The 40,434-nt window shown below is 52.5% G+C and carries 50 protein-coding genes and 2 riboswitches; of the genes, 15 read left to right on the forward strand and 35 right to left on the reverse strand.

Annotation, left to right across the window (positions count from 1 at the left end):
• Positions 1–207: 207 nt before the first annotated feature.
• Positions 208–1,074, reverse strand: coding sequence for a nucleotidyltransferase-like protein (locus tag HGBM_RS28540; RefSeq protein ID WP_019123808.1), 867 nt, complete (start codon positions 1,072–1,074; stop codon positions 208–210).
• A gap of 145 nt (positions 1,075–1,219) precedes the next feature.
• Here HGBM_RS28540 and HGBM_RS24965 point away from each other — a divergent pair, with 145 nt between their 5' ends.
• Positions 1,220–1,567, forward strand: a complete 348-nt coding sequence (locus HGBM_RS24965) for a DUF2614 family zinc ribbon-containing protein (protein WP_019123809.1) — start codon at positions 1,220–1,222, stop codon at positions 1,565–1,567.
• A gap of 113 nt (positions 1,568–1,680) precedes the next feature.
• Here the strand turns inward: HGBM_RS24965 and HGBM_RS24970 are convergent, their stop codons facing one another.
• The 7 genes from HGBM_RS24970 to bcp form a co-directional block, all read right to left on the reverse strand.
• Positions 1,681–3,348: a glycosyl hydrolase family 18 protein gene (locus tag HGBM_RS24970; RefSeq protein WP_019123810.1), complete on the reverse strand. Its 1,668-nt coding sequence runs from the start codon at positions 3,346–3,348 to the stop codon at positions 1,681–1,683.
• Positions 3,349–3,581: 233 nt separating this feature from the next.
• The gene (gene perR / locus HGBM_RS24975) at positions 3,582–4,019 is read right to left on the reverse strand and encodes a peroxide-responsive transcriptional repressor PerR (RefSeq protein ID WP_019123811.1); all 438 of its coding nucleotides are present in this window, start codon (positions 4,017–4,019) and stop codon (positions 3,582–3,584) included.
• A gap of 164 nt (positions 4,020–4,183) precedes the next feature.
• On the reverse strand, positions 4,184–4,915 hold the full coding sequence (gene nth, locus HGBM_RS24980) for an endonuclease III (protein ID WP_019123812.1): 732 nt from the start codon (positions 4,913–4,915) through the stop codon (positions 4,184–4,186).
• Positions 4,916–4,991: 76 nt separating this feature from the next.
• Positions 4,992–5,540, reverse strand: a complete 549-nt coding sequence (locus HGBM_RS24985; RefSeq protein ID WP_019123813.1) for a cob(I)yrinic acid a,c-diamide adenosyltransferase — start codon at positions 5,538–5,540, stop codon at positions 4,992–4,994.
• 35 nt (positions 5,541–5,575) lie between these two features.
• A complete protein-coding gene (locus tag HGBM_RS24990; RefSeq protein WP_019123814.1) occupies positions 5,576–6,343 on the reverse strand; it encodes a class I SAM-dependent methyltransferase in 768 nt (255 codons plus the stop codon).
• Between the two features lie 11 nt (positions 6,344–6,354).
• Positions 6,355–7,407, reverse strand: coding sequence for a M42 family metallopeptidase (locus HGBM_RS24995; RefSeq protein ID WP_019123815.1), 1,053 nt, complete (start codon positions 7,405–7,407; stop codon positions 6,355–6,357).
• A 30-nt stretch (positions 7,408–7,437) separates the two neighbouring features.
• Positions 7,438–7,905: a thioredoxin-dependent thiol peroxidase gene (bcp, locus tag HGBM_RS25000; protein ID WP_019123816.1), complete on the reverse strand. Its 468-nt coding sequence runs from the start codon at positions 7,903–7,905 to the stop codon at positions 7,438–7,440.
• Positions 7,906–8,106: 201 nt separating this feature from the next.
• Here bcp and HGBM_RS25005 point away from each other — a divergent pair, with 201 nt between their 5' ends.
• Positions 8,107–8,736, forward strand: coding sequence for a winged helix-turn-helix domain-containing protein (locus tag HGBM_RS25005; protein ID WP_019123817.1), 630 nt, complete (start codon positions 8,107–8,109; stop codon positions 8,734–8,736).
• Between the two features lie 57 nt (positions 8,737–8,793).
• On the opposite strand, the gene HGBM_RS25010 is transcribed toward HGBM_RS25005, so the two are convergent.
• The 6 genes from HGBM_RS25010 to HGBM_RS31375 form a co-directional block, all read right to left on the reverse strand.
• Positions 8,794–9,396, reverse strand: coding sequence for an ECF transporter S component (locus HGBM_RS25010; RefSeq protein WP_019123818.1), 603 nt, complete (start codon positions 9,394–9,396; stop codon positions 8,794–8,796).
• Positions 9,363–9,593, reverse strand: coding sequence for a hypothetical protein (locus tag HGBM_RS30900; protein ID WP_019123819.1), 231 nt, complete (start codon positions 9,591–9,593; stop codon positions 9,363–9,365). The genes HGBM_RS25010 and HGBM_RS30900 overlap by 34 nt, the downstream gene beginning before the upstream one ends.
• A 32-nt stretch (positions 9,594–9,625) precedes the next feature.
• A riboswitch (FMN riboswitch) is annotated at positions 9,626–9,773 on the reverse strand.
• A gap of 68 nt (positions 9,774–9,841) precedes the next feature.
• Positions 9,842–10,630 (reverse strand): ABC transporter permease, encoded by a 789-nt coding sequence (locus HGBM_RS25015; RefSeq protein WP_019123820.1) that lies wholly within the window; start codon positions 10,628–10,630, stop codon positions 9,842–9,844.
• 2 nt (positions 10,631–10,632) lie between these two features.
• Entirely contained in the window at positions 10,633–11,427 is a 795-nt protein-coding gene (locus HGBM_RS25020; RefSeq protein WP_019123821.1) for an ABC transporter permease, read from the reverse strand.
• Entirely contained in the window at positions 11,420–12,430 is a 1,011-nt protein-coding gene (locus tag HGBM_RS25025; RefSeq protein WP_019123822.1) for an ABC transporter ATP-binding protein, read from the reverse strand. Before HGBM_RS25025 ends, HGBM_RS25020 begins: the two co-directional genes overlap by 8 nt.
• Positions 12,431–12,560: 130 nt before the next feature.
• Positions 12,561–12,920: a hypothetical protein gene (locus tag HGBM_RS31375; protein WP_019123823.1), complete on the reverse strand. Its 360-nt coding sequence runs from the start codon at positions 12,918–12,920 to the stop codon at positions 12,561–12,563.
• On the opposite strand from HGBM_RS31375, the gene HGBM_RS25035 reads away from it, so the two are divergent.
• The 3 genes from HGBM_RS25035 to HGBM_RS25045 all read left to right on the forward strand — a co-directional run bounded on the left by HGBM_RS25035 (position 12,891) and on the right by HGBM_RS25045 (position 15,285).
• On the forward strand, positions 12,891–14,186 hold the full coding sequence (locus tag HGBM_RS25035; protein WP_026074646.1) for a glutamate-1-semialdehyde 2,1-aminomutase: 1,296 nt from the start codon (positions 12,891–12,893) through the stop codon (positions 14,184–14,186). The genes HGBM_RS31375 and HGBM_RS25035 overlap by 30 nt on opposite strands.
• A gap of 67 nt (positions 14,187–14,253) precedes the next feature.
• Positions 14,254–14,394: a hypothetical protein gene (locus tag HGBM_RS31170; RefSeq protein ID WP_019123825.1), complete on the forward strand. Its 141-nt coding sequence runs from the start codon at positions 14,254–14,256 to the stop codon at positions 14,392–14,394.
• Between the two features lie 207 nt (positions 14,395–14,601).
• Positions 14,602–15,285, forward strand: a complete 684-nt coding sequence (locus HGBM_RS25045) for a zinc metallopeptidase (RefSeq protein WP_019123826.1) — start codon at positions 14,602–14,604, stop codon at positions 15,283–15,285.
• Between the two features lie 67 nt (positions 15,286–15,352).
• Here HGBM_RS25045 and HGBM_RS25050 read toward each other — a convergent pair whose 3' ends face one another.
• The 4 genes from HGBM_RS25050 to HGBM_RS25065 form a co-directional block, all read right to left on the reverse strand.
• Positions 15,353–16,564 (reverse strand): MFS transporter, encoded by a 1,212-nt coding sequence (locus HGBM_RS25050; protein WP_019123827.1) that lies wholly within the window; start codon positions 16,562–16,564, stop codon positions 15,353–15,355.
• 122 nt (positions 16,565–16,686) lie between these two features.
• The gene (locus tag HGBM_RS25055) at positions 16,687–18,489 is read right to left on the reverse strand and encodes an ABC transporter ATP-binding protein (RefSeq protein WP_019123828.1); all 1,803 of its coding nucleotides are present in this window, start codon (positions 18,487–18,489) and stop codon (positions 16,687–16,689) included.
• 108 nt (positions 18,490–18,597) lie between these two features.
• Positions 18,598–19,134: a DUF402 domain-containing protein gene (locus tag HGBM_RS25060; RefSeq protein WP_019123829.1), complete on the reverse strand. Its 537-nt coding sequence runs from the start codon at positions 19,132–19,134 to the stop codon at positions 18,598–18,600.
• Between the two features lie 53 nt (positions 19,135–19,187).
• Positions 19,188–19,601, reverse strand: coding sequence for a GNAT family N-acetyltransferase (locus HGBM_RS25065; RefSeq protein WP_019123830.1), 414 nt, complete (start codon positions 19,599–19,601; stop codon positions 19,188–19,190).
• Between the two features lie 788 nt (positions 19,602–20,389).
• Between HGBM_RS25065 and HGBM_RS30075 the strand changes: the two genes are divergently transcribed.
• Complete coding sequence (locus HGBM_RS30075) at positions 20,390–20,551, forward strand: YrzI family small protein (RefSeq protein WP_019123831.1); 162 nt, start codon at positions 20,390–20,392, stop codon at positions 20,549–20,551.
• Between the two features lie 62 nt (positions 20,552–20,613).
• Here HGBM_RS30075 and mutY read toward each other — a convergent pair whose 3' ends face one another.
• Both mutY and HGBM_RS28550 read right to left on the reverse strand, forming a co-directional pair.
• On the reverse strand, positions 20,614–21,729 hold the full coding sequence (gene mutY, locus HGBM_RS25075; RefSeq protein ID WP_019123832.1) for an A/G-specific adenine glycosylase: 1,116 nt from the start codon (positions 21,727–21,729) through the stop codon (positions 20,614–20,616).
• Complete coding sequence (locus HGBM_RS28550; protein ID WP_019123833.1) at positions 21,722–22,042, reverse strand: hypothetical protein; 321 nt, start codon at positions 22,040–22,042, stop codon at positions 21,722–21,724. The genes mutY and HGBM_RS28550 overlap by 8 nt, the downstream gene beginning before the upstream one ends.
• A 200-nt stretch (positions 22,043–22,242) precedes the next feature.
• Between HGBM_RS28550 and HGBM_RS25085 the strand changes: the two genes are divergently transcribed.
• On the forward strand, positions 22,243–23,244 hold the full coding sequence (locus HGBM_RS25085) for a metal-dependent hydrolase (RefSeq protein WP_019123834.1): 1,002 nt from the start codon (positions 22,243–22,245) through the stop codon (positions 23,242–23,244).
• A 72-nt stretch (positions 23,245–23,316) separates the two neighbouring features.
• Here HGBM_RS25085 and HGBM_RS25090 read toward each other — a convergent pair whose 3' ends face one another.
• On the reverse strand, positions 23,317–23,925 hold the full coding sequence (locus HGBM_RS25090) for a superoxide dismutase (protein ID WP_019123835.1): 609 nt from the start codon (positions 23,923–23,925) through the stop codon (positions 23,317–23,319).
• Positions 23,926–24,170: 245 nt separating this feature from the next.
• Between HGBM_RS25090 and HGBM_RS25095 the strand changes: the two genes are divergently transcribed.
• Complete coding sequence (locus HGBM_RS25095) at positions 24,171–24,941, forward strand: TSUP family transporter (RefSeq protein WP_019123836.1); 771 nt, start codon at positions 24,171–24,173, stop codon at positions 24,939–24,941.
• Here HGBM_RS25095 and HGBM_RS30600 read toward each other — a convergent pair.
• Complete coding sequence (locus tag HGBM_RS30600) at positions 24,897–25,082, reverse strand: hypothetical protein (RefSeq protein ID WP_147512988.1); 186 nt, start codon at positions 25,080–25,082, stop codon at positions 24,897–24,899. The genes HGBM_RS25095 and HGBM_RS30600 overlap by 45 nt on opposite strands.
• Before the next feature lie 43 nt (positions 25,083–25,125).
• Positions 25,126–25,287, reverse strand: coding sequence for an ABC transporter substrate-binding protein (locus HGBM_RS30080; protein ID WP_019123837.1), 162 nt, complete (start codon positions 25,285–25,287; stop codon positions 25,126–25,128).
• Between the two features lie 143 nt (positions 25,288–25,430).
• On the opposite strand from HGBM_RS30080, the gene HGBM_RS25105 reads away from it, so the two are divergent.
• Positions 25,431–25,661, forward strand: coding sequence for a GerAB/ArcD/ProY family transporter (locus HGBM_RS25105; protein WP_019123838.1), 231 nt, complete (start codon positions 25,431–25,433; stop codon positions 25,659–25,661).
• A gap of 196 nt (positions 25,662–25,857) precedes the next feature.
• On the opposite strand, the gene HGBM_RS25110 is transcribed toward HGBM_RS25105, so the two are convergent.
• Both HGBM_RS25110 and HGBM_RS25115 read right to left on the reverse strand, forming a co-directional pair.
• Positions 25,858–26,046, reverse strand: coding sequence for a hypothetical protein (locus tag HGBM_RS25110; protein WP_019123839.1), 189 nt, complete (start codon positions 26,044–26,046; stop codon positions 25,858–25,860).
• A gap of 21 nt (positions 26,047–26,067) precedes the next feature.
• Positions 26,068–26,295 carry a YneF family protein gene (locus HGBM_RS25115; RefSeq protein WP_019123840.1) on the reverse strand — a complete coding sequence of 76 codons (228 nt, stop codon included), beginning with the start codon at positions 26,293–26,295 and terminating at the stop codon, positions 26,068–26,070.
• 149 nt (positions 26,296–26,444) lie between these two features.
• Between HGBM_RS25115 and HGBM_RS25120 the strand changes: the two genes are divergently transcribed.
• Positions 26,445–27,209 (forward strand): N-acetylmuramoyl-L-alanine amidase, encoded by a 765-nt coding sequence (locus HGBM_RS25120; RefSeq protein WP_019123841.1) that lies wholly within the window; start codon positions 26,445–26,447, stop codon positions 27,207–27,209.
• 1 nt (position 27,210) lies between these two features.
• On the opposite strand, the gene prpE is transcribed toward HGBM_RS25120, so the two are convergent.
• The 7 genes from prpE to HGBM_RS25155 form a co-directional block, all read right to left on the reverse strand.
• Positions 27,211–28,041 carry a bis(5'-nucleosyl)-tetraphosphatase PrpE gene (gene prpE, locus HGBM_RS25125; RefSeq protein WP_019123842.1) on the reverse strand — a complete coding sequence of 277 codons (831 nt, stop codon included), beginning with the start codon at positions 28,039–28,041 and terminating at the stop codon, positions 27,211–27,213.
• Between the two features lie 103 nt (positions 28,042–28,144).
• On the reverse strand, positions 28,145–28,774 hold the full coding sequence (locus HGBM_RS25130) for a response regulator (protein ID WP_019123843.1): 630 nt from the start codon (positions 28,772–28,774) through the stop codon (positions 28,145–28,147).
• Positions 28,771–29,895 (reverse strand): HAMP domain-containing sensor histidine kinase, encoded by a 1,125-nt coding sequence (locus tag HGBM_RS25135; protein WP_019123844.1) that lies wholly within the window; start codon positions 29,893–29,895, stop codon positions 28,771–28,773. Before HGBM_RS25135 ends, HGBM_RS25130 begins: the two co-directional genes overlap by 4 nt.
• Before the next feature lie 13 nt (positions 29,896–29,908).
• A complete protein-coding gene (gene liaF, locus HGBM_RS25140) occupies positions 29,909–30,667 on the reverse strand; it encodes a cell wall-active antibiotics response protein LiaF (protein ID WP_019123845.1) in 759 nt (252 codons plus the stop codon).
• 37 nt (positions 30,668–30,704) lie between these two features.
• Entirely contained in the window at positions 30,705–31,259 is a 555-nt protein-coding gene (locus HGBM_RS25145; RefSeq protein ID WP_026074647.1) for a class I SAM-dependent methyltransferase, read from the reverse strand.
• A 64-nt stretch (positions 31,260–31,323) separates the two neighbouring features.
• Entirely contained in the window at positions 31,324–32,037 is a 714-nt protein-coding gene (locus HGBM_RS25150) for a PspA/IM30 family protein (protein ID WP_019123847.1), read from the reverse strand.
• 62 nt (positions 32,038–32,099) lie between these two features.
• A complete protein-coding gene (locus tag HGBM_RS25155) occupies positions 32,100–32,510 on the reverse strand; it encodes a LiaF transmembrane domain-containing protein (RefSeq protein ID WP_019123848.1) in 411 nt (136 codons plus the stop codon).
• Between the two features lie 284 nt (positions 32,511–32,794).
• Positions 32,795–32,928: riboswitch (cyclic di-AMP (ydaO/yuaA leader) on the forward strand.
• A gap of 9 nt (positions 32,929–32,937) precedes the next feature.
• Here HGBM_RS25155 and HGBM_RS25160 point away from each other — a divergent pair.
• From HGBM_RS25160 to HGBM_RS25170, 3 genes are all read left to right on the forward strand, one after another.
• A complete protein-coding gene (locus HGBM_RS25160) occupies positions 32,938–33,423 on the forward strand; it encodes a C40 family peptidase (protein WP_019123849.1) in 486 nt (161 codons plus the stop codon).
• A 175-nt stretch (positions 33,424–33,598) separates the two neighbouring features.
• Positions 33,599–34,321 (forward strand): response regulator transcription factor, encoded by a 723-nt coding sequence (locus HGBM_RS25165; RefSeq protein ID WP_019123850.1) that lies wholly within the window; start codon positions 33,599–33,601, stop codon positions 34,319–34,321.
• A gap of 1 nt (position 34,322) precedes the next feature.
• On the forward strand, positions 34,323–35,663 hold the full coding sequence (locus HGBM_RS25170) for a sensor histidine kinase (protein WP_019123851.1): 1,341 nt from the start codon (positions 34,323–34,325) through the stop codon (positions 35,661–35,663).
• A 77-nt stretch (positions 35,664–35,740) separates the two neighbouring features.
• Here HGBM_RS25170 and HGBM_RS25175 read toward each other — a convergent pair whose 3' ends face one another.
• From HGBM_RS25175 to HGBM_RS25185, 3 genes are all read right to left on the reverse strand, one after another.
• Positions 35,741–36,286: a hypothetical protein gene (locus HGBM_RS25175; protein ID WP_026074648.1), complete on the reverse strand. Its 546-nt coding sequence runs from the start codon at positions 36,284–36,286 to the stop codon at positions 35,741–35,743.
• A gap of 121 nt (positions 36,287–36,407) precedes the next feature.
• Positions 36,408–36,560 (reverse strand): protein YhfH, encoded by a 153-nt coding sequence (gene yhfH / locus HGBM_RS29950; RefSeq protein ID WP_019123853.1) that lies wholly within the window; start codon positions 36,558–36,560, stop codon positions 36,408–36,410.
• Between the two features lie 206 nt (positions 36,561–36,766).
• Positions 36,767–37,111 (reverse strand): hypothetical protein, encoded by a 345-nt coding sequence (locus HGBM_RS25185; RefSeq protein WP_019123854.1) that lies wholly within the window; start codon positions 37,109–37,111, stop codon positions 36,767–36,769.
• A 136-nt stretch (positions 37,112–37,247) separates the two neighbouring features.
• Here HGBM_RS25185 and rlmD point away from each other — a divergent pair, with 136 nt between their 5' ends.
• Positions 37,248–38,642, forward strand: coding sequence for a 23S rRNA (uracil(1939)-C(5))-methyltransferase RlmD (rlmD, locus tag HGBM_RS25190; RefSeq protein WP_035288034.1), 1,395 nt, complete (start codon positions 37,248–37,250; stop codon positions 38,640–38,642).
• 53 nt (positions 38,643–38,695) lie between these two features.
• Positions 38,696–39,733, forward strand: a complete 1,038-nt coding sequence (locus HGBM_RS25195) for a DUF1835 domain-containing protein (protein ID WP_019123856.1) — start codon at positions 38,696–38,698, stop codon at positions 39,731–39,733.
• Positions 39,734–40,434 lie beyond the last annotated feature (701 nt).

The following is a 40,434-nucleotide window of genomic DNA, read 5'->3' on the forward strand; positions in this document are numbered from 1 at the left end:
CAAAGAGCATTTTCGCCATCTTCCCGGACGTTCCGGCCCGGAACAGCGACTTTTTTAATATAACATGTTTTGCCCAGATGGTCAAGGATTTTTTTCTTTTTATTTCGGTCGATCTAGAAACCATCCGAGATTTTATCGCGTGTCTTAGAAGCGACGTTTGCTAATATAACATGTCTACCTGTCTTTAGTCAATAGTATTTTTTGTTTTTATCCGGCCGGAAAATACCCTTTTTCCAGGACGTCCCCATCCTGTCTAATGATGACTTCCCGAACCAACGATTTCTTTACCATTCGGTCCAGGAGAAGCCCCAGGTTAATATCCGCTTCCTCGATCTCCGGATGCCGGCGCAGTTCTTCGAAAGACCAAGGTCGATTTTTCGATTGCAAAATCTCCTGCAAAAACAGTACGCATTTTTTCATTCGGGACATGACGTGAAGTTCGATTGGCAGCAGCAACAGCTCAATGCGTTTTTCCAGCGGCTCGTGGCTGGCAATAAGCTCTTCGTATAATTTGTAGACAGAAGGCTCAAGCCGTTTTACCTGAGTCCATAAGGCGGGATCGGGCGGCTCTCCCGCTTCGCATGCGACCAGCCTTGCCCAGTGATCGAGGGCCTTGAGGACAGAGTGATATGCATCCAGTTCCAAGCGGTTCTGCCAAAAGTCCTTTGCATCTAAATAATGCCCCAGCAGATGAGAGTACTCTTCACATACTCTCCGCTTCTGTGTTTGCTCGGTGTAACGGGCCAAGCGGTCTCTGATCCGGCCGATATACCCCCGCGTATCGTACAGGATTTGGGCGCTGCATATCCATGAAACCATTCTCTCATCCGTACCGTTGACGGCCCACTGTTCAACCTGCCATTGGCTGACTCGATGCTCCACAATTTTGCGATTATCCAGGACAAGATGCCTGGTTTCCCAGCGCGGTTCCGGACGGTTGAGGATAATCACATACAATAGTTCGGCATCGCAGACTGCCAGACTGGAATTTTCCCGCTGCGCAACAAGCAATACGGACAGCACGTGCTCTTGGCGAATCATTCGCTCATGGTAAAAACGCAGACTTGCGTCCATCGATGCCCCCCCTGCCTTCGTGATTATTGGTAAAGATTCTACGCGTGCCGCCAGTTTCCTGCCTGCAACATTGTGAAGCTCGTTTCACGGATGCCCAGTTGTGGTATACTGGGGTGTAGTCTTCTGAATGAGGAGGAGCCAACCCATGAAAAATACTGACCGAATCAGTAAAATAAAGCGATTGCGTACCTGGGGCAACTGGGGAATGGGAATCAGCATGGTTTTGATGTTTGCCAGCTTGGCTGTCTTTTTGGGCTTCCGCGGCCAGTTGTTCGCACACATCCTGCTGACGATCGCACTATTGATCGGCTTTATCCTGATGATGGGAAGCACTGTTTTATTTATGATCTCCGGAATGGTCTCTATGACGACTCCCCAGGTGGAGTGCCCCACTTGCGGCAAAGTCACAAAAATGCTTGGCAAAGAAGACGCCTGCATGTTCTGCGGCCAACCGCTTCTGCTGCCCGCCGAAGATCACCCCAGCAAAGCGTGAACACCCTGTATACAAAAAACCACCTGTCCTTTATCAAAAATGAACTGCACCCCAAAAGTTGGACAGCATCTAACAATTGGAGGTGCAGCTTTAAAACAGGTGGTTTTTTCACGTTAATGCCGCTGCAGACTTTTATCGATTTTGGACCACGTGTCGTCCTTTTCAAGCCCGCGGCGCCAGCCGGCCAATCCGGCAAGGTTGTACCGGTGGATCAGTTCGATTCGTTTCAGCAGTGAATCCTCGCCTTCCAACCACATTTTGTAAGTCGCCCCCTCCGTCTTATCGACGTACTGGACGAAATACTGACCTGTTTGTTCATCCAGCTCGGGAGTCAGTTTCTTCTCATTCAGCCAATTTTCCGCTCCAGACATGGAGAGTGCTTTTGACGTCACTTTTACCGAACCGTCAGCCTGCTTTGTCTCTTTCCACAGGCGAGTGTAAAACGGGACAGCGAGGATCACCTTATCGGCGGGGACCTCTTCCAACACCCCTTGGAGCCCTTTTTCGGTCCAGGGGAAGGATGCGACAGAACCGGCAACCGGGCTTGATCCGCCATGCTCGTCATAAGCCATGATCACGATGTAATCGACTACACTTCCCAGGGCCTGCCGGTCGTAAAACATGGACCAGCGTTCACTGGTGGACTTCACGGTGACATCCATGGAAACGGTCAAGCCTTGCTCGTGGAGATACGGGGTCAACTCGCGGACAAATTGAACCAGCGGCTCTTTTTCGTCAAGGTAGACATTCTCGAAATCCAGGTTGATTCCGTCCAAATCGTACAGATTCGCATAGTGCAGGATCTGGACGATCAACTTCTCGCGCAGGCGAAAATCAGCCAAAAAGGCTTTTGTATAGTCGGGATTAAACCCGTTCGATACCAGTCCCCACACTTTGTATCCCCGTGCATGTGCCCATTTTACGTAGGCCGGATCCGCCTTATTGGCCAATGTGCCCTTCTCGTCAACCACTTCAAACCAGGTAGGCGAAACGACTTGCAAACCTGGCATCGGTCCGATATTTGCCGTGTTGGGAGTCTTGTTGACGACCTGTTCCCAGACCATCGCAACCTTTTTTCCCATTGGCCGCCACGCTGTATCAGGTGTGCTCTTCTCCGGTTGGGATATGTCCACCTGATAGATCGCGGCAAGCGACACCTTCCCCTTGGGCATATAGCCTGTCAGCCCGTCCTTGGTCTGAAGGCGGTACCAGCCCGCTTCCTCGCCCAGAATGAATACTTCGTCGCCGTTATTCACCTCGCCGACGATCGGCTGCTTCACTGACGGTCCGGTACGCAATACCTCCGTCTGTTTCCCGCTGGAGATCTTCCCCTGCTGAATGGCATCGCCAGCTTTTTCAACCAGCAGCACATGATTTGATTCGATGTACTCCAAGCGAAAGGGGTACAGTTTTTCCAGCGGGGCGAACGGGATGTATCGAACGCCGTCAATCTCCGTCACCCCAACCCGCAAATCGACCGGCTTGCGGTTTACAAACGCCACAAGCTTGTCGCTCTCCATCCGCAGCACCTTGTCCTTCGTCGTAACAATCACCGACTGGGAAGGTTCGTCCCAGTAAAGATGGTCATCCACATTCTCCCGAATAAAGTCAAACGGCAGCAAAACTTGATCGTCAACCATTTGAAAAGGCTGCGAATAAGCCTTTCCGTGGTAGAGGATGACGTTTTCCCGCCCGTCATACGGAGCGACTCTTTGTGTTGACGGAAGCTGCAGCCACACGAAAATACTGAAAATCACCAATCCAACAAATAGCAGGAGCATTCCAAATGCCTTCAGCGGAGCTTTCCTTCGTCTCGGTCGGGATCGCACTTGCAATGGTGCATTCATTGCTTATTCAATCCCCTTTGGTTTACCGGGCTTCTTTTTAACAACATTCCCTCGATTCTCCCTCGCTTTTCTTCCTCTCCTTATTAAGACGCACAAAAACAAAAAATGTAACTCCATACAAAAAAATAACCCCGGGTGAACACCGGAGCTATCTGCATCTGCCCATTCTAATGAGACTTTTCCTTCTGGCACTTTTCGCAAATACCGTACACTTCCATGCGGTGACCCGTCACTTTAAATCCCGCGGTCTTGGCAGCAGCATTCTCAACCTCATTCAGATAAGGAAAATGAAAATCGTGAATGGCGCCGCATTCCGAACAGATCACATGGTAATGCTCTTCATGGGTGTTGGCATCGAAGCGGCTGGACGAATCGCCATAGGTCAATTCGCGAACCAACCCCGCTTCTTTAAAAACTCTCAAGTTGTTGTAAATCGTAGCAACACTCATATTCGGAAACCTGCCCTCCAGCGCCTTGTAAATTTCATCGGCGGTTGGATGGCTCATTGATTCAAGCAGGTACGCTAATATGGCATGACGCTGCGGAGTCATACGAACTCCTGTATTCTTGAGAATTTCAACGGCTTTTTCGACCCGTTCCGTCACCTCGTCATGCACCTCACTTTCCAGAGAAAATCCCTTACTTGGTAATTGATGGGTAATATATTCTTTGATAATAACGATCTTTTAATAAGAATTGTTATAAAAAGTGTACGCCGTTACAACCCGTCGTGTCAATATCCCTTGCCACGAAAAGTTAATTGGAAATATTATCCTTTTTGTGGAGCCTTTGCTTTTTTGACGGCTTTCTTCTTCTGCTCTCTGGCCGCAGTCCGGGCAAATTTGCAGTCTTCCTGAAGCGGGCAAGAGCCGCACTGCGGGTTTCGAGCCGAACAAAGCCGACGTCCGTGCCAGATGAGCCAATGATGGGCATCTGACCATTTTTCCCGGGGGATGCGCTTCATGAGCTGTCTTTCCGTCTCGTCTACGTTGTCACTGTTCGCCAGGCCAAGGCGGTTGGCAACCCTGAAGACGTGTGTATCAACGGCAATCGCAGGCACGCCAAACGCGTTAGACAGCACCACATTGGCCGTCTTTCTGCCGACGCCGGGAAGGGCCTCCAGTTCGGAATGGGTTTGCGGCACCTCACCCTTGTATTTTTCATACAAAATCCGGCATGTCTCCAAGATATTTTTACTTTTATTTTTATACAAACCAAGCCCCTTTATGAGCTCCTCCATCTCTTTCTGTGACAGGTGCAAAAAATGCTCAGGCTGATTGTACTTGGCAAACAGCGGTTCCGTGATCTCATTGACCCGCTTGTCTGTGCACTGTGCAGAAAGGATCGTCGCAATCAAAAGCTCAAACGGAGTTGTGTAGTTTAACTCGCAATGGGCGTCGGGGTACATATTGTGAAGCGTGTCAAGAATCTTGTCAACAGGCACCTTTCGCCGCCCGCCCGATGCTGCCTTTACTGGCGAATCCGACTGTTTCATTGCCATTCATCTCCCCCCTCATCCTATAATAGCAAAAAACACGAGAGGCAGGCTAACCTCGCTGCCCTCGTGCCGATGGGAATCATTCATGCAAATGAAGTTCTGGTTTGCCCAGCTTATGGTTGACCCAGCGTGCGGCCACAAACAAGAAATCAGATAATCTGTTCAGGTATTTAATCACGATGCCATTAACCGGTTCTTGCTGGGTAATCTGGATCGAACGGCGTTCCGCGCGGCGCACGACTGTACGGGCCACGTGCAGGGCAGAAGCAGCCGGATGTCCTCCCGGCAAAATAAAATTGGTCAGCGTCTCCAACTGTCCATCCATCTCGTCAATTTTTTGTTCCAGAAAGGTGACGTCCGCTTCCTCGATTGGCCAACCTACCTTTTTCCCCTGTGGTGTCGCCAATTCGGCACCGATGTGGAACAGCTTCGTCTGAATCACGTGAAACGTCTGGCGAAACTGGCTCCATTCCCCGTCCTCCGGCAGGAAAGACATGGCAAGGCCAATCGTAGAGTTGGCCTCGTCACACGTTCCGTAAGCTTCAACCCGGGCAGCGTATTTCGGCACTCTGACACCGTGGACAAGTGACGTTTCGCCTTTATCTCCTGACTTCGTGTAGATTCTCATGACATCGTTCCCCTTTTCAATTATTTTCCGGGAAATTACACAGCTTCCGCTACGATGATCAGCTCCGTACTCCCCCTGTCAAACGGAGCCTGGTCAAAAGAGCCGTATCGCTGCACGACCCTAAAGCCATTCAACCGAAGCAAATGATGCAGCTCTGCCGGAAAGATATAGCGAAGGGTAAACCTGCTCACCAGTTTTTCCACAACCTGGCCATCCTGATTGATCCGTTCGTAGGTCCGCGTCACCTCAGACAACTGCTGAAAGTGGTCGTAACGGGTAAAATCCCACATGGCGATCTGCTCGCCCGTATCGAGCGGAAACATCCCTCTGAGTGACATTTTCTCGCTTTCCTCGTACAGGTCTGAGATGCGTGGTACAAACACGTTCATGATAAACTTTCCGCCAGGCTGCAGATGGCGCCGGATGCAGCCAAGCGCCTTCATCTGCTCCTGAATATGCAGCAGATGAAGAAATGAACGAAACGGGATGATGATCAAAGGAAATTGCCGTTCCAGCTGAAACTGGCGCATATCCCCCTGCATAAAATGAATGCGGTCGGCTACTGCCATCTTCTCGGCTTTCTGTTTTGCCCTCGCCAGCATCTCTTCAGACAGATCAAGCCCCGTCACCTTGACTCCGGCCTGGGCCAAAGGAATCGTCACCCGTCCGGTGCCGCAGGCCAGTTCAAGCACTTCGCCGCCCGCCTGCTGAGCCATTTTGGTGTAAAACGAAATATCTCCGGTAACGCCCCGGTTGGTCACATCGTAGTAGTCCGCCCAGCGATACGTGCTGTTTACACTCATGATTTGCCCCCTCACACGACCAATTCAGTGGACGTAAGATAGGCCAGCAGCAGCTTGGCCGTATTTTCGAAGGCATCCCGGTGCGTCCGCTCATGGGAATGGGAGGCATCTATCCCCGGTCCGATCAAGCCGTGGACGATGTCAAAACCGGCCCGCAGCGCGGAGCTGGCATCAGAACCGTAAAACGGGTAAATGTCCACTTTGTAGTATATGCCGTTTTCCTCGGCCAATTTGGTCAAATGCTTGCGGAAGCCGTAATGGTAAGGGCCGGATGAGTCTTTGGCGCAGATGGAGACGCAGTATTCGTCGGTAGCCTGCCCCTCCCCGATCGCTCCCATATCGACAGCCAGGTATTCGACGGTCTTCTCCGGTATGCTGGCGTTGCCGCCGTAGCCAATCTCTTCATTATTGCTAATGAGGAAATGAGTGGTAAAAGGCAGCTCTATGCCCGCTTCACGCAGATGGGCGATGACGCCAAATAAAATCGCCACGCTCGCCTTGTCATCCAGATGGCGGGACTTGACAAAACCGCTGGACGTGACCGTCACCCTCGGATCGAAGGAGACGAAGTCCCCGACCTGGATTCCCAGCGCCAGTACATCCTCCCTGCTGTTCACCCGCTCATCCAGACGCACCTCCATCACTTCTTCTGTGCGCTCCATTTTGCCAGCCTCTCTGCTGTACACGTGAACGGATGCCTTGGTAGTCAAAATCGTCCCGGTGTAGACGCGACCTTCGCCGGTCTCGATCTCACAGTACTCCCCCTCAACGGCATTCCAGGCAAACCCGCCAATCATCGTCAATCGCAATCGGCCGTTAGCCTTGATCTCCTTCACCATCGCTCCCAGTGTGTCCACGTGAGCGGAGAGCAGACGCTGCCGCTCGTCGCACTTCCCCGGCAGCGTAGCGAGAATCGCCCCTTTATTGGTGACGCTGTAGCTTATACCCAGACTATCCAGCTCTTGCTCTACCCACTTCATCACCTTGCCCGTATTGCCTGAAGGACTGGGAATCCGGGCGAGCTTGGCAAACGTTTCGATCATGTAATCCACGGACAGACTCATCGAATCATTCCCCCTCTGCCGACCCGGGTCTTAACCCAGATGCTCTTTGATGTATTGAAGCACTTCCTGAACGTGTTCCGCCACTTTTACCTTTGGCCAGACCTTGGCGATCTTTCCCTCTCTGTCGATAAGAAACGTGGTTCGTTCAATGCCCATGTATTCTTTTCCGTACATTTTTTTCAAAGTCCACACACCGTAAGCCTCCGCCACCTCGTGTTCGGTATCGGCCAGCAGCAAGAACGGCAAATCATGTTTGGCAATGAACTTGTCATGGGATTTGAGGTCGTCGGGGCTCACTCCCAGTACGACCGTGTCCAATTTTTCAAATTCTGGATGGTAATCGCGGAAATCGCATGCCTCCGTGGTGCAGCCAGGCGTCATGTCCTTCGGATAGAAATACAGCACTACGTTTTTCCCCCGCAGGGAATCGAGCGAGATCATTTCGCCGTTGCTTGCCGGCAGAGTAAAAGCCGGTGCCTCTTGTCCCACTGTAATCATGTACAATCCCTTCCTTCGCATAACGTTGTTGTCTTATTTTAACAAAAGTTTGTCTGTCTCGAAAGTAAGCCGGATGTTCTCAACTTCTTCATTGCGCTTTACCCGTTTAAAAGGGTACAATGAAAAATAAAAAAATGTAAACGAATTTAAAAAATAAGCACTTCTTAACAACTGTGCGTAAAACGGATGGTGAATGAATACGTGAAAGAGTTTTTATACGTGTCGGATCCGGAAGCCCTCAAGTCGCTGGCGATCCCGGAGCGAGTCAAGATCCTGGAGCTGTTCGAAGATTTAGAACCACGGACAGCCAAGCAAATTGCTACGGAACTGGGGGAGAACGCCGCCAGGCTCCACTACCATGTAAAAGAACTGCTGCGTGTGGGTCTGCTCGAACAGGTGGACACCAGGATAAAAGGGTCGATTATTGAAAAATACTACCAGCCAGTAGCGAAAGTCATACAGGTAAACCTGCGGGTCATGATTGAAGAGAACGCGCAGCAGCTGGGTGATGTGATGCTCTCACCGATCCGCACGACGGAAAAAGACTTGCTGAGGACGATCAATCGTTTCGTCGCAAGCGATGTTGACGTGCGCAAGGAGTATTCCGACACCTTTGCCTTTGACGTAGGCGAGCTTTATTTAACCAAAGAAGAGCGCAACCAGATCATCGCAGAAATCGGCCAAATTTTGGACAAGTACAAGGAATTGAAGAGCGGGGAAGGCAGACGCAAATTCAAGTACCTGAACATCCTGTTCCCTTTGGCGGCAGCCGACCCGGCGGAAGAGAAGCAGTTTGCGGACCTGTCCCAGCCGCAAAGAGCCGTCAAGTAAAGCCGGTCACAGATGAAAAGGAAGGGGAGAAGCCTATCGCGGTTGCTCCCCTTCCTTTTATTTGGCCCGAAGGTGCGGCATGACCTTCATCATGATCGGTGCGGCAATGAGCGCGATCACGATCCCTTTTATTACGTTAAACGGGGCAATCCCGTAGATGATTAGTGACCATAAGCTGTTCATGTGGAAATTGGCAAGCAGGTCGGGTACCGACATGTTGTAGAGCACGGCATAAGCGGGAATTAGCAGATAGTAGTTGGCAACCGACATGATGACCGTCATCAGCAGGGTTCCCAGCGACAATCCGAGGGCAAACCCGGCTTTGCTGCCGCGCCTGCGGTACACCCAGACCGCAGCCAGAATAAAGCTGGAACCTGCAAGAAAGTTGGCCAGTTCTCCGATCAAAAGCCCATCGGTATTTTTTAACAGAAGGTGCAGAACATTCTTGATCAACTCAATTGTCAGACCGGCCGCCGGTCCGAACACAAGTCCGCCGAGCAAGCCGGGCAGCGTGCTGAGGTCCAGCTTCAGGAAAGAGGGAAACAAAGGCACTTGAAACTCTAGGTACATCAAGACAAAAGCGACTGCGGACAGCAAGGATATGAAGACCAACCGCTTGGTCTGCATCATCTGCTGCGGATAAAGCTGTTGTTGCTGCATGCGACCATCTCCTCATCGTCTTTTTCCTTCTGAGGAATGGCAACAGCATCGTTCAGACGGCCTACTGTCGAATGCAAAAAGCCCTGAAGACAAAAATTCGTCTCCAGGGCACGCACGACCTCTCTTGACTGCGACTGCACGGCAAGCCAAAGGTCTGCCTTTCCAGGCCAGCCCCACTGCTCCCATGCCATTCGCACGAGAAAACAAGCACGTCAACGAACGCACTGTCGTCATCCTTCTCCCATCCAGACTGTACTGTCGGCCCTGGATTCGCACCAGATCCTGCACCCTGCCGCTTGCCGCGGTCGAGGGGCTCGCGGGCTTACACCTGAGTGATCACCGCCGGTCGGGAATTTCACCCTGCCCCGAAGGAATGTTTAGTTATACGAAAATCATTATAAGGCTCCGCCGAGTTTTTGGCAAGGGAAGAGAGTGCTGCTGCCGTCTACGAACCTGCTCCCTGGTATTTTTTTACTCCCCAGTTCCACACCGACAAGCCGATCGCGAAGAAAACGACGCCGATCACAGGTGTCAGCATGGTATAGGTGTACCACATTTCCTTGCGCAAAAAGTAGGCGGCCGGATAAGTCCCGACGAACGCAAAGGGCAAAATCCAGGTCAGCGTAATGCGAATCGCCTTGTTGTACACATCGACCGGGTAGCGGCCATAGTTTTGAATATTGTAGATCATCGGCGAGATGCCGGTCCGCGAATCAGAGAAAAAGCTGATCGCAGCGATGCCTGTGTAAACCCCCGCATAGACGAGCGTGCTGCTGATGACGAGCAGGATAAACAGCGGGATGTCGTACCAGGCGAACGACAAGTGCAGACGGATCGCAGCATAGCCCATGATCAAGAGTCCGGTGATGACGCCGAAGATCCGATCGGGCGCCATGGATTCCAGGCAGACCTGGGCCAGATTGTGCACCGGACGGGTAAGGATGCGGTCCATTTCTCCGCGGATAATGTAGCGTTCGTTAAAGTCCCAAAACCCGAAAAACATGGAGAACAGCGCAAACGGGATAAGAAAATAGCCGTAAATGAAGATGATTTCGTCCCGGCTCCAATCCTTCAGCAAAGAGACATGCTGAAAGACGACCACGATAAACACCAGATTGATTAACTCGGAGACCAGGTTGGAGAGAAAATCCCCCACAAAGTCGGCCCGATACGCCAAGCGCGTCTTGAAATACTGGCTGAGGTAATCGCTGAACAAACGGATGATCTGTCTCATCACTAACCTCCTTGCACCACGAGGTTGCGTCGTGCGCGGCGCCACAACAGGGTAATCGGCAGGTACAGGATCGCGATCCAGGCGAACTGCAGCCAGAGCACACCTGCCACATCACTCATGGCAATGGCGCCGGAAAAGATTTTGCTCGGATAGTAGTTGATCACCTGAAACGGCAGGAAGCCCATCAGGGTCTGCGCCCAGACGGGAAAAAAGCTGATCGGCAAAATCAGGCCCGACAAAAGGTCGACAACCACCCGTTTGGCCCGCATCATGCCCTCGTTGCGAAACAGGAAAAAGGTCAGGATGCCCGTCAGCAGGTTAATCTGCGTATTGATGATAAAGGCCATTATCAAGCTGAGCAAATAGACGCCCCAGTGCCCAAGTGTCGGCGGAAAGTGAATCGGCAGAATCAAGCCGGCCAGAATCATGCCCGGAACGGCAAAAAACAGCATGCGAAACATCCCTTCGCCAAGGGCCTGGGCCAGTTTTACCGACAGGTAGTTGTAGGGGCGGATCAGCTCGATGGCCACTTTCCCTTCGCGGACCTCCTGGGCGATCTCCTGGTCGATGTTGTTAAAGTAAAACGCCCGCGACATCCAGGCGATCGCGACGTATACCGTCATCTGTTCCGCCGTCATGCCTCCGAGGCTCTGCTGATCGCCGTAGATCGCTCCCCACAAAAAGTAGTACGCCCCGATATTGATTCCGTAAATGATGATCCCGCTGTAGTAGTTCACCCGGTACGCCAGCATCGTCAAAAAGCGGATGCGAATCAGTTCTGCATACAATTTAGCCATTGACCGCAACCTCGCTGTCGACCGAGTAAATATTGCGGACGATGTCCTCCGTGCTCGACTCCATCACCTTCACATCGCTTACCTCATAAGAGGCCATGACGGAAGACAGCACGAGCGGCAGCATTTCCCTGCTGCGCTGCAGCTTGACCCGGACAGCGTATTCGTTTTCCGCAAACAGCTCGCACGGATACTCGCCAAGCAGGCCGCGAAGCTCCGCCACGGGAATGCGTTGTTTGAATTGAAATGCGATCTCGGTTCCGTTGCCCCACTTTTCCTTTAAATCGCTCAGCATGCCGTCAAAAATCAGTTTTCCCTGGTCCATCACGATCACACGCTTGCACAGGGCCTCGATGTCAGACACGTCATGGGTGGTAAGCAGAATCGTCGTCCGCTCCGACTCGTTCAGGTTGCGCAAAAACTCCCGGATTTTCTGTTTCACCAGCACATCCAGCCCCACCGTCGGCTCGTCGAGAAACAACAGTTTGGGCTTGTGGATCAAGGATGCCGCGATCTCGCAGCGCATCCGCTGGCCCAGGCTGAGCTTGCGGACAGGCTGGTGGATAAACCCGCCGATGTCCAGCTCTTCAACCAGGCGATCCAGCCAGCGTTTCCCGTCCTCCCCCTCTACTTTGTACACACGCTGAAGCAGGCGAAACGACTCCGTCGGCGAGAGGTCCCACCACAGTTGGGAGCGCTGGCCGAAGACCACGCCGATGGACTTGACGTAATCCTCGCGCTGCTTGTACGGAACGAAGCCGTTGATGGTGATTTCTCCATCCGTCGGCGTCAGGATCCCGGTCATCATCTTGATGGTCGTCGATTTGCCCGCTCCATTCTCGCCGATCAGGGCAAAAAATTCGCCTTCTTCCACCTGGAAGGAGACGCCGTCGACTGCTTTTACTGTTTTATATTGGCGATTGAACAAGTCGCGAAAAGCTCCCGCTAACCCGGATCGCGCCTGATGAATGCGAAAAACCTTTTGCAGCTGGCTGACTTTGATCATCACTGCACGTCCTTTTCTGTGTGATTTTATGTGAATCCATTAGCTAGTGTATATGAGTACGATCATTTCTGCAAAATTGAATGTGCAGGAAAAAAAGAAAAAACAACCGCCCGGCACCCCAGGCGGCTATTCACCCGATCGATTTCATCGAAGTGACTGCCTTCTCCATTTCTTCCAGGTCAAGCGCGCCCTGTAATACATAGGTTACGCCGCCGTCCTGCCAGGCCGAAGAGTTTTCCAACTCCTTGGTCACACTGCCGCCATCCTTGACTTGGCTCGCTTCGATCTTGTACGTTTCCTGCTGTTTGTAATCGTTATCTTCCGTCTGCACTACGCGAAAATGGAAGATTTCCTGCCAAGCAGCGATTGCCCATGCCTTCGCCTGCGGGGAACCGCTCCCTCCCTGCCAAAGTGTGTTATGATAAGGAATGAATTTTTTGAAGGAAATGGGGAATGCAAAATGAATCGTGAACGGTCTGCCCGGCTGCATGAGGAGGCCTTGGAAGTGATCGTCGGCGGGGTGAACAGCCCGTCCCGCTCGTTTAAAGCAGTGGGCGGCGGCGCCCCGGTCGTGATGGAAAAGGCAAACGGCGCCTATTTCTGGGATGTGGACGGCAACCGCTACATAGATTACCTGGCCGCGTATGGCCCGATTATCACCGGGCACGCTCATCCGCACATTACAAAAGCGATCACGCGGGCGGCGGAAAACGGCACACTGTACGGCACACCCACCCCGTGGGAGATACAGTTTGCCCGGATGATCAGGGAAGCGATTCCCTCGATGGAGCGCATCCGCTTTAACAATTCCGGCACAGAAGCCGTGATGACCTGCATCCGTGTCGCCCGCGCCTACACCGGACGAACCAAGATCATGAAATTCGCCGGCTGTTACCACGGTCACTCCGACCTCGTCCTCGTTGCCGCCGGCTCCGGCCCGTCGACGCTGGGAATACCGGACAGCGCCGGCATCCCGCAGAGCATCGCCGACGAAGTGATCACCGTGCCGTTTAACGACGCAGAAGCTTTTGCCGATGCGGTCAAACGCTGGGGCAGCGAAACGGCAGCGGTGCTGGTGGAACCGATCGTCGGCAATTTCGGGATCGTCAGTCCCCGCCCCGGCTTTCTCGAGGCCGTAAACCGCATCGCCCACGAAGCAGGCATGCTGGTCGTATACGATGAAGTCATCACCGGATTCCGCTTCTGCTACGGAGGAGCGCAAAACCTGCTGGGTGTAGAACCCGATCTGACGGCATTAGGGAAAATCATCGGCGGCGGCCTGCCGATCGGCGCCTATGGCGGACGGCGCGAGATTATGGAGCAGGTAGCGCCGCTGGGGCCCGCTTACCAAGCGGGAACGATGTCCGGCAACCCTGCCTCTATCCTGGCCGGGATCGCCTGCCTGGAAGTTCTGGGGCAGCCTGGCGTATATGAGGAGCTGGACCGGCTGGGCGGGCTGCTCGAGCAGGGGATCAGGGCTGCTGCCCAGCGATACGGAGTCGAGATTCAACTCAATCGGCTCAAAGGAGCGCTGGCGGTGTACTTCACGGATCAGCCCGTGATCGATTACGACGGGGCGCAAAATGCCGACGGAGAACTCTTTGCCCGCTTCTTCCGCCTGATGCTTGACGAAGGCATCTGTCTGGCCCCTTCCAAGTACGAGGCGTGGTTCATCACGACGGCTCATACCGAAGCGGACATCCAAGCGACGATCGCCGCCGTGGAGCGTTCGTTCCAAAAATTACAGCAAGGGTAACCGCCGCTTGCGGCCATACTATCAATGACGCCGCACAAGCGCAAATACGCGTCGCGGGAGGTACCCCATGTCCAAAGGCGAAAAAACGTATCCGCAAGCACCAGAGAAGACCTTGGATCCGAAGATGAGTTCGAAAATGATGGAGGTTGTCGGGTTTCAACACCCGCGTTTGACAGAGCACCACAAAACGCAGCAGCACGACCGTTAGGATGCCTGCATCAAGAAACAGGAGTCTTTCCCGACACGGGAGTGCTCCTGTTTTCCTTTTCACAAGTTGAACAAAAAATCTTTCAAATAAGATGAAACTTATATGTTGTTTTCGCGTATTATTGATTGTGTGGGACTACCCCGGAGAACTTTTGTTTGCCATTTCATGCTGGATACAAGATAGATTGAGGACGAGGAGTTGATTTGTATGTTTTTCCACCCGATGGACTTTCTGATTCTCATTGCCTTCGGGCTCTCGCTCTGGGCGCAATTTCGGGTCAATTCGACGTTTAACCGGTTTGCCGAGGTCCCCGTATCGACCGGCCTGACCGGCGCCGAAGCGGCCCGCAGGATGCTGGATGCGAACGGTCTCGGCCACATTCCGATCGAGCATATCCCCGGTACGCTGACAGACCACTACGATCCGATTTCCAAGACGGTTCGCCTGTCAGATCCGGTATTCTCCGGCAGTTCCATTTCTGCCGTATCGGTCGCCTGCCACGAGGTGGGTCACGCGATCCAGCACAAAGTGGCATACCCGATGCTGGTGGCCAGACACTACATCTTCCCCGTGGTCAATTTTGCCTCGGGCGTGGCTCCCATCCTGTTGATCGCCGGATTTTTGATGCACTGGATGAATCTGGTGCTGCTCGGCATTATCTTCTTTAGTGCCGCAGTCGCCTTCCAGCTCATCACGCTGCCGGTGGAATTTAACGCCAGCAGCCGGGCGCGGACGCTGATGGTACAGATGGGCTTTATCCGCAACGCTGAAGAAGAGGGTGTCGGCAAAGTGTTAAACGCCGCGGCGCTCACGTACGTAGCAGCAGCATTGATCTCCGTATTGCAGCTGCTGAAGTTCGTGATGATTTTCGCCAACTCGAGGGATGAATAACAGAAAGGTTTGACCGGCTCGGCCCGCTCATGGGTACGGGCCTTTCCTTTTGTATTGTGCCTACAGCTTACTTCGGACTGACGCCGCGGGACAGCGGCTTTCGCCACAAGCTGTACGCCACCCAACCGGAGCTGATCAAAAGCAACAGGCCCGTCATCAAGAACACGCCCTTCAGGCTCACGTAACCGGCTAAAAGCCCGCCAATCGTCGGCCCGAGCATGCTTCCCAGGGCTAGAAAGCTGTTATTGAATCCGAAGACGCGGCTGGTCATATGGGTCGGCGTCGCCTTGCGCAAAAGCGAGTTGACCGACGGCAGCAGCCCCCCGACAAACATCCCCAGCAGGAAGCGCAGCGCCACCAGCTGCCACACCTGTGTCACCATGGCCTGCGGGATAAAGATCAGCGCCGAGGCGATCAGGCAGAACAGCAAAACTTTTTGCGAGCCAAAGCGATCCCCCAGTTTCCCCAGCTGCGGCGAGGCGATGACGTTGGCCGCCCCCATCGCAGCCGTGACCAATCCGGCGTAAAACGACACCCGCTCAGGCGACCCGAGCAAGCTTTTTACGTACATCGGCAGCACCGGGTTGATGCTTAAGAGAGCAAACTGAATCATGACGGTAACCAGGAACAGCGCTGGCAGCGGCTGAGTCGAGAAGATCAGCTTGGCGTCCTCGCGCACACTGGTTTGCTTCCGAGCCGGCGGGGGCGTAAAGTTTTCCTTGACGGTGACCGTCACCAAAATCGTCGAGAGCAATACCAATGCACCAGTGATGACGAAAATCAGCCGGTAACCGATGATATCGGCCAAGAGTCCGCCAAACAGCGGCCCCATAATCGTCCCCGCTACGGTACTTGACTGCAAAACTCCCTGAGCCCAACCTACCTTCTCTTTGGGCGTTGCCGAAGCGATCAAAGCCGTCCCGGCGGGAATAATCCCTCCGACAGTGCCGTTTAAGAGGCGCAATCCCAAGAGATGCCAAACATTTCCAACCAATCCGGTCAGCGCAATGATCACTGACATCGAATAGCCGGAACGTAAAATCATGATTTTGCGGCCGTACTTGTCAGCCAGATTGCCCCACAGCGGAGAGATCAGGCTTGCTGTGAGAAAATTGGCTCCGAAGACGATGCCGGCCCAAGCGGTTACCTGATGCGGGTCCTCCACGCCGAGCTCCGACTGGATAAACAAGGGCAGAAACGGCATCACCATGCTCATCGCGGACATGACAATACAGAGGGCAAAGGATATGACAAATAAATTTCGCTTCCATATTTCCATCCGGCACACCTCCAATCAAAACAACCAAAATGCAAAAAGCTGCCGTCGTGTCTCAGCAGCCCAAGAGTGGAAAACAGCTCCGGGCATGCATCGGCCCCATTCAGCCGGTACATGCCCAGTTGCTAGCAGCGCTCGTATTCTTCCAACGGCGTTTCCTGAGCCGTCGTGTTAAAATCCTGTACACTCCACAGCGAATAGTATGCACCTTGCATCTCCAACAACTCTTCATGTGTTCCCATTTCCACAATTTGTCCTTCTTTCAATACCACGATGGCATCTGCGTGGGTAATCGTCGACAGCCGATGGGCGACGATAATCGTCGTCCGCCCTTTGGCAAGGTGTGACAGCGACTCCTGGATCATGTGCTCCGACTCCAGGTCAAGCGCAGATGTGGCTTCATCGAGAATCAAGATTCCCGGATTTTTCAAAAACACGCGGGCAATCGCGATCCGCTGCTTCTGACCTCCGGAGAGTTTGACGCCGCGCTCGCCCAATTCGGTGTCGTAGCCATCCGGCAAATCCATAATGAAGTCATGAGCGTTGGCAGCCTTTGCCGCAGCTATCACATCTTCTTCGGAAGCGTCCGGCCGGCCCATCAGGATGTTGGCCCGGGCGGAATCGCTGAACAGGATGTTGTCTTGCAAGACCATCCCGATGTGGCTGCGCAGATTTTGCTGCTGTACGTCGCGAATATCGACCCCGTCAATGAGAATCCGCCCTTCGGTCACATCCCAAAAACGGGGCAGCAAGCTGATTAGCGATGACTTTCCGCCCCCTGACATGCCCACCAGTGCCACTGTCTGGCCGGGCCGGATGGTCAGATTGATGTCTTTTAGCACCATCTCGCCCTCGTCGCGGTAGCGGAACGAGACACCCTCAAAGCGTATTTCCCCGCGTATCCGGCCGGTATCCGGATCGACCGGAAGCAGTCCGGCATTCGGGCGATCCTGTATGTCGTACTCTTCGTCGATGAACTCAAACATTCGATCCATCGACGCCGTTGCTTGCGTCAAGGTCGTAGATGAGTTGACGAGCCGCCTGAGCGGAGTGTACAGGCGCTCCAGGTAGGCATAAAACGCAATCAGCGTCCCGACAGACAGATCGCCGCCAATGACATGATAACCGGCATAACCGATGACGAGCAGCGGAGTGATGTCGGTCACCGTATTGACTGCCGAAAAAGTGTAAGCATTCCAGCTTGTCTGTGCCAACGCCTTGTTCAGGTAATGTTTGTTCTGCTTGTCAAACTGTTTTTCCTCATGCTTCTCCAAAGCGAAGCTGCGAATGATGGAGATTCCGCTGACCCGCTCGTGCAGATGGCTCTGTACCTGGGCCAAAGCCGCCGAACGATCCCTGGTCAGCTGGCGCAGCCGCTTGTAGAAAAATTTTACGGCAAATGCATACAGCGGGAACACGATCAGCGCGACGAGCGTCAGCGGGACGTCCATGGACAGCATGATCACGACGGTTAAGCTGATCGTGATCAAGTCGAGCCAGATGTTCATCAGCCCTGTTTCGATAAAGCTCCTGGTCTGCTCGACGTCGTTAATGACGCGGGAGATGACTTCGCCAACCTTATGGTTATTGTAGTAGCTCAGCGACAAGCGCTGGATATGGGAGAACAATTGATTGCGGATATCGTAAAGGATGCGGCTGGACACCCACTGGGCATAGTACTGCCGCAAGTACTCCACTGGAGCCCGAACTACCGTAAACACGAAGAGCGCAGCAGCCATCAACCAAAACAACTGTCGGAGTTTTTCATCCGTTGACAGATTGCTGGGAAGCAGGTCATCAATGACGTATTTCAGGATCAAAGGCATGAGCAGCGGTATTCCGAACTTCAGGATTCCAATGAAAATCGTCAGCAGAATCTTACCGGAATACGGCTTTACAAAGGCCAGATAGCGCTTAATGCTCTTCATGCCATCCCTCCTCTTTCAAAGCCTCGATTATTCGATTTTACACCTTTCCTGCCGCTTTGTCTCGCGCACAAAGAAAAAATCCTTCCCCCGGAATTCCGGGAGAAGGATTTATCCTTCGTCGACGCGTACAAGCAAGTACCGCTCGTACCACCGTTCGACGAACCCGTTTTGAAATGGACCGCGCCTCGCTTGGACCCAATCGATCACCTCTTGAACAGCCTGACGCACCCGCTCCGTCACTTGCGGCGGATAGTTCATCTGGCGGCTGTGAAGCGCAAACTCTTCTTCGTCGAGTATCGAGTAGGTCAAGTCAGGATACACTTTTACATCCAAGTCGTAATCGATGTAGCTGAGCAGATTTCCCTTTAAGCTAAACGGGGAGCCGATGTTGCAATAATAGTAAATGCCATCGTCGCGAATCATCGCGATCGTATTAAACCACTGCCCCCGGCCAAATGTACATATTGCCGGTTCGCGCGTTCGCCACTCACGCCCGTCCGACTCTGTTACCTTTACCCGGTCGTTGCCCCCGATAAGCACCGCATCACTCGTATGGATCAAGGTAGTCTTATCCCATGAACGATGAAAGGAATGATCGTGTTTAAAACTTTCAATGCGGATCGTTGTTCCAGGTGCTGGCGACATGACTCTCCCCTTTCTTCTCTTCTCTATCTATAGTGAGGAAACGCGCCAGTTTCTCACGAAGAGAGCTTTTTGGAAAGTGTAACATATTTTTGCATTTCGTAGCCAAGCGCGCGATAGAACGGCAGTACCTTATGGTTTTCTTGATTGACCATGATCAGAACCCTGTTTACTCCGCGCTGTTGGAACCGGGTCTCGATCGCCTGTACCAGTTGTCGCCCAATCCCCGATCCCTGCAGGTCCGGGCGGACGGCAAGCCTGTAAAAGTACGCGTGCGTTCCATCGATCGTTCCGACAACGACTCCCACCACTTCTCCATCTTGCTCAGCAACCATCACAAGTTCGCTGTCCCAAGCGAGCTGTTTCGCAAGGGCGTCAAACGTCTCCGACTCAGTCTCATTGAGGCCGGTTTCTTGCCAAATACGAGTTATTGCAGCGTAGTCACCGAGGCGAAATGAACGGATCAGCATCAATAAGGCCTCCTTAGCTGGCTTCTCATTCTATTGTACACCACAAGAAACAGTTTGTCTGCTGCCGGCAAATCAATGCGCTCGCCAGGGTTACGTGTGAAAAGCGTCCGGCCAGTGTCCGCTCAGCCGAACGTTGCAGCAATTCGGCCCGGTGGGAAAATGCCTGTCTTCATCCTTAGTTTAGCCCCTTCCTGGACACATAATAACAACGCTTTACTGTTTATCTGTACGGTATTTCTCTGTTGTCATTAAATAGCAACTCTCATTATACACAGTCTCCGCCTATCATGCACGTTTGAATGAATGCGGCGGCAGATTCCGGATGCCCCTTAATCACACCTGGACATGATGGACCAGGCGTGCCTGAAAAAAAAGCTTCTGTTTTAAAAAAATCTTTACACAGGGAATTTTTTGCCATATTATATCTTATATACACTTTGAAGGGAGGAACGACATATGAACATGAACAAGCAGATCGGACCAATTTCATATGGCGGCACTTCCTCCGACCGGTGTGAATGCTCTTAAGGCATTCTCATTTCCAGAAATACATATTAAACCGTAGGTGGCGTGTTGCTGCTTACGGTTTTTTATACTCTTTTTTAGATGAAGGCCGTAGGATTTTGCTGTTCCGCGGCCTTTTTCTATATAAGTTTTACACCTGACAAAATGAAGGAGGAATGCAGGATGAGACCAAGACACCGACGCCAACTGATGAGATTCACAGGAGTGAAATCGCTGGACGGAACCTGACTGACGAATGACCTTTACATGAGAGGAGGCTTTCCATGCGAATCTCAATGATCTTTTTTACCATTGTCATCGAGCGCAAACGGAAAAGCTGCCAGGAGAAGCTGCAATCCTATTTGCAGGAAAAGGCGATCGCGGAGCTGGAAGCGAAGCGGCATCGCCAAGCTGCCGAATACCCTGGATACTGTACGAGACTGTAGGAAAAGCTTCAATTGAAGCCCTCACCAAAAAAACCGGCTCCCACCATGCAGGGAGCCGGTTGCTATTCCTCAGCCGTTTTTTTGGCCAGTGCTTGCATGATTTTACTATGGGCGACCGGAAAAGCGTACGCCTGAAGCTGATCCTGCGGCACGAATCGGGCCGAACCCGCGGTGACGACGCCCGCTTCGTACTCGTACAGATACACGTCCAGCTCCCAGTGCAAATGGGAAAATGTATGCTGGACGCGGGTCAGCTCTCCGCCATAGCTGGCCGTGATCCCGTAGCGGTCTTCGAGCAGTTCTTCCAGCAGGTCGGCCGGGTCCAGGCGGGGCTTGACCTCCACCATCGGAAATTCCCACATTCCCGCGAGCAGCCCCTGTTCAGGCCGCCTGTTGATCAGCAGTTCATCCCCCCGGCGCACGACAGCCACCAGGTAGTGGATAGGCCGCGGAGGCTTCGCTTTTCCTTTGACAGGGAGTTGATCCTGAACGCCTTCTCTGCGGGCCAGGCAGTAGTCGAAGACCGGACAGGTGAGGCACTGGGGATTGCGAGGCAGGCAGATCAATGCCCCCAATTCCATCAGCGCCTGGTTAAAGTCCCCTGCTCTGTCAGCGGGAATCGTCTGGCGCACCAGCTCTTCGAAGATCACTCGGGTGGAAGGCTTGGCTATGTCGTCTTCCATGTACAAGAGGCGTGAAAAGACCCGCATGACATTGCCGTCGACAGCAGGTTCCGGTTTCCCGTAGGCAATGCTTAAAATAGCTCCGGCCGTATAGGGGCCGACTCCTTTTAACCTGGAAATCTCCTCGATCGTGTCGGGGACGTAGCCGCCGTACTCCTCTTTCACCTGACGGGCGGCAGCCTGCAGGTTGCGGGCCCGCGAGTAGTAACCGAGCCCTTCCCACGCCTTCAGCACCTGGTCTTCCGGCGCCTCTGCCAGGGCTTCCACATTGGGGAATTGCTGCATAAAATTTTCGTAGTACGGTTTGACTGTCTCTACCCGTGTCTGCTGCAGCATGATTTCCGACACCCAGACGCGATAGGGATCGTTGTTGATGCGCCAAGGCAGATCGCGCTTTTGCCCGTCGTACCAAGCGAGTAAATCACGGTGAAACCCAAAAACCTGAAATTCATCAGGCAGCTTAACTGCCGGTCGTCCTGTCGTTTTTCTAGCCATCGCCTCTTCGCTTCTCCTCCTGTTGTTTCGCTGCCGCCGGTTGAAAGGCCCAGACGTGTATTTTCGCGGAACCTCCTGCGATGCAGTGATCCAGCGGTCCGCCCTCTGTCCGCCATCGCTTGATATCGTAATAGACCGACTCGTCAGCCACCTCGAACATCTCGACAAACAAGCCAGGCTGGTCAAATCCTTCAAAACAGCGGTAGTTCATGCCGCCGCGGCTTTGTGTTTGCCGCTCCAACTCGGCTATGCCTCCTATTGCCTCTTCCCTTTTCCCATCCACTATTTTATACTCAATGAAAATCGTCAGCATGCCGCTCGACCTCCCCGTTTGGCTCCCTTTCATCTTACCACCTCAACTTCTTGCGGCAAGAGCAGGTTTTGCAAAAAACAGGCGCGGGGAACGAATTTTTGCAAAGCTGCGGAATTCTCGGCGCTGAATCGTTATAATAAGAAGTGAATCGGCAAAAATAATCCCCACATTACGTTCGGATGAAAGGAGAGACTCACCGCTTGGACACCGCCACACACTTTGCGATGGGATTCGGTCTGGCCGCTCTGGCTCATCTTGACCCCGTCGTCGCAACTGCACCCGGTTTGGCTGAGGCCGTCATGCTCGGTACCGTAATCGGATCGCAGGCTCCAGATCTCGACGGCCTGACACGCCTGTTGGGGAGTTCCGCCTACATTCGCAATCACCGGGGTGTATCCCACTCCATACCCGCCCTGTTTCTTTGGACCACGGCCATCTTTCTTTTCATCCAATCCTTTATGACCCAAGTGTACTGGGGACATCTGTTGGCCTGGATCTTTTTGGCCGTCTGTCTGCATGTATTCGTCGACCTGTTTAATGCATACGGCACGCAGGGCCTTTCTCCTTTTAGCAAAAAATGGATAGCGTTGAATTGGATCTTCATTTTTGACCCTTTCATCTTCGGCTCCCACCTGGTCGGCTTTATGCTGTGGATGGCCGGCGCCCACCCCGGGCAAGTCTTTATGTACATCTACCTGCTGATCGCCGGGTATTACTACCTCCGCTACCGCATGCACAAGCGGGCAACCGAGGCTGTGGTCCGGTCGCTGAAGGTCGAGGGTGAGTACACCATCATCCCGACCATTTCGCTGAACCAGTGGACGTTTGTCGTCAAGACAGCCACCCGTTGGTATGTCGGGGAAGTGCACGGAACCGAATCGATCATCCTCGACACGTTTACGATCAAACCGGAGAATGAATGGGTAAGGGCAGCCAAGGCAGATAAAAAAGTGAAATCGTTTTTGTCCTTTACCAAACTCGCCCACGTAGAAGTGCGCGAACAAAGCTTCGGTTACGAGGTGAGGTGGTTCGACCTGCGCTACCGGGCCCGCAACCTGGGGCGGAGCCACTATATGTTAGTCGCTTGTGTCTACCTGGATAAAGAGGGGCAGATTCGCGACTCATTCACCGGCTGGATCCATCGAGGCGAAGAGCAGTTGGCGAAAAAGCTTGATCCGGAAAAGGAAATCCAACTGGGTTAAAAACCTTAGGCAAAATGCTAAAAACCCGCCCTTGAAAGTTCAGGGGCGGGTTTTGTGTATATCATTCGTCTTTTAGCGGGCAGCCTCGTAACGCTTGCCTACTTCTTCCCAGTTCACTACGTTCCAGAAAGCGGCGATGTAGTCAGGGCGCTTGTTTTGATACTTCAGGTAATAAGCATGCTCCCATACGTCCAGACCCATGACCGGCTTTTTGCCTTCCATCAGCGGGTTGTCCTGGTTTGGCGTGGACGTGATCGCCAGTTTGCCGTTGTCGACGACCAGCCAAGCCCAGCCGGAACCAAAACGGCCTGCAGCAGCTTTAGCAAACTCGGATTTGAAGTTGTCGAAGCTGCCAAATGCGCTGTTGATCGCATCAGCCAGTGCGCCAGTCGGAGCACCGCCGCCATTTGGGCTGAGGATTTCCCAGAACATGGAGTGGTTGGCATGGCCGCCTCCGTTGTTGCGAACCGCTGTACGGATCGCCTCCGGTACAGCATCCAGGTTGCTGATCAGCTCTTCGACGGACTTGGACTGAAGATCAGCGTGTCCCTCAAGTGCTGCGTTCAGGTTGTTTACGTAGGTAGCGTGGTGGCGATCATGGTGAATTTCCATGGTCAGCGCGTCAAAATGCGGTTCCAATGCATTGAATGCATAAGGCAGAGCAGGAAGTTGGTACGCCATGATAAACTCCTCCTTGGTATGTAAGATTGGTTATTGCTTCCACGGACTATTATACCCCAACTGTGTGACTAACACAACAAAAGAGTTGTGAAAGTATCGGAAAGAAGCACTTTGTTCTGGCAGTTCTTTACTCTTGCTTTTTTTTGAACATTCTCTTGCAGACAGGGTAATGCATGCTAGACTTGAATTTAGTAAAATAAAGTTCACTCTAATCAAACAATCTCGTACAAATCAGGTGATCATTCGTGGAATTAGACGTAACTACCGTACTCCTTTTGGCCTTATTCGGATTTATCGCTGCGTTCATCGACAGTTGTGTTGGCGGCGGCGGACTAATCTCCCTGCCTGCACTGCTTGGACTCGGCATGCCGGCGTATCTGGCTCTGGGCACAAACAAGCTCGCCGGCACGATGTCGTCCGCAACCAGCTCCGTCACCTTTATCCGGCTTGGGAAGCTTGATAAAAAATTGATGCTGTACTTATTTCCCGTCTCCTTTGCCGGGGCTTTTTTTGGTGCAAAAACGGTCCTTTTCGTTCCGCAGGATATTTTAAAAGGGCTTGTCCTCTTCATGATGGCGGTTATTTTTGTGTACACCCTGTTGAACAAGAAATTTGGCCGCAATTCGGAATGTAAGGGGTTAACCTCGTTTACCCTGGGCTGGGGCATCCCGCTGACGTTTGTCATCGGCTTTTACGACGGATTTTTCGGTCCCGGCACCGGTTCCTTCTTCGTTTTTATGATGGTCCTGTTGTTTGGGTATGACTTTGTCGTCGCTGCCGGGAACGGCCGCATCCTCAACCTCGCCAGCAATATTGCCGCGCTGGGGGTTTTTCTCTGGCAGGGCAAAGTTGTCTGGCTGACCGGCCTGACGATGGGGGCTGCGATGCTGATCGGAGCAACGCTCGGAGCCCGCATGGCGGTGAAAACCGGCGTTCGCTACGTTCGGCCGCTGTTTTTGATCGTCTCCTTGTCACTCATGGGCAAAATGGTATTTGAATTGATGTTCACCCACTGAAGCGGCTGCTCCTCGTCTCCCGCTGTCCGGACCCATTCCGGACAGCGCGGCATTGACAGTGGAGCGGTCAAACGCCGCTCGCAGATTGGCCGGCTTCTTAATCAGACCGTACCGCAGCAGGATCCCGGCAGTCTGTTTCAAGGAACGCTCGCAAAATGTCCCGATCCCGGCAATGCAAAATTCTTCAGGTACAATGAACCGGGATACGCTTTGCCACTTTTACCTGGTTGACGATTTCGGCGTTGATTCCTTCCGCTTTAAAAAAACCCTTTTGTTTGGCTGCAAAGATCCCGGCGAACTGCGCTTGCAAAAGCCATTTCAGTTGAATTCTCACTTTTACAAGCATGGGCAATACTCCTTTGGGGATGAGGTAGACAAAAAAAGCGGTGGAATGATTTAGCATACGCTGGAGTGTTTACCAGCGTTCTTAGCTATAATAAAAAATGCAGTTCGCTTTGCATGCCAGAACAAGAAATAAGGAGAAGCCCAATGCCCGATGACATTCGAATAAGTTTGCGTCAGTTTACTGTACTGGTAATGCTGATTACCGTGGGGAATTCTATCTTGGTGCTGCCTGCGATTCCCGCTCTCGAGGCGAAACAGGACGCCTGGATTTCCGGTCTAGTCGGATTGGCTGCAGGGCTGTTGGTCGTCTATCTCTGCTGCAAGACCGGGGCTTTGCACCCTCGTTTGACCTTGGTTGAATCAAATCGAAAATGATGTGACTGCAAAGTTTTGGCCGCTTTTTGACATGACTTTCAGCGTTTTGCTGCCGTTATTGCTGGCAGCGGTTACTTTTCTGCGAAAAACAAGAAAAGGCGGCTGACTTGCCGCCGACCGGCAAGGGCCCCCTCTTGAAAAGTGTCCGGGAAACGATCCGACCGTCCCGGCCGGACTGGTGTTTTCACTGTCGCTGTCAATCGTTTTTGCCTTTCCGCTGCTTGACTCGCAGGATCATTCCGTCGATCAAAAGTCCGATTCCCAACCCGTAAATCGGAAGGGCAATCCGGGTACCGGTTCCAACCGATGAGTTTTGCAGCATGTACATCAGCAGCACCCCGGCGATGAAACCGATCATTGTGTAACGCAACCGCGTAGAGCCCACGCTTTGCACCTCTCTATCCCTTTATTTGGAAAACTTGGAGGGCATTTTTACGTTCTTCATGTTACGGCTCATCTGCTTCAACTGTTTCTGGTTCAAATTCACACCCATGGAACGAGCCATCGCCTGAATTTGCTTCTCATCCATTTGCATCTTGCTGATTTGCTGCTTCAGGTAGTACGTGCCGCCAAAAAAGCCCCCAGCCAAACCGATGATCAAGGTAACAATCGGAATAATCCAATCCCATGCCATAGCTGTATAACCATCCTTTTCTTACAATCTGTCCCGTTCATTTTACCACACCAGACCACGCTGTCCACGTCGTTTTTTCGCAGAGGGCGTACTTCCATCCATACATTTTCTCGCCGGTTTGCATACTACATAAAACAGAGGTGATTCAAATGAGTCCACTGCTCATCATCGACCCCGGCCACGGCGGCCTCGATCCCGGGGGCGGTTCCAACGCGAAGTTTAAGGAAAAGGATATGACCTTGCAAATATCCTTGTACCAATCGCGCCGCTTTCAAGAGCTGAACATCCCCACCGTCATGACCAGGACGACAGATACGACGCTTTCAAGCGAGCAGCGAACGGCTATTGTCCGGAGCAGCGGCGCGCGCTACTGCATCTCCAACCACATCAACTCCGGCGGCGGCCACGGCGCCGAAGCAATTTACTCCATATACTCGCAAGCCACCCTCGCCAAGCACCTGATCGAGGAGCTCGAAATCGCCGGCATGCCTGCCCGCCGGGTCTATACCCGCACCTATCCCGGCAATCCCAAGCTCGATTACTACTTTATGCACCGGGAAACCGGAAGTGTCGAGACAGTCATTCTCGAGTACGGGTTTGCCGACAATCCCGTTGATGCCGGCATGCTGGAGACTGATTGGGAGAAGTTGGCGGAAGCCGTTGTGCGGGGCTTCACGGAGTTCGTCGGCAAGGAGTATAAACCTCCCGTCCCCGCTCAACCGGCCGAGCCGGTTCCTGTTCATTGGAACTCGCTTCCCGCCTGGAAGCGGGAAGGGGTCGACTGGTTGTACGCCCAGGGACTCTTGACCGATCAAGAGTGGCGCGGCCGTATTGACGAGCCTTTGCCGCTGTGGGCAGAGGCGGCTGTGCTCAAGCGGCTCTACGGGAAACTGTCGAACGGCAGGCAATCCTGACTCACACATTCTCTTCCTTTTTGTAGCGGGTCAGCGGCGTGTCGGCGAGTCCGGAGTAGTTCTGTTTTGCGGGAACGCCGACCAGCTCGTCTTCGGGGAACCGGTATGCCGTAAGCTGACCGCCAAACACGCATCCTTGATCGATGTTTAACGTGTTGTTCTTACGCTCCGGCTGCGGCCGCGGATCGTGTCCCCAGACAATCAGCTCGCCGGTGCGGTGCTGCCGAGTCCAATCAAGGCGGATCGGCCGGCCGTCAGCGGAGATCCCGGACACGTCTCCATACCGGCAAAAGTTGGAAACCGCTGGCCCGTCTTTTCCGATGTATTCGTCGCGGATTCCTGCGTGCACCGCCACAGCCTGCACCTTGCCATTTCGCTTCAGCAGCAGATGCGACGGGGCGGAGAAGAGCAGACGACGGCTTGCCTCCCGCAGACTGTCGGCCTTCGCCGCCCCGTACTGCTGGGAGTAGGCGCGAAATTCCGCTTCTACCTTTTCGTCGCCGTGTGCCAGATTGACCCGCCTGCCGTCCAGCCAACGGGCAATTTTCCAGCCGTGGTTGCTGTCCACCATTTCCGCCAAGCCGGCCTCCACATGCCGGATAAAGAATTGAAGCATGCTGATCGAATCGGGTCCTCTGCTGGTAATGTCGCCGAGCGAGATCAGCTTGCGCCCCTTCAGATGCCGATATGTATTCTCTTTTTCGTTGAATTGGTAGCCGAGCTTTTGGATCAACTCGATAAATTCCCCGTAACAGGCGTGCACGTCACCGATTATATCTACACCGCTGTCCGCATGCAGGATATACGGGCGCTTTCGCGGGACTGCCTTCATCGAATCCCTCTCTCTGTTGTGTTCCTATTAGGATTGCCGCAGTTCCAACTGAACATACGCCTGTGCAGGGCCGCATACCGCTCCCGGCGAACAGGAGCAGGTCCTACTTCAGATTGTGCTGATGCACGTAGATGGCCGCCTGCGTCCGGCCTTCCACCCCGAGCTTGGCCAAAATATTGCTGACGTGCGTCTTTACTGTTTTAATGCCGATGATCAGCTGGTCTGCGATCTCCTGATTCGATTTCCCCTGACCAATCAAAAGCAGCACTTCCAATTCCCGCGGCGTCAGCTGTTCATGCGGCGCCTGTTCGTGTCCATGCCGAAACCGGGCCATGATCTTGCCGGCGACGCGCGATTCCAGGACAGGCTCCCCGGCCGCTGCCGCCCGGATGGCCCGTGCGATTTCGGAGGCGCGCGAGGTTTTCAGCAGGTAGCTGAAAGCCCCCGCCTCAATGACCGGATACACCTTTTCGTCATCAACAAAGCTGGTAACCACAATCACTTTGCAGGAAGGGCATGTCTCCCGTATCCTGCGGGTCGCTTCGACTCCGCCGATCCCGTCCATGACCAGATCCATGATGATGACATCGGGCATCAGCTCGTTTGCCATCCGCACCCCTTCCTCGCCGCTGGATGCTTCGCCAACGACTTCGATTCCTTCCTCTGTAGACAGATAGGCTGCCAGTCCCATCCGAACCATCTCGTGGTCGTCCACCAACAATACTCGAATCACGGCTGATCTCCCCCCTTTTGATTGGCTTCCATCACTAACGGAATCCGCACCTCGATCTGCGTCCCCGTACCGGCTGACGAGATGATATCCAGGCTTCCGCCAATTTCGTTTACCCGCTCGCGCATGGAGTGAAGGCCGTATGAGGTCAGTTTTTCGTCATCCGGATCAAACCCGATCCCGTTATCACTGACCCGCAAGCGAACCTGTTCTTTCAAGGTAAACAGCTTCACTTCGATCTTGGCAGCCTGTGAATGGCGCAGGGTATTGGACAAGGCCTCCTGCAGGATCCGGAACAGGTGGTCTTCAATTCCGCTCGGCAGGTCCCCGATCTCTTCCAGCTCCCAGGTGATATCGATCGGATGCTTCTGGGTCAGCTCTTCCAGAAGGTCCGTTACGGCCTCGCGGAGCGGGCGGTCCTGCAGCGTTGCCGGACGAAGGTGGAGGAGCAAGGCCCTCATCTCCGCCTGCGCCGCCGCTGCCATCTCCTCGACCAATTCAATCTGCTGGACGGCCCGTTCCGGGTTCTTCTCCATCAGACGCTTGATCGCTGCGGTCGTCATCGCGATGGCAAACAACTGCTGACTGACCGCATCGTGCAGCTCGCGGGCCAGACGCTGCCGCTCTTCCACAACGGCGGCATGCCTCACCTGCTCGCCCAATGCGGCGTTATGGTTGGACAGTCGCTGCAGGGAAGCCACCTGATCCTCCCACTTCTCGGCGATCCGGTTAAACTGCCAGCCAATCTCCCCGATTTCATCCGTGCCCAGCTCCGGGAGCCGATAGGACAGCAGGCCGCGTTCCAGGTTCATCGTCGCCTGCCGCAGCGTATTTAAGCGCTTTTTCAGCAGGTTGCCGATCACGTAACCGCCTGCAATCCCGACCACTGCCGCCGTCAACAGGGCGAGTAAAAAGAGGCTGGAGACCAGGCCCCAGTTGATCGACTCCGACAGTTGTACGCCGAGATATTGGCTGACCAGCTGCGATAGCCGCGTGCTTGTCCGCATGTAGTGGACAGCGGCGAACAGCACGGCAAAGATCGCTGTGACAATCCCGGCGCTGAGCCACAACAACTGCTTGACGAACTTCCACTGTATACTTCCAAGTCTGCTTTGACGAGCCATGTGAGACGCCCCCTCAGATGTATCTCACATCGACGTCGCCAACAATCAGCGAGACGATTATTTTCACTTTGCGAGCGGCATCGTCATACTGTTCGGCGGTCATGACAACCCGACGGTTCAACCCGCCCTGGCGATGCCCGAATACTTCCAAATCCCCTACCGTCACCTCTGCAGATACGGCTGCGGGAAGATCGGCCGGTACGTAGATCGTCACGTCGCCTACCCAGCCGTTTACAAACAAAAAGGCCTCTTCTTCGAGGATGATCGCCCGTGACAGGTCAATGACGACATCCCCGACACCGTGCCAAATATGAAGCTGCCGCAGTTCAAAGCGGCCTGATGTCAGATGGTAGTCACCGATCAGCGAGCTGCGGCTCTCTCTATGTGAATAATCGCCCGCTTTTGTGAAGCCGGGATCAATTCTCATCCGCTGCCCGGAAGCGGGTTCCTGCTCCGCAGGCGCCTCCGGGCGAGAGCGAATCAAACGCCATCCAAAGTTAATAAACGCGACCGCGATCGCAATCCCGATCACATCGCCGATATCTATGTGAAACCACTGATCCAACAAGATGAGCACGCCGATCCCGCCGACGATCCCGCCCAGCCATCGGCGTCCTCTCGACCACCAGCGCATGCCAAGGTAGACGATCAACAGCGGAAACAAGCTGAACAGATTAAAATCAATCAGATTAAGCGCGTCAAGAAAAAGACCAAAACCGATAAAAACAAGGATAATGCCAACAATCAATTGATTTAATCGCGAGAGTTTCACAGGGTCTTTCCCTCCAAACGCAGCCAGAAGCAATCCTTTATTCCTGCAACCGGCAGGTGTACACAAAAGCAGGCGGGATATTGAAAGGCGTAAATCCGATGTTCACCTTTTTAAATCGTCCTTCCAATTCTGCTTTCATCTGCAGCGAGTACTGAAATGTGACGAACACACCGTCCGGATCCAGTGTTTCCGCCACGTTGTCGAGAATTTCAGCCCTCACTTCGCCGGGAAACACGGCAAACGGCAGCCCGGAAATAATCGCGTCCGCACGCTGCAGGTTCATCTGTTTTACGTAGCGGGCCAAATGAACCGCTTCCGATTGAATCACAAGCCCTGGAAAACGTTCCTTCAGCATCTGCTGAAACTCCGGGTCCTGTTCCACGACAAAAAACTTCGTTTCCGGACGCTTCAGCCGCAGGATTTCTTCCGTAAAGACGCCCGTTCCCGGCCCTAATTCGACAATGGTTTTGGCAGATGACCAAGGAACGTTTTTCATCATTTGTCGACATAAAAATTTCGAACTGGGAGTTACGCTTCCCACACGGGTAGGATTTGAGAAAAAACGTCGCAAGAAGACGAGAAAATCTGACACAGGGCAAACCTCCTAGGGGAAAAGCAGCCCGCTTTTTACGGGCTGCCGAAACTATCAAATCTTGCTATCGGGACAGGTGATCGCCTTGCTCTTCCTGTCTGGTTTCGTCTGTTTTTTTGTCAAACAGCCGCTCTTTGCGCAATGCCAGCTCCTGATCGATATCATCTGCCTCCAAAGCGTCGAGCGAAGAATGCAGACTTCGGAAGCCTTGGTTCCACTGTCCGGTGAGCTCGGCTTCCGCTTCCATCCGCATGACTTTTTCTTCCATACGGGCAAAACCACGGGTCGCGCTTTCACAGCCTATACCATTTATTACGTGATTCAGATGCTTTTGGGTACGGGCTACTTGTGCCCTGGACATCAACGTGTATTTTTTCGCTCTCATCTTGTAGAACTCGTCTTTTAACTGTGCCAGTTTTTCTCGCATTTGCCCTGCTGCTTCTCGGGCCGATTGGTACAGCGCTTCGTTTTCGGAAGCCCGGGTTTCAAAGTATTTTTTGTCAATCAGGGCGCGGCGGGCCAGTTCATCTTCGCCTTCGCTAAGCGCCAGGTTGACTTGCCGCTCCCGCTTCTCCACCATTCTCAAAGCTTCTTCCCACTGCTGACGAAATTTCTTTTCCAGTGCGACCTGCCGGGCCACGGCTACTTCAGCTCGTCCAATCTCCGACTCCATGTCACGCATATACTGGGTCAGCATCACTGCCGGATCTTCCATCGAATCGATCACATCATTGACCGAAGCCACTGTTAAATCACGCAATCTCTTTATGATACCCATGTAAATTCCTCCTCATTTTATCATTACGGTATAGCGGGTCAAGCATTTTTCCTTCTGGATTTTCAGGGACGGCGGGACTGCAGATCGTCTTCCCATCGATCCAGGATGTCCTCCTTAAGTACGCTCCTTGCCCATTTGCGTTCGTAGTACGACACCTCTTCTGCAGACGGCTCCGGATTGCCCCTGATCAGGCGATACCCGAGATAGAGTATCCCGACGGCGATCAACGTGCTGAACAACAAATGGACCTTGCCGGTCAGCATCAAGATGCCGAAGAAGACCAGGAATGCCCCCCAGATACGGGCACCTGATGATTTGGCTGCGAGCACTTTGCTCCCGCCCCAGAAGATGATTGCTCCTGAGATGAGAAAGCCCAGCACGCCTTTGACAAACCCCAAGTGGCCAAGCAAGATGACTACTCCGAGGAACAGCAGCGCGGTTCCGAGAAGCAGCTTCCCTGACCGCTCACTCATCGTACATCCCTCCGTTTTCTTCTTTAACTCCTGCTCACGACTTTATTGTAGACGACCCTTTTTGCGAGTATAACGGGCGGGCGATTGGTTTTTGCGTCCGTCCGAAGGCGGAGAAGCTCGTCCTGCCATGATCGGACAAGCCCCGCTGAAAGCATTCTTTGACGAATAAACCTGCCGCGCGTTTCGGTAATATGACAGGAATTTGTGACGAAATTTTGAACGATTTCGCAAAATAGAGGAAATCCTTGGACAACCTCGAATTATTTTGGTCATTGTGTAAAAAAAATCGAAAAAAGCCGAGTTCCATGGTGGAAACGGGGGAACCAATGTTTTGGGGTGAGTAGCTGTTTCGACAGTTTAGGGAATCCTTTCGCCCGAACCCTTCAGCTAACCTCGTAGGCTTGAGAAAGGAGCAGCTTCTTTGCGTATGCGTAAGTTTGTGTGTTCATTGATTTTGGCTGGAGTGCTTGCCAGCGGAGCCGGTTCGGTGTTTGCAGCGGAAAACCCGCTTCTGGACACCATCGACAACCTTTACGGCGTTCCGTATAAAACGGCAGGAACCACCACCAAAGGGTTTGACTGCTCCGGTTTTACACAATACGTCTTTCAAGCGTTAGACGTCGAGATTCCCCACTCTTCTGCATCACAATACGAGCTAGGGACGGCCGTCTCCAAAGACGAACTGCAACCGGGAGATCTGGTGTTTTTTAACACCAATGGCCACAGCATCTCCCATGTGGGAATCTACATCGGCGACAATATGTTCGCCCACTCCGAAACCGGTAAAGGGGTCACCAAGACATCGCTGAACGATCCCTACTACTGGAGCAAGCGTTACGTCGGAGCAAAGCGCGTAGCTATTCCGGCACTGGAAAAAGCAAAAGAAGATAGCAAAGAGAAAACGGAAAACTAACTTGTTTGGAAGTCAGAGGGCAGCGCCTCTGGCTTTTTCTGACGAAATTTAGTACCAGCTCCCAAGATAACCTCTTAGGAATCCCCCCTACAGACTGTTATTACCACTGTGTATTTCTTCGTTTCGTGATATGATGGGAATGAGAATGTGACGTTGCAGTTGGAGGGGATATAGATTGAAAGAAGAACACATTCTTGTGGTTGACGACAATCAGGAGATCACAGATCTTCTCCAAGATATATTTGAGAGCGAAGGTTTGAAGGTATCTACCGCAAACAGCGGCGCCCAGGCGCTTAGCATGTTGGAAAACGGACTGAATCCTGACCTGATCCTGCTCGACATCATGATGCCGGGCATCAGCGGATACGAACTTTGCGCCCAAATTCGCCGCGAATGGGAAATGCCCATTCTCTTTTTAAGCGCAAAGGGAAAAGCCGTCGACAAAGTCGTGGGCTTTGAGATCGGAGCCGACGATTACATTACCAAGCCCTTTGAGACCGAGGAACTGCTTGCAAGAGTACGCGCTCACCTGCGTCGCTTTGAACGGATTCGCCATATCGGGCAGCGCGAAAACGCCAAGCAGGAAGCTGCAGCAGGGATGAGCCAGCTTTCCTTTAAGGGGCTGGAAATCAACAGAGAAACGTATACGGTCTATGTCAATGACGAAAAGGTAGACCTTTCGACAAAGGAATTTCAGCTTTTGGCCTTTTTAGCGGAAAATCCGGGTGTTGTCTTTACCCGCGAGGAAATCTACGACCGCGTCTGGGGATACGGATACGGCTCGCTCAACACGGTCACGGTGCACATTAAAAACCTGCGCGAAAAGCTGGAGAAGGATCGGACATTTATCAAGACCCAGTGGGGAACCGGCTACGTTTTCATAGGGGAGCGCATTTGAGATGAGAATCGGCACGAAGCTGTTCTTATCTTTTTTTGCGATTATTTTGTTTCATCTGTTAACGTATCAGCTCATCTTCAAAAACATCATCGTCGAGCAAATCAAGAATGACCGTTACGAGCAGTTTTTGAACGAAAAAGTGGCGGCTCAGCGCGTGCTAATCAATCAGCTGATGCGGTCGAACACTTTCAAAGACCCGCTTGAAGTGCATGAACTCGGCTCTGAGCTCCCTGAAGATCTGATGTACAAGGTTACGGTGGAAGACGCCAATGGGACGATTCTCTTTACAAAAGTGTCACAAGCCTACAGTCTGAAGGGGCCTAACAAAAAAGAGGTGGCTGAATACTACTTTCAGCATGACCCGGTCAACCAGGGGCGCACCGTCATCACATTCTATACCGATGAATCGGACATCCTCGCCTCCAAAGGGGTCTCGATGTCGGTCTGGTACATCTACGGCAGCATCCTGCTTCTGGGACTGGTCTTCATGTTCATACTGGTTCGCTGGATCTTGCGGCCGGTGGGTGAGCTTTCGCTTGTCACGCAGGAGATCAGGGACGGCAAACGGTACGTCTCCTTCTCCTACAAGGCAAATGATGAATTTGGCCAATTGTTTCAATATTTCACAGATATGGTGGAAGAGCTGCGCAACTCTGAAGAGCGGCAGCAGGAACTGATCGCCGCCATCGCCCACGACTTCCGCACTCCGCTGACGACGATTAAAGGTTATGCCTCCTTTATCGGTTCTGGAAGGGTCACGGATATGGAACGGATTCAAAACCAGATGAAAAAGATCGGAGGCAAAGTAAACGATCTGGAAAAACTGCTGGATGAACTGCAGGACTTCACCTACCAAAGCAGGCAGCTCCCGCTTGTGCTAAGCCGGATTCACCTGGTTCCTTTCGTCCAAAATATCGCTGAGGAATACGAGGTAAAAGCGCAAGAAGCCGGTTTGCGGTTTGCTTGCAAGATCCGGGTGTCCAAAGAACTGCGCATTGAAGCAGATGAGACAAAGCTTCGCAGAGTTTTGGAAAATTTGCTGAATAACGCCATTCACTACAACAAACCGGAGGGGTCCATCCTCTTGACCTGTGATCAGCGAGAACGTCACGTGCTGTTCTCCGTCATCGACAAAGGGGAGGGAATTGCCGAGGAGGACATCAACAAAATATTTGCCAAGTTTTACCGGGCAGACAAATCACGCAATCGAAATACCGGCGGAACGGGGTTGGGGCTGGCCATTTGCCAAAGCATCGTGCAGCGCCACGGCGGCGAGCTGTCCGTCATCAGCCAGTTGGGGGAAGGCAGCTGCTTCTCCTTTACGATTCCCTTCCACCAGTGAGGATCTTGGCTTGCACGCAAGCGGCATCTCCGCAGCTGACCTGACGGAGATGCCGTCTTTCTTTGTTTGAAGCGGGTTCATTCGCTGAGCCTGGCCAGCGACACTACGGTGTGGTCGATCAGATCGCGCAAATCGCCGATGTTGCCCTCATCGATCTTGCGGTGAAAGTCGAGGGTGATTTTGTTCTCATAGATGTCAGGGGGCCAGCGAAACGGCCTGTGCTCATCCAGCGTCGCAGAGATCTGCTGGGTGATGTGCGGGCGGTCTCCCCAAATTTCGTTTAAAATGCGGACGATCTCATTCGTATCTCTCTCTACATCTTGAACATATGTATAAAAATGGATACAAACCGTGCATCCGATATGTTCTGTCAGCGGCTGTTCCATCAGCTCCCCGGCGATATCGGCCAGTGACGTGCGCAGTTGGAACTGTGCTGTCACCTCGCGTTTGCCGGCGGCTGCTCCCTCAGGCAGGCGAAAATCGATTTGAAACAGCCGCTGGTACACCGCTGTATCGATCAGATCGGCACGGGCTGTGACGAGGATGTCACCGTCAAAATCGCGGTCGTATACCGCTCCCTCCAAAACAACTTTGATATTGTCAAACACAAGGGGGTGGAACATCTGCATTTTCCTCTCCTAACGAAGTCTGGTCTTTTTATCATGCCCGCTTTCTTTGATGCCGGCAAGCAAAAAAAATCCACTTCCCATGTCCGGGTAAAGTGGTGTTTTGCGAGCGTTTCGCTTAGCGTCCGCGTACATTTTCTTTTTCCAATCGTTCCTCCTGACAATGAAAGCATTCCGGCATGTAGGATTCCGCCTGGTCCACGATCGGATTTCCGCAAACGATACAGCATTTTTTCGGCAGTGTAGCAAAGAAAGTACGAACAGCCATCATGTTAATGCCCCCCTCAGATGATCTTGATGTCATTGTATTATAACAACGGGGATTATTCAAAACTTTGTTATATTACATTACAGCCGTTTATCGCCGCGAAACGTGCAGAATCTTCGTTATTCTTTCATACGCTCTGTATTGTAACTAAGTTGATTTTTTTCTTCTGTATTAATACAAAAAAACGGAATACTGTAAAGTACTCCGCCCTACACTGCCTCGTATATCTCTTCGTAACGCTTGCTGATTTCCTCTTGGCTCAAACCCAACTCGCGCAACCGGTTGATCATCGCTCCCGTCCAGATCCCGGTGCGCTCCTCCATTTTTTTGTACTTCTTCGCGTCCTTCGTGCGGCGCTTCGCCCGATCTTCGCTGTTCGCCTTGAGGTTATCGAGGATAAACAGCATCTTCAAGCCTTGTTCCTCATCGAGCTGCTGCCATCCTTCATTTAAGAAGTTGATGACCTCTTTATAATAGCGGTCAAATTCCTCGAAAGAAATCTCGGTATCCATGTTCAGGTATTCTTTCATTTGCTCAAACAAAGCGTCTACCATCCAACCCATTCCTTTCATTTGCTCTGCAACCCATTATAGTGAAAATACCGCAGAAAGTCTATTCTGATGGATGAGGAGTTCTTGCCTGTGTTTCTGTATAATAAGGAGGCAAATGGATGAAGGAGCGAACAGTACGATGACAAAACGCCTACAACAGACAGACGTCCCGCTGCGCCCCGGACAGCAGGTGACCTTAACGATAAAAAGCCTCGGCATCAATGGAGAAGGCATTGGCTATTACAAGAAAAAAATCGTGTTCGTCCCCGCTGCTCTCCCCGGGGAAGTGGTTAATGCGGAAATCACCAGCGTACAGGAACGCTACGCTACGGCACGCCTGGTCAAGCTGAAAGAGCGCTCCCCGGACCGCGTTCAGCCCCCCTGCCCGCTGTATGAAGCCTGCGGCGGCTGCAGCCTGCAGCATCTCGACTATCAGGCACAATTGGCGAGCAAACAATCCCTGGTGGTGGAAGCGCTGCAAAAGTACGCAAAACTGACCGACCCTCCGGTGCGGCCGACAATCGGCATGACTGATCCCTGGAAATACCGGAATAAAGCGCAATTTCAAGTCGGACGGCAAGGCGGGAAGCTGGTCGCCGGATTGTACAAAAGCGGCAGTCACGAGCTTGTCGACCTGGAGGGCTGTCTCATCCAGCACCCCTCCACCAACGAGATAACCGAGAAAGCCAAGCAGATCATCGATGCACTCGGCATCCCCAGCTACGACGAGCGGAAGCGGACAGGCGTCATTCGCACGATCGTCTCGCGCGTCGCCTTTGCCACCGGTGAGACACAGCTCACGCTGGTCACGGCGACCGACGAGATTCCTCACCTGCGGGAGCTGATACTGGAGCTGCGGTATCACCTGCCGTCGCTGGTCAGCATCGTGCAGAACGTCAATCCGAAAAAAACTTCAGTCGTCTTCGGAGAGACCACCAAAGTCCTGTGGGGGAAACCGTCGATCGCCGAAAGTCTGGGCGATTTGTCGTTCGACCTGTCGGCGCGGGCCTTTTTTCAGTTGAATCCGGAGCAGACAACCAAGCTGTACAATGAAGTGAAGGCGGCCGCCGGACTTGGCGGCGAGGAGTACGTCTTGGACCTGTACTGCGGAACAGGGACGATTTCTCTGTGGCTGGCTCCTTTTGCGCGGGAAGTCCGGGGAATCGAGATCATCCCCGAAGCGGTGGAAGACGCCCGCCAAAACGCCAAAAACAACGGCATCACCAACGCCCATTTTTACACCGGCCGAGCGGAAGTCATTATGCCGAAGCGGGCCAAACAAGGGCTGAAGCCGGATGTCGTCGTCGTCGATCCGCCGCGCACCGGCCTTGACCCCGCCCTGATCAACAGCCTGCTGGACGTTCGCCCGGAGCGGATCGTCTATGTCTCCTGCAATCCCTCGACGCTGGCTAAAGATCTGAGTCGGCTGCTGGGAGAGTACGAGTTGAAGTATGTGCAGCCGGTGGATATGTTTCCGCATACGGCGCATGTGGAGTGCTGTTCACTGTTAGTGTGGAAGGAAAAAACAGTATGACTGATATAAAGAAAGACGAAAATTTGTTTGCAAGTGGAAAGGAATAATGAAATATGACAGAAAAATTGCGGGAGATCATAAATGACTTGACTGAAAAAGAAGCAAAAACATTGATATATCATGTATTCCTAAGAGTGAATCTTGTAGAAGAAACAAAATATAGCCAAGAACAATTTTTTAAAGATATCAGCCGGACATATAAACGGGTATTGAACTACAAAACCCGTCAGGAAAAGAAGAAAGGGAACGGTCAATACAAAAAGGTTCATATTATTTTCGGTGATTCTGCTTCAGGATGCCTCCGCATGGCGCTTAAGGGCTTAGGAGTACAGCAGGAGGAGAAGGTTATAACGTTTTCTGATCTCTTCTCCATCGGTCCAGTATGGCAATTGCATACAGAGGAAGGACAAAAGCTTAGAGAAGAATGGTTTAGTAAGCATTTTGGCTACACTGAAGAAGAGGCTACACACTATACACAGTGCTTTCAACATACATTGAACGAAATTTGCTCGATTCCTTCCGATGTCCCGATTACTATTTGGACGGGAGAAAATGCTACTGAGCAGACCGGACTCAGATTTGCTTTGTTTCTTTTGAGAGAGAAAACAAATGATATTTTTATCATCAATGCTGCAGATACTCATAAACGACTGTTCGATCAACCGGAACGTACGTATGTTATTCGGTATACAGGTGAAATTGCGCCGGAACGCTTACATGCCATCTATGAAGCGAACAGGACAATTCAACCACTGACTCTTCACAACAGGGAAGGACTTACTGCAGAATGGCTTCGTCTTGCGGATACATACGAAGTGTTGCGTATTTGGGAAAATCCATGTGTGGAAAGTGTTTCGGAGGAGTATTTTGACCTCAATATTATCCAGGCAGCTCAGGAGCTCCATCGCCAGCAGAAGCAGAAAGACTTCCTGAAAGCAGCGAGGGTTATAGGGGAAGCTCTGGGAAGGATAGAGCAGCATATTGGCGACGAGTTTTTAGAATATCGGCTCAGGATGTTGATAAGTCGAAATGTTTTTGATGCAACAGGAAGTCTGGAAGCGATGAGGTACTATAGTGTCCAGTTACGTTAATGTGATTGGTCTACACATGTGGAGTGCTGTTCACTGTTAGTACGGAAGGACCATTAAAACGGAGATCTATTGATGCATATAGAAAAGAAGGGCGGAGAACCCCTTCTTTTTCGTTTTACACGTTTACAGGCTTTAAGTTGCTTTGATTGTTGAACCTTGCCAATGCAGATACCAAATTTGCCTTAATCTAATTGGAGCAATTCGCTTTTGTAACTCTGTTCAAGACGCTTCGGCCAAGAGGTGAAATTAAATGAACGCGTCGTCAACATGTGTAAGCTGATCGACGGAACCGACCGTGACAAGCTTGCGTAGGGCTTCATCTGCAATTGCGGCTCTGCGAGTGCTATGGCTACTCCATTCTCCCCAGATCGTTCAGCGGCTCATCGGATACCATCAAGGATAGGCCCGATTGCCGGTGCAATAACCAACTTTGCAAAAGCAGTTCCAAACCAGTTGAGATCGGGCCAGTATTTTGTTCTTGGAGGAAGCACAATTCCATGATAAGACGGACAAGGCGGCATCAAGAGCCATTTTTCTAACGTCAGTTCGGTGTTCGAATCGACCAAAGTTGTGAAGTTAGCCAGTTGTCAATGCTCTCCCATGCCTCCTTAACAGCCCGGGGAATCACGCAGTTTAACGGGCTCATTATACGTATTCCCCGTTACTGGTATTTGCCCGTTCATAACCAAATTTGTTTTTAA

The organism is Brevibacillus massiliensis (assembly GCF_000311785.1).
In the GTDB taxonomy this organism is placed as follows: domain Bacteria; phylum Bacillota; class Bacilli; order Brevibacillales; family Brevibacillaceae; genus Brevibacillus_C; species Brevibacillus_C massiliensis.

What these genes read in the sequence shown, in the direction of transcription:
- HGBM_RS28540 (WP_019123808.1), bottom strand. Translation starts at nt 1,074, where the DNA reads ATGGACGCAAGTCTGCGTTTTTACCATGAGCGAATGATTCGCCAAGAG.
- HGBM_RS24965 (WP_019123809.1), top strand. Translation starts at nt 1,220, where the DNA reads ATGAAAAATACTGACCGAATCAGTAAAATAAAGCGATTGCGTACCTGG.
- HGBM_RS24970 (WP_019123810.1), bottom strand. Translation starts at nt 3,348, where the DNA reads ATGCTCCTGCTATTTGTTGGATTGGTGATTTTCAGTATTTTCGTGTGG.
- nth (WP_019123812.1), bottom strand. Translation starts at nt 4,915, where the DNA reads ATGGCAATGAAACAGTCGGATTCGCCAGTAAAGGCAGCATCGGGCGGG.
- HGBM_RS24985 (WP_019123813.1), bottom strand. Translation starts at nt 5,540, where the DNA reads ATGAGAATCTACACGAAGTCAGGAGATAAAGGCGAAACGTCACTTGTC.
- HGBM_RS24990 (WP_019123814.1), bottom strand. Translation starts at nt 6,343, where the DNA reads ATGAGTGTAAACAGCACGTATCGCTGGGCGGACTACTACGATGTGACC.
- HGBM_RS24995 (WP_019123815.1), bottom strand. Translation starts at nt 7,407, where the DNA reads ATGAGTCTGTCCGTGGATTACATGATCGAAACGTTTGCCAAGCTCGCC.
- bcp (WP_019123816.1), bottom strand. Translation starts at nt 7,905, where the DNA reads ATGATTACAGTGGGACAAGAGGCACCGGCTTTTACTCTGCCGGCAAGC.
- HGBM_RS25010 (WP_019123818.1), bottom strand. Translation starts at nt 9,396, where the DNA reads ATGCAGCAACAACAGCTTTATCCGCAGCAGATGATGCAGACCAAGCGG.
- HGBM_RS25015 (WP_019123820.1), bottom strand. Translation starts at nt 10,630, where the DNA reads ATGAGACAGATCATCCGTTTGTTCAGCGATTACCTCAGCCAGTATTTC.
- HGBM_RS25020 (WP_019123821.1), bottom strand. Translation starts at nt 11,427, where the DNA reads ATGGCTAAATTGTATGCAGAACTGATTCGCATCCGCTTTTTGACGATG.
- HGBM_RS25025 (WP_019123822.1), bottom strand. Translation starts at nt 12,430, where the DNA reads ATGATCAAAGTCAGCCAGCTGCAAAAGGTTTTTCGCATTCATCAGGCG.
- HGBM_RS25035 (WP_026074646.1), top strand. Translation starts at nt 12,891, where the DNA reads ATGAATCGTGAACGGTCTGCCCGGCTGCATGAGGAGGCCTTGGAAGTG.
- HGBM_RS31375 (WP_019123823.1), bottom strand. Translation starts at nt 12,920, where the DNA reads ATGCAGCCGGGCAGACCGTTCACGATTCATTTTGCATTCCCCATTTCC.
- HGBM_RS31170 (WP_019123825.1), top strand. Translation starts at nt 14,254, where the DNA reads ATGTCCAAAGGCGAAAAAACGTATCCGCAAGCACCAGAGAAGACCTTG.
- HGBM_RS25045 (WP_019123826.1), top strand. Translation starts at nt 14,602, where the DNA reads ATGTTTTTCCACCCGATGGACTTTCTGATTCTCATTGCCTTCGGGCTC.
- HGBM_RS25050 (WP_019123827.1), bottom strand. Translation starts at nt 16,564, where the DNA reads ATGGAAATATGGAAGCGAAATTTATTTGTCATATCCTTTGCCCTCTGT.
- HGBM_RS25055 (WP_019123828.1), bottom strand. Translation starts at nt 18,489, where the DNA reads ATGAAGAGCATTAAGCGCTATCTGGCCTTTGTAAAGCCGTATTCCGGT.
- HGBM_RS25060 (WP_019123829.1), bottom strand. Translation starts at nt 19,134, where the DNA reads ATGTCGCCAGCACCTGGAACAACGATCCGCATTGAAAGTTTTAAACAC.
- HGBM_RS25065 (WP_019123830.1), bottom strand. Translation starts at nt 19,601, where the DNA reads ATGCTGATCCGTTCATTTCGCCTCGGTGACTACGCTGCAATAACTCGT.
- HGBM_RS30075 (WP_019123831.1), top strand. Translation starts at nt 20,390, where the DNA reads ATGCGAATCTCAATGATCTTTTTTACCATTGTCATCGAGCGCAAACGG.
- mutY (WP_019123832.1), bottom strand. Translation starts at nt 21,729, where the DNA reads ATGGCTAGAAAAACGACAGGACGACCGGCAGTTAAGCTGCCTGATGAA.
- HGBM_RS28550 (WP_019123833.1), bottom strand. Translation starts at nt 22,042, where the DNA reads ATGCTGACGATTTTCATTGAGTATAAAATAGTGGATGGGAAAAGGGAA.
- HGBM_RS25090 (WP_019123835.1), bottom strand. Translation starts at nt 23,925, where the DNA reads ATGGCGTACCAACTTCCTGCTCTGCCTTATGCATTCAATGCATTGGAA.
- HGBM_RS30080 (WP_019123837.1), bottom strand. Translation starts at nt 25,287, where the DNA reads ATGCTTGTAAAAGTGAGAATTCAACTGAAATGGCTTTTGCAAGCGCAG.
- HGBM_RS25105 (WP_019123838.1), top strand. Translation starts at nt 25,431, where the DNA reads ATGCCCGATGACATTCGAATAAGTTTGCGTCAGTTTACTGTACTGGTA.
- HGBM_RS25115 (WP_019123840.1), bottom strand. Translation starts at nt 26,295, where the DNA reads ATGGCATGGGATTGGATTATTCCGATTGTTACCTTGATCATCGGTTTG.
- HGBM_RS25120 (WP_019123841.1), top strand. Translation starts at nt 26,445, where the DNA reads ATGAGTCCACTGCTCATCATCGACCCCGGCCACGGCGGCCTCGATCCC.
- prpE (WP_019123842.1), bottom strand. Translation starts at nt 28,041, where the DNA reads ATGAAGGCAGTCCCGCGAAAGCGCCCGTATATCCTGCATGCGGACAGC.
- HGBM_RS25135 (WP_019123844.1), bottom strand. Translation starts at nt 29,895, where the DNA reads ATGGCTCGTCAAAGCAGACTTGGAAGTATACAGTGGAAGTTCGTCAAG.
- HGBM_RS25150 (WP_019123847.1), bottom strand. Translation starts at nt 32,037, where the DNA reads ATGGGTATCATAAAGAGATTGCGTGATTTAACAGTGGCTTCGGTCAAT.
- HGBM_RS25155 (WP_019123848.1), bottom strand. Translation starts at nt 32,510, where the DNA reads ATGAGTGAGCGGTCAGGGAAGCTGCTTCTCGGAACCGCGCTGCTGTTC.
- HGBM_RS25160 (WP_019123849.1), top strand. Translation starts at nt 32,938, where the DNA reads ATGCGTAAGTTTGTGTGTTCATTGATTTTGGCTGGAGTGCTTGCCAGC.
- HGBM_RS25170 (WP_019123851.1), top strand. Translation starts at nt 34,323, where the DNA reads ATGAGAATCGGCACGAAGCTGTTCTTATCTTTTTTTGCGATTATTTTG.
- HGBM_RS25175 (WP_026074648.1), bottom strand. Translation starts at nt 36,286, where the DNA reads ATGTTCCACCCCCTTGTGTTTGACAATATCAAAGTTGTTTTGGAGGGA.
- yhfH (WP_019123853.1), bottom strand. Translation starts at nt 36,560, where the DNA reads ATGATGGCTGTTCGTACTTTCTTTGCTACACTGCCGAAAAAATGCTGT.
- HGBM_RS25185 (WP_019123854.1), bottom strand. Translation starts at nt 37,111, where the DNA reads ATGGTAGACGCTTTGTTTGAGCAAATGAAAGAATACCTGAACATGGAT.
- rlmD (WP_035288034.1), top strand. Translation starts at nt 37,248, where the DNA reads ATGACAAAACGCCTACAACAGACAGACGTCCCGCTGCGCCCCGGACAG.
- HGBM_RS25195 (WP_019123856.1), top strand. Translation starts at nt 38,696, where the DNA reads ATGACAGAAAAATTGCGGGAGATCATAAATGACTTGACTGAAAAAGAA.